This is a genomic window from Streptomonospora alba (assembly GCF_000826685.1).
Classification (GTDB): domain Bacteria; phylum Actinomycetota; class Actinomycetes; order Streptosporangiales; family Streptosporangiaceae; genus Streptomonospora; species Streptomonospora alba.
In genome coordinates, this window is sequence record NZ_JROO01000008.1 from 1 (window position 1) to 56,668 (window position 56,668).

The 56,668-nt window shown below is 71.5% G+C and carries 53 protein-coding genes (1 of these 53 cut by a window edge); 29 read left to right on the forward strand and 24 right to left on the reverse strand.

The features are described from left to right. Positions 1-318: 318 nt before the first annotated feature. The 5 genes from LP52_RS04750 to LP52_RS04765 all read left to right on the forward strand — a co-directional run bounded on the left by LP52_RS04750 (position 319) and on the right by LP52_RS04765 (position 4,911). On the forward strand, positions 319-519 hold the full coding sequence (locus tag LP52_RS04750) for a hypothetical protein (protein WP_040271123.1): 201 nt from the start codon (positions 319-321) through the stop codon (positions 517-519). Positions 520-613: 94 nt separating this feature from the next. Further along, positions 614-1,606, forward strand: coding sequence for a universal stress protein (locus LP52_RS04755; protein ID WP_084722889.1), 993 nt, complete (start codon positions 614-616; stop codon positions 1,604-1,606). Positions 1,607-1,966: 360 nt separating this feature from the next. Continuing rightward, positions 1,967-2,098, forward strand: a complete 132-nt coding sequence (locus LP52_RS28675; protein ID WP_274518778.1) for a hypothetical protein — start codon at positions 1,967-1,969, stop codon at positions 2,096-2,098. Beyond that, complete coding sequence (locus tag LP52_RS04760) at positions 2,099-3,568, forward strand: SDR family oxidoreductase (protein ID WP_040271125.1); 1,470 nt, start codon at positions 2,099-2,101, stop codon at positions 3,566-3,568. Between the two features lie 20 nt (positions 3,569-3,588). Then, positions 3,589-4,911 (forward strand): cryptochrome/photolyase family protein, encoded by a 1,323-nt coding sequence (locus LP52_RS04765; RefSeq protein WP_040271127.1) that lies wholly within the window; start codon positions 3,589-3,591, stop codon positions 4,909-4,911. Here LP52_RS04765 and LP52_RS04770 read toward each other — a convergent pair. Then, entirely contained in the window at positions 4,895-5,404 is a 510-nt protein-coding gene (locus LP52_RS04770; protein ID WP_052809427.1) for a TspO/MBR family protein, read from the reverse strand. The two genes, LP52_RS04765 and LP52_RS04770, sit on opposite strands and share 17 nt — an antisense overlap. 150 nt (positions 5,405-5,554) lie before the next feature. Next, positions 5,555-6,748, reverse strand: a complete 1,194-nt coding sequence (locus LP52_RS04775) for a lycopene cyclase family protein (protein ID WP_040271129.1) — start codon at positions 6,746-6,748, stop codon at positions 5,555-5,557. A 52-nt stretch (positions 6,749-6,800) separates the two neighbouring features. Here LP52_RS04775 and LP52_RS04780 point away from each other — a divergent pair, with 52 nt between their 5' ends. Then, entirely contained in the window at positions 6,801-7,541 is a 741-nt protein-coding gene (locus LP52_RS04780; protein WP_040271131.1) for a class I SAM-dependent methyltransferase, read from the forward strand. Next, positions 7,538-9,169: an NAD(P)/FAD-dependent oxidoreductase gene (locus tag LP52_RS04785; protein ID WP_084722890.1), complete on the forward strand. Its 1,632-nt coding sequence runs from the start codon at positions 7,538-7,540 to the stop codon at positions 9,167-9,169. The genes LP52_RS04780 and LP52_RS04785 overlap by 4 nt, the downstream gene beginning before the upstream one ends. Here the strand turns inward: LP52_RS04785 and LP52_RS25595 are convergent. The 4 genes from LP52_RS25595 to LP52_RS04805 form a co-directional block, all read right to left on the reverse strand. After that, complete coding sequence (locus LP52_RS25595; protein WP_052809428.1) at positions 9,075-10,079, reverse strand: DUF5914 domain-containing protein; 1,005 nt, start codon at positions 10,077-10,079, stop codon at positions 9,075-9,077. The two genes, LP52_RS04785 and LP52_RS25595, sit on opposite strands and share 95 nt — an antisense overlap. A gap of 49 nt (positions 10,080-10,128) precedes the next feature. Beyond that, a complete protein-coding gene (locus LP52_RS04795; protein ID WP_040271133.1) occupies positions 10,129-11,070 on the reverse strand; it encodes a phytoene/squalene synthase family protein in 942 nt (313 codons plus the stop codon). Further along, positions 11,067-12,587 carry a phytoene desaturase family protein gene (crtI, locus tag LP52_RS04800; RefSeq protein WP_040271135.1) on the reverse strand — a complete coding sequence of 507 codons (1,521 nt, stop codon included), beginning with the start codon at positions 12,585-12,587 and terminating at the stop codon, positions 11,067-11,069. Before crtI ends, LP52_RS04795 begins: the two co-directional genes overlap by 4 nt. A gap of 103 nt (positions 12,588-12,690) precedes the next feature. Next, entirely contained in the window at positions 12,691-13,848 is a 1,158-nt protein-coding gene (locus tag LP52_RS04805; protein WP_084722891.1) for a polyprenyl synthetase family protein, read from the reverse strand. 1,256 nt (positions 13,849-15,104) lie between these two features. Between LP52_RS04805 and lanKC the strand changes: the two genes are divergently transcribed. From lanKC to LP52_RS04825, 4 genes are all read left to right on the forward strand, one after another. Then, positions 15,105-17,813: a class III lanthionine synthetase LanKC gene (gene lanKC / locus LP52_RS04810; protein WP_238580735.1), complete on the forward strand. Its 2,709-nt coding sequence runs from the start codon at positions 15,105-15,107 to the stop codon at positions 17,811-17,813. A gap of 34 nt (positions 17,814-17,847) precedes the next feature. Beyond that, positions 17,848-17,973 carry a SapB/AmfS family lanthipeptide gene (locus LP52_RS04815; protein ID WP_040271139.1) on the forward strand — a complete coding sequence of 42 codons (126 nt, stop codon included), beginning with the start codon at positions 17,848-17,850 and terminating at the stop codon, positions 17,971-17,973. A gap of 153 nt (positions 17,974-18,126) precedes the next feature. Then, on the forward strand, positions 18,127-19,884 hold the full coding sequence (locus LP52_RS04820) for an ABC transporter ATP-binding protein (RefSeq protein WP_040271141.1): 1,758 nt from the start codon (positions 18,127-18,129) through the stop codon (positions 19,882-19,884). A 140-nt stretch (positions 19,885-20,024) separates the two neighbouring features. Continuing rightward, the gene (locus LP52_RS04825; protein ID WP_052809438.1) at positions 20,025-21,764 is read left to right on the forward strand and encodes an ATP-binding cassette domain-containing protein; all 1,740 of its coding nucleotides are present in this window, start codon (positions 20,025-20,027) and stop codon (positions 21,762-21,764) included. A gap of 94 nt (positions 21,765-21,858) precedes the next feature. Here the strand turns inward: LP52_RS04825 and LP52_RS04830 are convergent, their stop codons facing one another. Next, complete coding sequence (locus tag LP52_RS04830; RefSeq protein ID WP_084722892.1) at positions 21,859-23,634, reverse strand: right-handed parallel beta-helix repeat-containing protein; 1,776 nt, start codon at positions 23,632-23,634, stop codon at positions 21,859-21,861. Between the two features lie 20 nt (positions 23,635-23,654). Here LP52_RS04830 and LP52_RS04835 point away from each other — a divergent pair, with 20 nt between their 5' ends. The 5 genes from LP52_RS04835 (at position 23,655) to LP52_RS04855 (ending at position 28,355) form a co-directional block, all read left to right on the forward strand. Next, the gene (locus LP52_RS04835) at positions 23,655-24,515 is read left to right on the forward strand and encodes a TetR/AcrR family transcriptional regulator (RefSeq protein WP_052809429.1); all 861 of its coding nucleotides are present in this window, start codon (positions 23,655-23,657) and stop codon (positions 24,513-24,515) included. A gap of 300 nt (positions 24,516-24,815) precedes the next feature. After that, positions 24,816-25,370 (forward strand): DUF2243 domain-containing protein, encoded by a 555-nt coding sequence (locus LP52_RS04840; RefSeq protein WP_040271144.1) that lies wholly within the window; start codon positions 24,816-24,818, stop codon positions 25,368-25,370. Next, complete coding sequence (locus tag LP52_RS04845; RefSeq protein ID WP_238580736.1) at positions 25,367-26,173, forward strand: cytochrome c oxidase assembly protein; 807 nt, start codon at positions 25,367-25,369, stop codon at positions 26,171-26,173. The genes LP52_RS04840 and LP52_RS04845 overlap by 4 nt, the downstream gene beginning before the upstream one ends. A gap of 463 nt (positions 26,174-26,636) precedes the next feature. Then, complete coding sequence (locus LP52_RS04850) at positions 26,637-27,386, forward strand: GAF and ANTAR domain-containing protein (RefSeq protein ID WP_052809430.1); 750 nt, start codon at positions 26,637-26,639, stop codon at positions 27,384-27,386. Between the two features lie 123 nt (positions 27,387-27,509). Next, a complete protein-coding gene (locus LP52_RS04855) occupies positions 27,510-28,355 on the forward strand; it encodes a MerR family transcriptional regulator (RefSeq protein ID WP_040271146.1) in 846 nt (281 codons plus the stop codon). Between the two features lie 193 nt (positions 28,356-28,548). Here the strand turns inward: LP52_RS04855 and LP52_RS04860 are convergent, their stop codons facing one another. From LP52_RS04860 to LP52_RS04875, 4 genes are all read right to left on the reverse strand, one after another. Further along, positions 28,549-29,583, reverse strand: a complete 1,035-nt coding sequence (locus LP52_RS04860; RefSeq protein ID WP_040271181.1) for a FecCD family ABC transporter permease — start codon at positions 29,581-29,583, stop codon at positions 28,549-28,551. A gap of 23 nt (positions 29,584-29,606) precedes the next feature. Further along, the gene (locus tag LP52_RS04865) at positions 29,607-30,650 is read right to left on the reverse strand and encodes a FecCD family ABC transporter permease (protein WP_040271147.1); all 1,044 of its coding nucleotides are present in this window, start codon (positions 30,648-30,650) and stop codon (positions 29,607-29,609) included. Further along, positions 30,647-31,669: an iron-siderophore ABC transporter substrate-binding protein gene (locus LP52_RS04870; protein WP_040271148.1), complete on the reverse strand. Its 1,023-nt coding sequence runs from the start codon at positions 31,667-31,669 to the stop codon at positions 30,647-30,649. Before LP52_RS04870 ends, LP52_RS04865 begins: the two co-directional genes overlap by 4 nt. Before the next feature lie 282 nt (positions 31,670-31,951). Next, positions 31,952-32,785 (reverse strand): helix-turn-helix transcriptional regulator, encoded by an 834-nt coding sequence (locus tag LP52_RS04875; RefSeq protein ID WP_052809440.1) that lies wholly within the window; start codon positions 32,783-32,785, stop codon positions 31,952-31,954. Between the two features lie 117 nt (positions 32,786-32,902). On the opposite strand from LP52_RS04875, the gene LP52_RS04880 reads away from it, so the two are divergent. Further along, positions 32,903-34,216 (forward strand): metal-dependent hydrolase family protein, encoded by a 1,314-nt coding sequence (locus tag LP52_RS04880; RefSeq protein WP_040271152.1) that lies wholly within the window; start codon positions 32,903-32,905, stop codon positions 34,214-34,216. Positions 34,217-34,304: 88 nt separating this feature from the next. Here LP52_RS04880 and LP52_RS04885 read toward each other — a convergent pair whose 3' ends face one another. Genes LP52_RS04885 through LP52_RS04900 form a run of 4 tightly spaced genes read right to left on the reverse strand, consistent with a single transcriptional unit; the run spans position 34,305 to position 37,417 of the window. Then, positions 34,305-34,997, reverse strand: coding sequence for a glycosyltransferase (locus tag LP52_RS04885; protein WP_040271153.1), 693 nt, complete (start codon positions 34,995-34,997; stop codon positions 34,305-34,307). Next, positions 34,994-35,602 carry an SAM-dependent methyltransferase gene (locus LP52_RS04890; protein ID WP_040271154.1) on the reverse strand — a complete coding sequence of 203 codons (609 nt, stop codon included), beginning with the start codon at positions 35,600-35,602 and terminating at the stop codon, positions 34,994-34,996. Before LP52_RS04890 ends, LP52_RS04885 begins: the two co-directional genes overlap by 4 nt. Then, the gene (locus LP52_RS04895) at positions 35,599-36,363 is read right to left on the reverse strand and encodes a PIG-L deacetylase family protein (RefSeq protein WP_040271155.1); all 765 of its coding nucleotides are present in this window, start codon (positions 36,361-36,363) and stop codon (positions 35,599-35,601) included. Before LP52_RS04895 ends, LP52_RS04890 begins: the two co-directional genes overlap by 4 nt. Next, the gene (locus tag LP52_RS04900) at positions 36,347-37,417 is read right to left on the reverse strand and encodes an acyl-CoA dehydrogenase (RefSeq protein ID WP_238580738.1); all 1,071 of its coding nucleotides are present in this window, start codon (positions 37,415-37,417) and stop codon (positions 36,347-36,349) included. Before LP52_RS04900 ends, LP52_RS04895 begins: the two co-directional genes overlap by 17 nt. Positions 37,418-37,966: 549 nt before the next feature. On the opposite strand from LP52_RS04900, the gene LP52_RS04905 reads away from it, so the two are divergent. From LP52_RS04905 to LP52_RS04925, 5 genes are all read left to right on the forward strand, one after another. Continuing rightward, positions 37,967-39,244 carry an MFS transporter gene (locus tag LP52_RS04905; RefSeq protein WP_040271157.1) on the forward strand — a complete coding sequence of 426 codons (1,278 nt, stop codon included), beginning with the start codon at positions 37,967-37,969 and terminating at the stop codon, positions 39,242-39,244. 167 nt (positions 39,245-39,411) lie between these two features. Then, positions 39,412-41,061: an FAD-binding dehydrogenase gene (locus LP52_RS04910; protein WP_040271158.1), complete on the forward strand. Its 1,650-nt coding sequence runs from the start codon at positions 39,412-39,414 to the stop codon at positions 41,059-41,061. A 31-nt stretch (positions 41,062-41,092) separates the two neighbouring features. Then, positions 41,093-42,469, forward strand: coding sequence for an acyclic terpene utilization AtuA family protein (locus LP52_RS04915; RefSeq protein ID WP_202966042.1), 1,377 nt, complete (start codon positions 41,093-41,095; stop codon positions 42,467-42,469). After that, complete coding sequence (locus tag LP52_RS04920) at positions 42,462-42,806, forward strand: DUF4387 domain-containing protein (RefSeq protein WP_040271160.1); 345 nt, start codon at positions 42,462-42,464, stop codon at positions 42,804-42,806. Before LP52_RS04915 ends, LP52_RS04920 begins: the two co-directional genes overlap by 8 nt. A gap of 95 nt (positions 42,807-42,901) precedes the next feature. Beyond that, on the forward strand, positions 42,902-44,023 hold the full coding sequence (locus LP52_RS04925) for a tartrate dehydrogenase (protein ID WP_052809431.1): 1,122 nt from the start codon (positions 42,902-42,904) through the stop codon (positions 44,021-44,023). Between the two features lie 365 nt (positions 44,024-44,388). On the opposite strand, the gene LP52_RS04930 is transcribed toward LP52_RS04925, so the two are convergent. Beyond that, positions 44,389-45,123, reverse strand: a complete 735-nt coding sequence (locus tag LP52_RS04930; RefSeq protein WP_040271161.1) for a GntR family transcriptional regulator — start codon at positions 45,121-45,123, stop codon at positions 44,389-44,391. Between the two features lie 408 nt (positions 45,124-45,531). On the opposite strand from LP52_RS04930, the gene LP52_RS04935 reads away from it, so the two are divergent. Next, the gene (locus LP52_RS04935) at positions 45,532-46,503 is read left to right on the forward strand and encodes a phosphoglycerate dehydrogenase (RefSeq protein WP_040271162.1); all 972 of its coding nucleotides are present in this window, start codon (positions 45,532-45,534) and stop codon (positions 46,501-46,503) included. A gap of 266 nt (positions 46,504-46,769) precedes the next feature. Here the strand turns inward: LP52_RS04935 and LP52_RS04940 are convergent, their stop codons facing one another. Both LP52_RS04940 and LP52_RS04945 read right to left on the reverse strand, forming a co-directional pair. Beyond that, positions 46,770-48,362: an FAD-dependent monooxygenase gene (locus LP52_RS04940; protein WP_040271163.1), complete on the reverse strand. Its 1,593-nt coding sequence runs from the start codon at positions 48,360-48,362 to the stop codon at positions 46,770-46,772. Positions 48,363-48,378: 16 nt separating this feature from the next. After that, entirely contained in the window at positions 48,379-49,041 is a 663-nt protein-coding gene (locus LP52_RS04945) for a TetR/AcrR family transcriptional regulator (RefSeq protein ID WP_169775340.1), read from the reverse strand. A 593-nt stretch (positions 49,042-49,634) separates the two neighbouring features. On the opposite strand from LP52_RS04945, the gene LP52_RS27035 reads away from it, so the two are divergent. Beyond that, entirely contained in the window at positions 49,635-49,793 is a 159-nt protein-coding gene (locus LP52_RS27035; protein WP_157036205.1) for a hypothetical protein, read from the forward strand. Here LP52_RS27035 and LP52_RS04950 read toward each other — a convergent pair. From LP52_RS04950 to LP52_RS27625, 3 genes are read right to left on the reverse strand one after another with little or no spacing between them, the layout of a single operon-like run. Next, on the reverse strand, positions 49,783-50,427 hold the full coding sequence (locus tag LP52_RS04950; RefSeq protein WP_052809433.1) for a DUF4352 domain-containing protein: 645 nt from the start codon (positions 50,425-50,427) through the stop codon (positions 49,783-49,785). The genes LP52_RS27035 and LP52_RS04950 overlap by 11 nt on opposite strands. After that, positions 50,322-51,026 (reverse strand): IS3 family transposase, encoded by a 705-nt coding sequence (locus tag LP52_RS28885; RefSeq protein WP_169775341.1) that lies wholly within the window; start codon positions 51,024-51,026, stop codon positions 50,322-50,324. Before LP52_RS28885 ends, LP52_RS04950 begins: the two co-directional genes overlap by 106 nt. Before the next feature lie 41 nt (positions 51,027-51,067). Further along, complete coding sequence (locus LP52_RS27625; RefSeq protein ID WP_169775342.1) at positions 51,068-51,388, reverse strand: transposase; 321 nt, start codon at positions 51,386-51,388, stop codon at positions 51,068-51,070. A gap of 443 nt (positions 51,389-51,831) precedes the next feature. Between LP52_RS27625 and LP52_RS04960 the strand changes: the two genes are divergently transcribed. Continuing rightward, positions 51,832-52,428, forward strand: a complete 597-nt coding sequence (locus LP52_RS04960; protein WP_040271165.1) for a hypothetical protein — start codon at positions 51,832-51,834, stop codon at positions 52,426-52,428. A 146-nt stretch (positions 52,429-52,574) separates the two neighbouring features. On the opposite strand, the gene LP52_RS04965 is transcribed toward LP52_RS04960, so the two are convergent. From LP52_RS04965 to LP52_RS04970, 3 genes are all read right to left on the reverse strand, one after another. After that, the gene (locus tag LP52_RS04965) at positions 52,575-53,045 is read right to left on the reverse strand and encodes a hypothetical protein (RefSeq protein ID WP_040271167.1); all 471 of its coding nucleotides are present in this window, start codon (positions 53,043-53,045) and stop codon (positions 52,575-52,577) included. Positions 53,046-53,440: 395 nt separating this feature from the next. Further along, on the reverse strand, positions 53,441-53,602 hold the full coding sequence (locus LP52_RS26165; protein ID WP_084722897.1) for a helix-turn-helix domain-containing protein: 162 nt from the start codon (positions 53,600-53,602) through the stop codon (positions 53,441-53,443). 87 nt (positions 53,603-53,689) lie between these two features. After that, a complete protein-coding gene (locus LP52_RS04970; RefSeq protein WP_040271169.1) occupies positions 53,690-54,547 on the reverse strand; it encodes an aminoglycoside phosphotransferase family protein in 858 nt (285 codons plus the stop codon). Between the two features lie 88 nt (positions 54,548-54,635). On the opposite strand from LP52_RS04970, the gene LP52_RS28215 reads away from it, so the two are divergent. The 4 genes from LP52_RS28215 to LP52_RS04985 all read left to right on the forward strand — a co-directional run. Beyond that, on the forward strand, positions 54,636-54,881 hold the full coding sequence (locus tag LP52_RS28215; RefSeq protein ID WP_238580739.1) for a recombinase family protein: 246 nt from the start codon (positions 54,636-54,638) through the stop codon (positions 54,879-54,881). Next, positions 54,863-55,045 (forward strand): hypothetical protein, encoded by a 183-nt coding sequence (locus LP52_RS28220; protein WP_238580740.1) that lies wholly within the window; start codon positions 54,863-54,865, stop codon positions 55,043-55,045. The genes LP52_RS28215 and LP52_RS28220 overlap by 19 nt, the downstream gene beginning before the upstream one ends. A gap of 61 nt (positions 55,046-55,106) precedes the next feature. Next, a complete protein-coding gene (locus LP52_RS04980; protein WP_040271170.1) occupies positions 55,107-55,658 on the forward strand; it encodes a hypothetical protein in 552 nt (183 codons plus the stop codon). 807 nt (positions 55,659-56,465) lie between these two features. After that, positions 56,466-56,668, forward strand: partial view of a hypothetical protein gene (locus LP52_RS04985; protein ID WP_040271171.1) — the beginning only. 730 nt of this gene lie beyond the right edge of the window; only the first 203 of its 933 coding nucleotides appear in the window; its start codon is at positions 56,466-56,468; its stop codon lies beyond the right edge, outside the window.

The window sequence follows — 56,668 nt, forward strand, 5'->3', positions numbered from 1 at the left end:
GTGGACCGTCCGCCGCCACCGGCCCGCTGCCCCGAGTCGGGACCGAAGGCACGTGGCCGCGGGCAGGAGGCGCCAACACGCAGCAGGGGCGGTCCCCGGACCGATTTCGCAACAGGCGAGCACGCATAGGAGGGCGTTCCCGGGTGAGGAGGCGGCCAGGGATTCCGGACGGGGGCACACCGTTGTGCGTACCGCCGTCGATCTGCTCGACGGAGTCGACGAACGCGTCGTCGCACACGTGCGCGCCCGGCTCATCACGCTCGGCCCGTACTCGGGCACGGCCCTCGACGGCGTCTCCGCCGTGGTTCCGGGCCCGCGGTGCGGGCGTACAGCGGCCTGGTCCAGGTCGAGGCGTCAACCGTCGCATCGGCCCGGCGCGTCGAGGCCCGCGCCGACGGCGACAGCGTCTTCGCCACCGCGGACGGGGGCCGCGACCGGCTGCGTCTGCGCCGGTCCGGCCGCGGGCACACCGAAGGCGGAGCCGCTCGCCCCGGACCTGGGCACTCCGCGCCCGAGTGACGCGACTGGCGGTGGCGGTCGCCGCGTGCGATGGGCCGCACCGCCCCGCGACCCGGCGGACACCGCCGCAGCAGCAGGACGAAGGGACCACACGATGAACGAGACGACGAACGAGGACTACGGCATCGAGGCCGTCGGCGGCTCCGACGAGGGACGTTCCGGGACCGCCGGGATCGTCGTGGGCGTGGACGGCTCGGCCGCGAGCCGGACGGCCCTGGAATGGGCGGCGCGCGCGGCCGCCGACCGCGCGCTGCCGCTGACCGTGCTGCACGCGCTGAGCATGCCCGTGGTCGCTGCTCCGTTCGGGCACGCGGTGCGGATGACGCCGACGCCCGAGACCGCCGATCACGCCGCGCGCCTGCTGGAGAGCGCCGTCGCCCACGTCTCCCGGAGCCGCCCCGGGCTCGAAGTGCGCACTGAGGTCTCCTCCCTGGGCCCCGCGCACTCCCTGCTGGCCGCGGCGCGCCGGGCGGCGATGGTGGTCGTGGGCTCGCGCGGCCTGGGCGGCGTGGCATCGGCGTTTCCGGGGTCGGTGAGCGTCCGCGTCAGCGCGCACGCGCCCTGCCCCGTCGCGGTGATCCCGGAGCCCCGCACGGAGGCCGGCGGCGAGCAGGAGGGCGATCGCCGGGAGCGCGGCCGTGTGGTGGTGGGGCTGGACGGCTCCGCCGACTCCGAAGCCGCGCTGCGTTTCGCCCTGGACGAGGCGTCGCGGACGGGCGCCGAACTCGTGGCCGTACACGCCTGGCTGATGTCGGCGCCCATCGACGCCTCAGCCCTCACGGACCCCTCCTACGTCGCCGAGCACCGGTTCGCCGCCGACCGCGCCGACACGTATGTGCGCACCATGGTGGAAACGGCGCGCAGCGCCGACACCGCCGACGTGCCGGTCCGGGTGGCCGTGGTAGAGGACCATCCGGCCCACGCCCTGCTGTCCGAGGGTGCCCAAGCCGATCTCATCGTCGTGGGTTCGCGCGGGCGCGGCGGCTTCGCGGGGCTGCTGCTGGGCTCGGTGAGCCAGACGGTGCTCCACCACGCGCCGGCCCCCGTCGTGGTGACCCGGCCCCGGCCCCAAGAGGAGGGGCACTGACCGGTGTTCCACCGGGAACCGGGTGGAACCGGGGCCTTCGTGACGGCGCCGACCGCGTCTTGGAGCGCGAGGAGGCGCGACCCCCTTCGACAGGCGGTTTCCCGTCGAGGTCGTCGTTGTCGACGGGGGCGTAACGGCGGCGGCCGTGCTCGGGCGGCACTACGCCGTCGCCCTCGGCCTCCACGGCGACGGACTCGCCCCGCCGGGACCGTGTTCCCGGCGTCACTGCCCGCCGCCGTGGCGGGCGCACCTCGGGTGCGGTCCGGCTTCTCCCGTCGAACGTCCTGCGCACCCGGGGTGTGCGCCCCGGGTTTCGCGTTTGCGGGGTCGAGAATCGCGGGAGGGCTGGTAAGAGCGGGGATGAGGGGGAACATGATGCCGCAGGAGAACCTGCGCGTGAAGCGCCGGACCCGCAGCGTCCAGCGCGCCGGCAACGGCGTCGGCGGGTACACGGCCCGCCGGCGCCGCCTCGCCCGGCGGGAACGTGCCTAGATGCGGGTCTTGGTCACCGGCGCGACCGGATACATCGGGGGACGGCTGGTTCCCGAGCTGCTGCGTGCCGGTCACGAGGTGCGCTGCCTTGCCCGTACGCCGGGGAAGCTGCGCGACTTCCCGTGGCGCGCTCAGGTCACCGTGGTCCAGGGCGACGTGCTCGACACCGCGAGTCTGAGAACCGCACTGGCCGATGTGGACGGGGCCTATTACCTGGTCCATGCCATGGGAGCCGGACGGGGCTTCGCCCAGCGCGACCGGGAGGCGGCCGAGTGTTTCGCCGCGGCCGCCGAGTGGGCGGGTGTGGGCCGCATCGTCTATTTGGGCGGGTTGAACCGGCAGGACCGGGACCTCTCCGACCACCTGAGCTCCCGCGCCGAGGTCGGCGACGTCTTCCTGGAGTCGCGCGTTCCCGCCGCGGTGCTCCGCGCCGCGGTGATCCTGGGTTCCGGGTCGGCCTCGTTCGAGATGCTGCGCCATCTGACCGAGCGCCTACCGGTCATGACGACACCGCGCTGGGTCTCCACCCGGGTCCAGCCGATCGCGGTGCGCGACGTGCTCCGTCTGCTCGTCGCCTCGATGCGGCTCTCCGCCGAGACCGACCGGACCTTCGACATCGGCGGCCCCGACGTCCTCACGTATGCCCAGATGGTCCAGCGCTTCGCGCGCCTGGCCGGGCTGAGGCCGCGGCTGATCGTCCCGGTCCCTGTGCTCACTCCCGGGCTGTCGAGCCTGTGGGTGGGGTTGGTGACGCCGGTTCCGGGCGCCGTCGCCCGTCCGCTCATCGAGTCCCTGCGCAACGAGGCCACCTGCGGCGAGAACGACCTCGCCGACCTGCTCGGCGACTACGACCGGCTCGGGTTCGACCAGGCCGTCGAACTGGCCATCCGGCGGGTGCGCGAAGCCGAGGTCGACACGCGCTGGTCGTCGGCGGGGTGGCCCGAGGCTCCCTCGGAGCCGCTGCCCACCGACCCGGACTGGTCGGGGGGATCGCTCTACGTCGACGAACGCGAGCGTGACGTCGCCGCATCGTCCCTTGAGCTATGGCGGGTGATCGAGGGGATCGGGGGAGAGCGCGGCTGGTATTCCTGGCCGCTGGCCTGGAGCGTCCGCGGACTGCTGGATCGCTTCGTCGGCGGGGTGGGCCTGCGGCGCGGGCGCCGCCATCCGGCGCGCCTGCGTACGGGCGACAGTGTGGACTTCTGGAGGGTCGAGGAGATCGAACGGGGCGCCTTGCTGCGGCTGCGGGCCGAGATGCGCCTTCCCGGGCGCGCATGGCTGGAGATGCGCGTCCTCGTGCGGGACGGTGTCGTCAGGTACCGCCAGCGTGCACTGTTCCATCCCCGCGGTCTCCTGGGACACCTGTACTGGTGGAGCGTGCGGCCCTTCCACGGCGTGGTGTTCGGGAGCATGGCGCGCAACATCGCCGCCGCTGCCGGCAGATCCGCCGGCAGCGGCGAGGTCGAGTGATGCGTGACGGGCGAGGGGCGATGCCGACGACCGTAGTGCTGTTCACCCGCGACCTGCGGGTCCGCGACCATCCCGCGCTGAGTGCCGCCGCTGCGCGTTCCGACGCGATTCTTCCGCTTTTCGTGCTGGACCCGGCGGTGCTGGGGCGCAGTGCGCGCAACCGCATCGCCTACCTGCGCCATGCGCTCGCGGACCTGCGCGCCTCGCTTCGGCGTCGCGGTGCGGACCTGGTCGTGCGCCAAGGCGACACGGTGACCGAGACCCTCCGTGCGGCCGCGGAGGCCCGCGCCGAAGCCGTCTTCCTCAGCGAAGACGTCAGCCTCACGGCCCGGCAGCGGGTGCGCCGCCTCGAAGGCGCCCGCATCGAGGTGCGTACCTTTCCCGGAGTGACCGTGGTTCCGCCGCTGGAGATCACCCCGAGCGGACGCGCGCACTACGCCGTCTTCACCCCCTACTGGCGGGCTTGGGAGCGCCGGGAGTGGCGACCGGCCGTGGAACCGCCGGAGCGTTTCGCCCTGCCCCCGGGAATCGCGCCGGGACCGCTGCCCGACCAGGACCTGGACCGCTCCGGTACCGGCTCGCTGTCCCCGCACCGCCTCACAGGAGGCGAATCGCATGCGCGGCGACGGCTGAACACGTGGATCGCCGAGGGCATCGCCGACTACGAGCGCTACCACGACGCGCTCGGCGCCGCAGCGACCTCGCGGCTCAGCGCCGACCTGCGGTTCGGCTGCCTGTCTCCCCTGGAGGTCGCCAGCGCCGCCGGTGCGTGCGAAGGCGGCGTCCCCTACATACGGCAACTCGCCTGGCGCGACTTCCACCACCAGGTCACGGCGGCCTTTCCCGACATCGCCCGGCGCGACTACCGGCCGCGCGACGCTCGATGGAACGACGACGAAGGGGCGCTCGCCGCCTGGCGGGAGGGACGCACCGGCATCCCGGTCGTCGACGCCGGGATGCGCCAGCTGCTGGAGGAGGGGTTCATGCACAACCGGGCGCGCCTGATCACCGCCGCGTTCCTCACCCGCGAGCTGCGCATCCACTGGAGGCGCGGGGGCGACCACTTTCACCGCCTGCTGCTCGACGGAGATGTCGCCGACAACTACGGCAACTGGCAGTGGGTGGCCGGAACGGGAAACGACACCCGGCCCAACCGGCGGTTCAATCTGCTGCGGCAGGCGCGCCGCTTCGATCCCCAGGGGGATTACGTGCGCCGCCACGTCCCCGAGCTCGCCCGCCTCGACGCCGCGGACGTGCACACGCCGTGGCGGCTGGAGCGGACGCCTCCGGGTTACCCCGCGCCCCTGGTGGAGATCGAGGGAGGCGTCAGCCGCCCGCGTTGAGTTGCCACACCGCGAGGTTCAGCGCGGCCGCGAACGTCGTCCACGCCCAGTAGGGCACCATCAACCATCCCGCGCGAGGTGCCGCGCGGAAGAACGCGGCGACGGTGCCGGACAGCACGAGCCACAGGACGACGATCTCGGCGAAAGCGAGGCCGCGCAGGTCGGCGGCGAAGAACAACGGCGTCCACGCGGCGTTGAGCACCAATTGCCCGAAGTAGAGCGTCAGCGCGAGCCGGGAACCGCGCCACCCCAGGCGCCGCCACACGTCCCAGCCCGCCAGCGCGATCGTCGCATACAGCACGGTCCAGACCGGCCCGAACACCCACGAGGGCGGCGCCCAGGCGGGCTGCCGCAGCCGCGCGTACTCGTCGGCCGTCTCGGCCGCCGAGAAGACGCCGATCAGCGCAGCGGCGGTGACGGCCAGGACGAAGGCCGCCAGTCCCGCTGCCGACCGTTCGACGGTCAAGGCCCGCCGCGCCCGTGTTCCGGCCATGCCCCCTCCTTCGCGCACCGATGCGTCCGTGTTCCCGGCGCCTCTACCCCGCCTGGGCCCGGCCGACCGCGGTGATTCGGCGTCCGGCCGCCGCCCTCCGCGGGCCCGCCGCCGTCGCCGGCGGAAGGGCTCCGGCCGGGCTCCTGATCGTCAGGGCGTACTGCGCTCCGGACGAACGGAGCCGAACGCGCATTCCAGAGCCGTCACCGACATCGGTACCACGGGGGCGGCCGCTCCCACGAGCAGATCGCGTCCCAACACCGACCGCCCGTCCAAGAAGTCCAGGACGGCGCGCATGTCGTTGCGTGCGAAGAGCCGGGCGAAGAACGCCGCGCCGTCCAGGCGCCCGCGGTCCAGGGCGCGCAGCACGACGGAGTCCATGGCCAGGTGCCGCCGCTTGTGGGGGATCGGCGGTACCGGCACCCGGCCGCGTTCCAGAGAGCGCACCACCGAGGCGACCTGGCGCTGGATACCGCTGAAGGTGTATCCGGTGGAGGGCCGGGTCGCCCCGCCGGCCGCTCCGATCCGGAAGACGCACCGACCGGCCCGCGTCGGGAAGCTGCCGTCCGTCATGGGGATGACCCCCTGCTCGGCGGCCGCGACCGTGAAGCGCCCCAAGCCGAGCACCTCTGCGGTGTACCGGCGCAGTGCCGATTCGTAGCCCGCGTCGTCCAGGACCCGGCGGGTGAACTCGGTGTACTCCACCAGCGCCTCCCGGCAGGAGAGCGGAAGCACGTAGCCGAACGAGACGCCGCGGCGCGGCTGGGCGGTGCGCAGGTCCATCAGCAGCGCGGTGCCGGGGTCGAAGGCGTCGTGCTCGGTGTGCACGAACCATCCGCGGAAATGCTGCAGCAGCGTCGTGCGCGCGGGGGGCGGCGCGGGCAGCGGACGGGAGTCGAAGACCCGCCGGGCCGTGAGCGAGACCGGCGAACCGTCGGCCCGCGACGCATGGACCGTCGCGTGGTCGGCCCCGTCCTCGATCGCCGTGACCGTCGCCGCGTACTGGTGGACGTCGGGCCCGAGCCCCGCGCGGACGTGGTCCTCGAAGTCCCGGGAGCGCAGCATCTTGTAGGACTGGGGGCTGATCGCCTGCTCATGCCTGGCGCCCGTGGGGGAGCGGACCGCGAGCGTGTCCCAGCGGGCTGCGAGGACCTCGTCCCAGGGCCCCGCGCCGTGTTCCCAGAAGCACCAGGTGCGGTCCCCGGGGCGCGGCGCTCCGGCAGGCGGTTCGATCAGGGCGATCCGCGGCGTGCCGGTGCCGGGTAGGACGATCCCCGCGGCCGCGTGGGCCAGGCTGAGTCCGGCCGCGCCGGCGCCGACGATGAGCAAGTCGAATCCCCGCATGGCGGTTAGCCTGTCACGGAGACCGGTTCCCTTCGTCGCGACTCGGAGGATCATGGCAAGGACGGTCCGCGGGATGAAGGCCGGTGCGGTCGGTGACGAGTTCGACCGCGCCGCGGCGTCCTACGACCGACTCGTCGCGGCGAACCCGGGATACCACCGGCATCTGCGCGTGTCGGCGCGCAGGCTCGGCCTCCCGCGAGGCGGGGAGGGGCTGCGCATACTCGACCTCGGCTGCGGTACCGGGGCCTCCACCGCTGCTTTGGCGCACGCCTACCCCCGCGCCGAGATCATCGGCGTGGACGCCTCCGAAGGCATGCTCGCCCGGGCCCGCGCCAAGGGCTGGGGGCCCGGTGTCCGCTTCGTGCACGCCCGCGCCGAAGACCTGACCGCGGGCGGTCTGGGCGGCCCCTCGGACGCGGTGTTCGCCGCCTACCTGCTGCGCAACTGCCCCGATCCCGACGCCGCTCTGGCCGCGGTGAGCGGTCTGCTCAAGCCCGGGGGCAGAATCGCCCTGCACGAGTACTCCGTCGCCGACTCGGCCGCGGCGCGCGTGGTGTGGTCGCTGGTCTGCTGGGGCGTCGTCATCCCCCTCGGGCGCGTCGCCACCGGCCGGTCCGCGCTGTACCGCTACCTGTGGCGCAGCGTCCTGGAGTTCGACGGCGCCGCGCGCCTGCGTCGGCGGATGCGCGAGGCGGGCCTGGAGAACGTCCGCACCCTGGCGCTGACCGGTTGGCAGCGGGGCATCGTGCACACCTTCCTCGGCGCCGTTCCCGCCCCTTCCGGCTCACGATGACGTGGGCCCCCTCCGACCCCCGAGCCGAGGAGGTCGCCCCCGCCGCGCCCCGGGCCGCGCGGCCCGCCGCCGTCCCGCGAACCGCGGTCGTGGGCGGCGGCATCGCCGGACTGGCCGCGGCCACGGCCCTGTCCGAACGCGGCGTGTCGACCACCGTCTTCGAACGCGAAGCCGGTCTCGGCGGGCGCCTGCGGGGATGGCCGACCGTCCTCCGCGACGGCAGCGACGCCACGATGAGCCGCGGCTTCCACGCCTTCTTCCGGCAGTACTACAACCTGCGGGCGCTGCTGGCGCGCATCGACCCCGAGCTGGGCATGCTCAGCCCCTTGCCCGACTACCCGCTCGTGCACGCGAACGGCCTCCGCGACGGTTTCACCGGGCTTCCCGCGTCCCCACCGCTGAACGCCTTCGCGCTGGCAGCGCGCAGCCGGAGCTTTCCCGCCCGCGAACTGGCCCGGGTCAACATCGCCGCGGCCCTGCAGCTTCTGGACGTCGACGTCCCCGGCATCTACCGGCGACTGGACCACCGGGACGCGCCCGCGCTGCTGGAGGCGGTCCGCTTTCCGCCGCGTGCCCGGCACTTGGCCTTCGAGGTGTTCTCGCGCAGCTTCTTCGCCGAGCCCGCGCAGCTCTCGGCGGCCGAGCTCGCCGTCATGTTCCACCTGTACTTCCTGGGTTCCAGCGAGGGCCTGCTGTTCGACGTCGCCAACGCGCCCTTCCCCCGAGCCCTTTGGAACCCCTGGTCGGCCTACCTCGCGCGCCGCGGGGTGCGGCAGCGGCTTTCGGCGCCCGTTTCCCGGATCACCCCGGGGGAGCGGCGCCGCTTCGCCGTCCACGCGAAGGGCCGGGCCGCCGAGGAGTTCGACGCCGTCGTCCTCGCCACCGACGTCTCCGGCCTGCGGGGCCTGGCCGCCGGATCTCCCGCCCTGGGCGGGCGGGACTGGCGTCGCCGGGCCCTCGCCGCGCCCAGCGCACCGCCCTTCCTGGTGAGCCGGCTGTGGCTGGACCGGCCCGTGCGCGCCGAACGCCCGGGGTTCCTCGGGACCGCCGGCTACCCCACGCTCGACAACATCAGCGTGCTGGAGCGCTTCGAGGACGAGGCGGCCCAGTGGGCGCGGCGCACGGGCGGTTCGGTCGTGGAACTGCACGCCTACGCGCTGCCGGAATCCTGCGACGAGCGCATCGAGCGGCGGCGGCTGATCGCTCAACTGCACCGGGTCTTCCCGGAGACCGCGCGGGCGGTCGTGGTGGACCAGCGCCACGAACTGCGCGCGGACTGCCCCCTCTTCCCGCCGGGCGGCTACGCGGACCGGCCGACCCCTGCCACTCCCGACCCGCGGCTGGTGGTAGCGGGCGACCACGTTCGGGTGGACCTCCCGGTCGCCCTCATGGAGCGCGCCGCGACCAGCGGGCTGATGGCCGCCAACGAGCTGCTGGCCGGCTGGGGCCTGCCCGGCCACCGGCTGTGGACCGTGCCCCTCCGGGGGCGCTGGGCACCGATGCGGGCCCTGGCCCGCTGGGGGCGCGCGGGTGTCAACCGGGCCACCGACCCGACGTCCGCAGCGTGTAGCGCCGCTCCGCGTAGGAGAGGTCGTCGCGCCACAGGCGCCGGGCCGCCGCGCGCATGAGGGGGCGCACCACCGGCGCGGCGCGTGCGGCCAGGGCGAACCCGGGCCGCTCGGAGGAGGCGATGGTCGCCTCGACGACCGCTGTGGAGGGGACGCCGTCGCGAACGCCCAGCGGGGTCGCGTGGGTCTCCACGACGCTTCCCTCCCCTTCGCCTTCGATGATGTGCATGGCCACGGTGCGCGGCTCCGGGCAGCTGAACGCGGCCCGGACGGGCACCCCCCACCGGCCCGCGACCTTGAAGGCCACCTCCGCGACCATCCGGTCGGGGTCCGCATCGCTTCCCGACGCCGTCTCGGTGACGCGCAGGCCCACGAAGGAGTAGGGGTGGAACCACGAGCCGTGCCAGGGGTCGAGCCTGTTGGCCACCACGTCCTCGGGTTCGCAGCGCCCGGCAAGGCTCTCCACCGCCGTGAGGGTCGTGGCCGACGCGGGCCGTTCGGGCAGGACGGGGCGGGGGAGCGGTTCCTCGCCGCCGATCCCGTCGAGGCGCACCCACGCCAGCGTCCCGTCGTCGTAGGCGGGATGAGGCCGCCACCCGGGGAAGCCCTCCGGCCCCAGGTCCAGGCCGTGCCAGCGGCACACCAGCCTCCCCGAGTCGACGGCGCCCCGGCACAGCGGTGCTCCCAAATGCGGGCAGGCGCCGGGTGCCGCGTGCAGTCGCCCCTCGCCGTCCCGCCAGGCGACGACCTCGGTGCCGGCGACCATCCGTCCGAACGGGCGCCCGGGACGGACCTCCGCGCTGGCGGCGAGCACGTACCAGTTGCCGGACGGGCGAGCCAGTGCACGCGTGACAGCGGACCCGATCACGCCGGGGGAGGCCTCGCGCCACGTAGGGCTCTGTCGGCTCCACCGCGTCGCGGGCAGCCTGCGCAAGGGGAACCGCCTGGGCTCGGAACCGGGCAGGGACATGTTCGACATCCTCCACGTCCTCAGGGCGGGTACCGGGGCGCCTGTGCGGTCATGTGCCGAACGCGCGCGCCATCAGCGCTCGGCCCAGTGCGGGCACCGCGGTACGCGCACGGTGGGAGCGCGCGACACGGTGGCGGCGCGACCATACGTCGTACTCGGCTTGCTCGATCTCGTCCAGGATGCCCCGGTACAACCGCAGGGCGGTTTCGACACACGGCCGCGCGACCGCGGAGAGCATCGCGCACCCCGGCTCGGCTTCGCGGTAGACCGCGCGGTTGAAGGCGGCCACCTCCGCCAGGGCCCGGCGCACACGGGTGTCCTGCAGGCGTGTACGGCGGCAGCGCAGCAGCAGTTCGCGGTCGACACCGTGGTGGGCCAGGACGTCGGCGGGAAGGTAGACCCTGCCCCGGTCGAGGTCTTCGGCGAGGTCGCGCAGGAAGTTGGTCAGCTGGAAGGCCGTACCCAGCGCCGCCGCGTGCGGCTCCGCCTCGGACCGGGGCACGACGGTCCCCAGGACGGGAAGGACCTGCAGGCCGATCACAGCGGCCGAGCCGTAGGTGTAGTCGCTGAGTTCCGCGTAGTCGGCATAGCCGGTGACGGTCAGGTCCAAGCGCATCGACCGCATGAACGCGGTGAAGTACTCCGCGGGGATCGCGTAGCGCCGGGCGGTGTCGGCCAGGGCCCGCACCGGCGGAGCCTGCGCCCGCCCGCCGGACAGGGCCGCCTCCAGATCCCGCTCGACGCCGTCGAGCAGTGCCGCAGTGTGTTCCGCCGTCTGCCCCGCTTCGGGTTCGTCGACCATGTCGTCCACCCACCGGGCGAATCCGTACAGGGCGTGGACGGCCGGTCGGCGTCCGGCGGGAAGCACCCGGGTGGCCAGGTAGTACGTGCGCCCGTGGCGGGCGTGCAGCGCGCGGCTGTGCGCGTAGTCCCGGCGCAGCGCAGCCTCGGTGATGCCCGCCGCGTCGAGCTCGGCGGCCGCTCCCATCATCGTGCCCCCTTCCCCGCGGCGGCCGCGCCCGTGATCCGGGCGGCCGCCAGTTTCCCGCTCACCAGGGCCGTGGGGAGTCCGACACCCGGGGTGGTGCCGCACCCGGCCAGAACCGCGTTGCTGGTGCCCGCTACGCGGTTGCGCGGCCGGAACGGGCCTGTCTGGGCCAAGGTGTGCGACGCGGCGAAGGGGGTGCCGTAGGCCATGCCTCTGCGCGACCAGTCCAGCGGAGTCGTCAGCCGCTCGGCCACGATCGCGGATCCGAACCCCTCCAGACCCCGCTGCTCCAGTGTCCGGACGAGGGCGTCGCGGTAGCCGTCCGCCGCACGTCGCCAATCGACGCCGCCGGCGCGCAGGTTGGGGCACGGCGCCAGCACGTAGTACAGCTCGCGCCCCGGGGGCGCCAGTGCGGGGTCCGTGGCGGTGGGGCGGGTGACGAGCAGGGAGGGGTCGCTCATGGTCGTGCCGCGTCGGCAGATCTCCTCGAAGGTCTCCTCCCAAGCGGCGCCGAAGGAGATGGTGTGGTGCGGCGTCTCGGCCCACGCGCGGTCGACCCCGGCGTGCAGAACCACCGCGGAGGGGGAGAAGCGCAGCGGGACCGGGCGCCACGGAGTTCGCCCGAGCAGGCGGTAGGCCATGGGCAGATCGGGGGTGAGGACCACCGCGTCGCAACCGAGCCGGAGGCCCTCGGCCGTCTCGACCGCGGTGATCCGGTCTCCGCGGCGCTCCAGGCGCCGCACGTCCTGGCCGTAGTACAGGGTTCCGCCGGCGTCGGCCACGGCGTCGGCGAGCGCGTCGCTCAGCGCCCGCATGCCGCCCATCGGGAAGTACACGCCCGCGACGGTGTCCATGTAGGCGATGACGGCGTAGGCCGCCAGCGCCCGCTGCGGGGCCACGCCGGCGTAGAGGGACTGGAACGAGAAGATCCGGCGCAGGCGCTCGTCGGAGACGAAGCGCCCGACGGCCGGTGCGAGGCGTCCGAAACCGCCCATGGCGGCCAGCTGTGCGAGTTCCGGGGTGAGCAGCTGCAGCGGCGAGTCGAAGTTCGCGTCGATGAACGAGCGCATCTGGAGCCGGTAGAGCCGGTTCAGCCAGTCGCGCAGCCGCAGGTAGCCCCGGGCGTCGGCGCCGCCGGCCTTGCAGGCGATCTCCTCGGCCATGGCATCGGCGTCCGTGTGCACGTCGATGGTGGAGCCGTCGGCGAACCGGGCGCGGTAGGCGGGGTCGAGTCGGACGAGGTCCAGGCGGCGGCCGAGGGAGTCGCCCACGGCCGACAGGGCCTCGTCGATCAGGTGCGGCATGGTCAGCACCGTCGGTCCCGTGTCCATGCGGAACCCGTCTGCGTCGTCGCGGCCTGCGCGCCCGCCCGGATGCCCGTCGCGTTCGACGATCGCCACGGACCGCCCGGCCCCCAGCAGGTGCAGCGCGGCGGCGAGTCCGGACAGGCCGGCGCCGACGACCACGACGCGGTCGGTGCGTCCGGGAACGGTACGCGTCCGGGGTACGCGCGGCTTCATGGGCTCTCTTCTCTGTCGGGCGGGTTGCGGGGCTCGGATCCGGGCCTGGGCCGCGGAGTGCGTTGCCGCCTGCTGCCGGCCGCCTCCGGTACGCCTAGGTTCTTCAGCTCGCGCGTGTGATCACCCCGTGTGCCCGCCGCCGGAGTTCCTCGTAGGCCGCCGGGGTGATGGGCGCATCCGCCAGGGAGCGCGTCCCCGCGTCCACCAGCGCGGCGAGGCGCTGTTCCACGGCCTGCCGGGCACCCAGGGCCACCAGGAGGTCGGCGACGGTGCGCACGTCGGCGTCGGTGAGCCCGGGGTCGCCGATCGCCGAGTCCAGCGCCTGCACCGCGTCGCGGTCCCCGCGGGCGCGTGCTCGCCGCAGGCCTACGGCCAGGAGCAGCGTGCGCTTGCCTTCCCGCAGGTCGGCGCCGACCGCCTTACCCGTCTGCGCGGGGTCGCCGTACAGGTCGAGCAGATCGTCGCGCAGCTGGTAGGCGGAACCGATCGCCTCCCCGAAGCGGCGCAGGGCCGAAACGACCTCCTCGCTCGCGTCGGCCAGGGCCGCGCCCAGGTGCAGCGGGCGCTCGGCGCTGTAGGCGGCCGTCTTCAGCCGGTTGATGCGCAGCGGGGTGGACTCCGCCTCATCGGAGCGCGCCTGGGAGCGCAGGTCCAGGAACTGGCCGACCACCATCTCCGTGTGCATGGCCCGCCAGGGCCTGCGTGCCCGCTCCCGGGCGGCGGGCATGCGGCTCAGGGCCTCGGTGAACATGTCCTCGGCCCATACCAGGGCGAGATCGGCGGCGAGCAGGGCGGTGTTCTCCCCGTAGCGATCGGGGTCGCCGAACCATCCCTGCGTCCGGTGGTCCTCCGCGAACCGCACATGGGCGGCCGGTGTGCCGCGGCGTACAGTGGAGCGGTCCATGACGTCGTCCTGGATCAGGGCGAACGCCTGGACGAGCTCCAGCGCCGAGCCGGCGCGCAGCGCAGCGGCGGCCTCGGGGCCGTCCTCGGCGCCGCCCGCGGCACGCCAGCCCCACCATGCGAAGGTCGGCCGGATCCGCTTGCCGCCTTCGAGGACGAACCGGGCCAGCCGGTCGAAGACCTCGTCGGCGAAATCCGCGTCCAGGCCCGCGACGGCGGACCCCCGCCGGGCCAGGAAGTCCTGGAGGTGCCCAGTGACGGCCGCGCGCAGCGGGTCCTGCCCGTCCGCCGCGGAGCAGGGCGCTTCCTGCCGCGTCCGCGCGTCTTGGCTCCGTACCCGCGATCCGGGTGTCGTCATGCCGTCCTCCTGGACCACGTGTCGCGTGCGTCGCTGCCGCCGGGTTCGCTCGAAAGCGAGAGGCCCCCGTTCTGTGCTGCGCTTGCGGACGTTGTTCGAGAGCGGACGGCCGGTTGCGGTCGGTGCGTAACGCCGGTGGGCTCGCAAGCCCGGACGGAACGGACGGGGCCGCCGAGCGCGGGCGAGGCGCCGACGGTTCGGTCGTGCGTGCCGGCGACCGCCGCGAGTACGGACGACGCGCGAAGCGGTGCCGGGCTGCCATGGCCGGTTCTCCGAGGAAGGGTCCGAGAGTATCGCCGACCGGGGCGCCGGGTGTCTGCGGCACGCCGACCGGGGCCGCGATCGCCGCAGGTGACGACGCCGGACGCGCAGGTGTCGGACGTTCGCGGTGCCCCGTCCGGAGCGCGCGTGCGCTCGCGTTCCTCGGCGGCGTCGCTTGGCCCCGAGGGCGGTTTCCCGGATCAAGGGGCCGCCGCTTTCCGCAACGGGATGCGAAGGGATTCGATGCGGCAAAGCACCCGGCGTCCGTTTTCCCCGAAGGGCGTGTGAGCCGCTGCCCTTCGGCGGTGAGAACATTTTTCCGGCGCGCGCCGGTAGGGGAAATTTTTCGCGCCCCTCCCGAAGCGGCGTCCTCGGCGGGCCGGCGAAGCGCGCCCGGGGATCGGTGCGGGTTCACCTCGCATTATCCGGGAAGAATTGCGTGGTCGGGTGCCGAGTCGAGTCGGACACCTCAACGAAAGGGTGCCGACCGCTCCGCCGATCCGTCAAGTGTGCATGGTCGGCCGCTCCCCGCCATCCGGAGGCCTCTGTCCCCGCAGCAGGCGCACGGCGTTTTTCCGGCGCCACACAGTCTACAGTCGACATTTATCCGAGGTCTCCCGGTCCGGCCTCACCCGCCCTCGCCTCGCTCTGACTTCCCTGGCCATGGACGCCGACAGACCTCGCAAGTCTTCCTAAACCGGATATTCTTCACTGGAAATCTGCGACAGGGTACACCACAAAAAGGGCTCTGTGTCGTTCTGGCCTGCCCTTGTTTAATGTGCCGCAGAACGTCGAACTCGTTCGACGCGGCGGGCGGGGCCCGCTTTTTTGCACGTGCATTGGGGGGTGCGATCACGTCGAAAGTGCTGGCGGGAACGGTGAATACGCACGGGGAGTGCCGGAAAAATGATCACCCGCCTCGCAAAAGTTGATCTCGAGTAACCGGGGGCCGATAAAAAAATGCGGGCAAAGGTGTGGACCGCGACTTAAGCCCTATGTCAGGATCTGAAAAGTCGCTGACCGAGACGACCGAGGGAGTTCGTGTGATCAAGGGGTACGGTGTGTTCTGCGACGCCGACCGCCATTTCTATGACACGCCCCACCGGCTTTGGTCGGGCTCCGGTTCCTCCGGAACGGTCGGCGGACACGACCGCGTATTCGAAACGGCTGAGCGGCCGGTCCCCGAAGGGTGGCAGAGCCACCGCGCCGGCGATTGGCTGGCACTGCGCCCCGTGGAGCCCCGCCTGCCGGAGCAGGGGTGGAAGATCCACGTCTCCGCCTGCCTGGACAACGCGGAATCGATCCTCGCCCGGGTCTGGGACTACTGCGTGGCGCACTACGTCTCGTTCAAGTTCGTTCCCACCCGGTATCTGCTGCACAACCGGAACGCCAAGTACGCCGACCGCGGGAGCAGCGGGAAGTTCATCACCGTCTACCCGGCCGACGAGGCCGAGTGCGCCTCGGTCGCCGCCGGTCTGGACGCCCTCGTGGGCGGCGAACCCGGCCCCTACGTGCTCAGCGACGTGCGCTGGAACGCGGGGCCGGTCCACCTGCGCTACGGGAGCTTCACCAGGCGGCACTGCTACGACGAGCACGGCGAGCCGGTGCCCGCGCTGGAGAACGCCGACGGCGTGCTCGTGCCCGACCGGCGCGGCCCGGTCTTCCAGACGCCGGAGTGGGTGACCGTCCCCGACTTCCTGCGTCCGCACCTGGAGGCGCGCAGCGCCGTCGACGTCACCGGGCTGCCGTACGACATCGAGCGCGCCCTGCACTTCTCCAACGGAGGCGGGGTCTACGCCGGGCGGGACCGGCGCACCGACGAGGCCGTGGTGCTCAAGGAGGGCCGGCCGCACGCCGGTCTGGCCGCCGACGGCGCCGACGCGGTGCACCGCCTGGAGCGCGAGCGCGCAGCCCTGGAGCGGCTCTCCGGCCTGGACTGCACCCCCGAGGTCAAGGACGTCTTCACCCTCGGCGACCACCGCTTCCTGGTGATGGAGTACATCCACGGCACGCCGTTGAACTCCTTCTTCGCCCATCGCCATCCGCTGGTCGAGCCCGACCCCGCACCGGAGAAGCTGAGGGAGTACGGCCGGTGGGCGATGCGCCTGCACGGACTCGTGGAGGAGGCCGTCGAGGCGGTGCACGCGCGCGGCATCGTCTTCAACGACCTGCACCTCTTCAACATCGTGGTCTCCGAGGACGAGTCCTCCGTGGTGCTGCTGGACTTCGAGGCCGCGCGTAACGCCGAGGAGGACGTCCGCCAGACGGTCGCCAACCCGGGCTTCGTCGCCCCGCGCGAGCGCCGCGGCTTCGACGTGGACCGGTACGCACTGGCCTGCCTGCGCATCGCCCTCTTCCTGCCCCTGACCAGCCTGTTCGCCGTGGACCGGACCAAAGCCGGGCACCTGGCCGAGGAGGCCGCGCGCATCTTCCCCGAGGCCCGGGAGTTCCTGGACCTCGGCGTGGCGGAGATCCTGCGCGATCCGGACGGCGGACCAGGCGGGGGCGCGCCTTCCCCGGGAGCGCTCGCTGCGGGCGCCGGCGCGCACGACCCCTACCCGCCGGCCGACCCGGGGGACTGGCCGGGCTGCCGGGACTCGATGGTCCGCGCCGTCCTCGCCTCGGCCACCCCCGACCGCGACGACCGCTACTTTCCCGGCGACATCGTCCAGTTCTCGACGGCGGGCGGCGGCCTCTCCTTCGGCTACGGCGCGGCCGGGGTGCTCTACGCCCTCGCCGAGAGCGGCGCCCCACGATGCCCCGAGGCAGAGGAATGGCTGCTACGCCACAGCAAGGAGCCCGAGTCGGGAACCCCCCTGGGATTCTTCTCCGGACTCGCGGGCGTGTCCTGGACTCTCGACCGCCTCGATCACCGGGAGCGCTCCCTGGAGCTGGCCGGACTGGTCCTCGCGCAGCCCTGGGAGGGCTTGGGCCCCGGACTGCACGACGGGACGGCCGGAATCGGGCTGGCCCTGGACTCCCTGGCGGCCGACAGCGGAGAGGCGGAGCTGCGCTCGGGCGCGCTGCGCTGCGCGGAGCTGGCCGCGGACCGCTTCCTCGGCGCCCCGCCCGAGCGGCGCCGCGCCGGCCTGCTCTACGGGGGCGCGGGCGTGGCCCTGCTCTGCCTGCGCCTGTACGAGCGGGGCGGTGACACCGCGCTGCTCGACCTGGCCCAGCGCGCACTTCGGGCCGACCTCGACCGCTGCGTCACCGGAGCCTTCGGCACGCTGCAGGTGGACGAGGGATGGCGGACCATGCCTTACCTCGGTGCGGGCAGCGTCGGGGTGGGGATGGTGCTCGACGACTACCTGGAGCACCGTTCCGACGAGGCGTTCGAGCGGGCCCGGCCGGAGATCGTCGGTGCCGCGCGGTCCGGCTTCTACGCCCAGCCCGGCCTCTTCCGCGGCTTGGCGGGCATGGTCCTCTACCTCAGCCGCACGACGGCCCCCGGACCCGGTACCGGCCCCGGGCAGGTGCGCCGCCAGATCGAGGCCCTGTCCCGGTACGCCATGCGCTACCAGGGCCACCTGGCCTTTCCGGGAGAGCAGCTGATGCGGCTCTCCATGGACCTTTCCACGGGCACCGCGGGATGCCTCCTCGCGCTCGCCGCAGCGCAGAGCGGACAACCCGCCGGGCTGCCCTTCCTTCCTCCGCTGCGGCGGACCCAGAACCGGCCAGTGCCATGGTCCGGAACAAATGAATAAAGACAGCAGATTATCGAAAGAAAGGATAGCAGCCATGACTCTGCTCGACCTTCAGTCCCTGGAGACCGTCAACGAGGCGCGCGGCGAGATCGCCCACGGCAGCGAGGCCAGCCTCCTGCTGTGCGGTGACAGCAGCCTGAGCGTCACCACCTGCAACTAGGGGCGCGCCGCGTGTGAGCGCGGCGTGAGCGAGCCGCGGGGCCGGATCGCCGGTCCCGCGGCGTCGGGTCCGGTGCACGGACCCTCCCCTCGGTCCGGCGGCGCCCGCGAGCGCCGCCGGACTCCGCCACGAGCCCTGCAGGAAGGCGACCGAATGGCGTCCACCCGCCCGCGCAACGGTACGAGCGAAAACGGCGCCGCACGCTCCGCAGACGCTCTGCTCGCCCGGGTGACCCGGGAGAGTGCCGGACGCACCGCGGGAATCCTGCTGTGCGCCGCCGGGGCGTCGGCCGCCTCGCTCGCCCTGCCCGCCGTGCTCGGCAGCACGCTCGACCTGCTCCTGGAGGGCCACCCCGACGCCGGACGCGCACTGGCGGCGGCACTGGCCCTGACCGCCGCCGACGTCGCGCTGGACGCGGCCGCCGCCCTGCTGGCGGGAACGGTCGGCGCCCGGTCCACCGCCTGGCTGCGGCTGCGGGCGATCCGGCGGCTGCTGGCCGCCGCACCCCACCACGTAAGCCCGTTCTCCCCCGGGGACGTGGCGACCCGGCTCTCGACGAACGCCACCGAGGCCGGGGCCGCCCCCGCCGGTGCGGCCCAGATCGTCGCGGCCGTCATCGCCCCCGTCGGAGCCCTGGTCGCACTGTTCGTGATCGACCCGTGGACGGGGCTGACCTTCGTGGTCGGACTCCCCGTCCTGGGCCTGCTGCTGCGGTCCTTCGCCCGCCACTCCTCCGACAGCGTCTCGCGGTACCAGCGGGTGCAGTCCCTGATCGCGACGCGGCTGACGGACGCCCTCGGCGGCGCGCGGGCCATAGCCGCCGCCGGGACGGCCGACGAGGAACGCGCCCGCGTCCTGCGCCCCCTGGAGGAGCTCGGTACCGAGGGGCGGCGCATGTGGTCGGTGCACGGCTCGGCGATGGCGCGCAGCGGAGTGCTCATGCCCATGCTCATCACCGCCGTGCTCGCGGTCGGCGGGCTCGGTCTGGCGGACGGCAGGATCAGCGTCGGCGACCTGCTGGCGGTTTCCCGCTACGCCGCCCTCGCGGCGGGGCTGGGATCGGTCGCCGGTCCGCTCGCAGCGCTGGTGCGCGGCCGGACGGCGGCGCGCCGCGTGAACGCGCTCTTCGCGGTCCCCCCGCTGGCTTACGGGCGCGCGGAGCTGCCTCCCGACGGCCCGGGAACGCTTGAGCTGCGCGGTGTGGGGGTGGACCGCGACGGCGTGCGGGTGCTGCGCGACGTCGACCTGCGCGTGCCCGGCGGTGAGACGGCGGCCATCGTGGGACGCTCCGGTGCCGGCAAGTCGACGCTGGCGGCCGTCGCCGGGCGGCTCTCCGATCCCGACGAGGGCGAGGTCCGCCTGGACGGGGTGCCGCTGGCCTCCGTGGCCGCCGACGTGCTCCGCACCGAGGTCGGGTACGCGTTCGAGCGGCCCGCGCTCCAGGGCGCGACCGTCGCGGACGCGATCGCGGCAGGAGCCGAGACCGCTCCGCCCGAACGCGTCCGGTCGGCCGCTCGCGCGGCCGGAGCCGAGGGCTTCGTCCAGGTTCTTCCCCGGGGATACGCCACGCCGCTGGACGAGGCGCCGCTCTCCGGCGGAGAACTGCAGCGGTTGGGGCTTGCGCGGGCGTTCGCCCACGCGGGACGGCTGATGATCCTGGACGACGCCACCTCCAGTCTGGACACGGCGACCGAACGGCAGGTGGACCGGGCGCTGGCCCGTGAAGTCCGCCCCGGCACCCGCGTCGTCATCGCGCACCGCCTTTCCACGGCGGCGCGCGCGGACCTGGTGGTGTGGCTGGACGGCGGCCGCATCCGGGCCGTGCGCAGCCACGCCGAACTGTGGCGGGACCCCGACTACCGCGCGGTCTTCGGCCACACCGACGACTCCGACGGCCGGGGGGACCGGTGAGGCCCGGCAGGGTTGCGGAGGAGGCCGGCGGGGTCGGGGCGGACACCCGGCGCCCGCCGGCGTCCCGGCGCACCCGCCCGCAGGACGGCGACGCGAACCCGCGGCGGCCCGGCCGCCGCCGGGGCATGCTGCGCGGACTGATGCCGCACGTCCGGAGCTTCCTCGGGCGTCACAGGCGGGCGCTGCTGCGCCTGGGCGCATGGTCGCTGATGGAGTCCGTGCAGACCTTCCTCGTCGGGATCTGCCTGGCGCGCGCTCTGGACCAGGGGTTCCTGGCGGGTCGGCCCCCCGTCGGCCTGGCGTGGCTGGCCGTCGCCGCGGTCTCGATCCTCCTCGCCGGGCCCGTGCTGCGCGGTGTGTTCGTCCAGCTCGCCGGCCTGGTGGAACCCCTGCGCGACGGGTTGGTGCGGCGCGCGGTCGAACAGGCTCTGCGCCGGGCGGTGGCCGACCCGGCACAGGCGGCGAGGGCCGAGCGGGCCGCCGTATCGCGGCTCACACAGCAGACCGAGATCGCACGGGACAGCTTCGCCGGGCTGGTCCTGACGATGCGGTCCTTCCTGTTCACCGCGGTGGGAGCGCTCGCGGGGATGGCCACCCTCGCCCCCGAGTTGCTCGTGGTCGTGGTCCCGCCGATGCTGCTCGGCCTGGTGCTCTTCCTTCTCACTCTGGTTCCCATGGCCGCGGCGCAAGGCCGGTTCCTCGACGCCGACGAGGCGTTCACCGACCGCGCGGGGGCCTTGCGGAGCCAGATGCGCGACCTGGTCGCCTGCGGGACCACCGGCACGGCGGTCGACGGCACCACGGGCCTGATCGGCGAGGCCGCCGCGTCGACGCGGTCCCTGGCCCGGTGGACGGCCGCGAGGATGCTGGCGCTCGGCGTGGCGGGGCAGCTGCCCGTCGTCCTGCTGCTCGTGGCCACGCCGTGGCTGCGCGACCAGGGCGTCACCACGGGAGCGCTCATGGGCGCCCTGGCCTATCTCGTGCAGTCCCTGCTGCCTGCCCTTCAGCAGATGATGACCGCCGTTGGGGCCGCGGGCAGCCGCCTCGTGGTGGTCCTCGACCGGTTCGTGTCCGAGGAGGCGGACGGAGGCGACGAGGAGGAGCCCCGGGGGACCGAGGCCGGTGACCGCGGACCGTGCGCCTCCCCCGCGGGGGAGGCGGCGCCGGCGGTGTGGTGCCGCGGGGTGCGGGTGTCCTACGGAGCCGGGACGCGCCCCCTGGTGGAGGGGTTCGGACTCACGGTCGAGTCCGGCGAGCGCATCGCGGTCGTCGGCCCGAGCGGGATCGGCAAGTCGACGCTGGCACACGTGCTGTGCGGACTGCACACGCCCGACGAGGGCGCCGTACGGCTGGCCGGTCGGCCCATCGCCGGACGCTCCGCCCGGGAACTCGCCCGTTTGCGGGTCCTTCTGCCCCAGCAGGGCTACGTCTTCGCCGGATCGGTCCGAGAGAACCTCGCCCAGTTGGAGCCCGGCGCCGGGGACGACCGCATCTCCCGGGCGGTGGCGGCGCTCGACCTCGGGCCGCTGGTGGACCGCCTCGGCGGTCTGGGGGCCGACGTGGACCCCGGGACGCTGTCCGCCGGGGAGCGTCAGGCGCTCTGCCTGGGCCGCGCCTACGTGTCCCCGGCGCCACTGCTCATCCTGGACGAGTCGACCTGCCATCTGGACCCGGCCGCCGAGGCGCACGCGGAGGACGCGTTGGCGAGCCGGCCGGGCACGACGCTGATCGTCATCGCGCACCGGCTGTCGTCGGCGCTGCGGGCCGACCGGATCCTCGTCCTGGACGGCTCGGGCACCGCCTCCGGCACGCACGAGTCCCTCCTGCGCGACTCCCCGCTCTACCGGGACCTGGCGGGCCACTGGCACGTGCCCGGATGAGTTCACCGGGCCCGGTGGGTTCCGGTTGCCGGCTCATCGCGAGAAGTCGGCGACGCCGTCGATGTCGCGGCACGCCGGCAGCGGGACGGTGGTCTCATTCGGCACGGTCGCCTCCGGACTCCTGCACGGTCGGGCGGCCCGGCACCGTCCGGGAGCCGGGATGCGGCCGGGTCGAGGGACGGATTCCCGCCTCGGCCGCGATGGCGGCGACTTTCGGGTGGCCGTCGAAGGCCTCGGGTCGCAGGGTCGTGTTGTGGGCCAGTTCCACGCCGTCGGGGGCGTCGCCGGGGTCGGCGTCCCACACGTTGCCGGTGAACGCCACATGCTCCAGGGGCGGCGAGACCTCCAGCACGACCGGTGCGTCGGACCGGTAGACGGCGTTGTTCCGGACGGTGACCCAGGAGGCGCCGTAGTCGGTGTAGAGCCCGAAGTTGTACGGCGTGATCGTGTCGCGGACGACATTGCCGCGCACCAGGGCGCCGTCGGCGGGGGAGCCGCCCTGGGGGCCGGAGATGTAGATGCCGCCGCCGTCGGCCAGGACCTGCATCGTGTCGTGGATGAGGTTGTGCAGTACGCGGGTGCCGCGTCCCTCGTAGACGACGACGCCCGCGTGTGGGACGTTGTCGACCTGGTTGTGGGCGACGGCGGTGTCGAGGGTTCCGCTGAGCAGGACGGCGGGTGAGCCGCGGTAGTCGCGGCCGATGCGGTGGATGCGGTTGTCCTCGACGCGGTGGCGGCGTGCGCCTTCGCCGATCACCAGTCCGCCGCCGGCGACCTCGGTGATCTCACTGCCGAGGACCGCGTTGTCGGCGCCTGTACCGCGGAACTCCACCGCGACCGCGCCGAGCCGGGTGAACCGGCAGCCTTCCAGCGCTACCCGTGCCGTGTCCTCGAAGACCACGTTTCCGGGGATACTCGCGGAGGCGCCGGGGACCGTCACCTGGCCTTGCCCCTCGGCGAAGGTGACCGTGTGGAGGCCGCCGCCGTCGTAGTAGGCGTTGCCGTGGTAGTGCAGGAACCCGCTGGGTGTGCCGGGGTGCAGCCAGGTCGCCTCGGCGAACGTGATCCCGCGGAAAGCAGCGTCGCTGAGACCGCGGGCGTGCAGCAGCGTCTCCAGTACCGGCGCCACCGCGTCGGTCGGATCCTCGCCGGGCAGCGGGCGGTAGTGGAGGACACCGGCGTGGGTGGCGAAGGTGCCGTCGGTGAGGAAGGCCGGACTGTTCTCGGCGAAGGTCGGGAAGTCGACGCCGTAGGTCTCGCCCGCGCCGGGACCGTCCCAGGAGATGAGTGCGTGGTAGAGGCGCGTGGCGCGGTCGAACGCCGGGTCCGCCATGGTGATCTCGGTCGATTTCGCGTCGCCGGCGATGCGCGCGACGGGGCAGCGCGCCTCTGACCATGGGTAGGCGCCGCGGTAGACGAACTCGACATCACCGTGCCAGGACTGCGGTCCGGTGCCCTCGGCGGTATACCCGCCGGGGGTGCGGACCAGGGGGTGTTCCAGTGCGATCGCGGCCCGTTCGGCCCGGTGCTCGCCGACGTAGAGCTGGCGGGGGGCGGGGCCGGGGGCCTGGGCCCGGTGGGTGCCGTCGGCGTCGGCCACCCATTCGGTGACCGGGCGTCCGCCGCTGACCACCACCTCCTCTTGCGCGGCGGTGCCGTAGCCGTGGGCCTGGTAGACGACTCCGGAGTGCTCGGCGGTGAGGCGGAAGGTGTCGGTGAGGCGGTAGGTGCCGCCTCGGAGTGTGACCACGGTTCCCGGCGCGGCCAGGTCGCGGGCGCGGTCCAAGGTGGCGAACGGGTGCTCGAACGTGCCCGGGCCGGTGTCGTCGCCTGAGGGGGCGACGAAGACCGCCGGTGTCTCATCTCGCATGTCTACACCGTACACTTCGAATGGTCGACGAGCACGACGAAAGGGCGGCGATGGCCGATCCGGAGCGCAGCACCGAACTGCTGTGGGAAGCGAAGGCGCGACGCGGCCTCAGCCTGGATCGGATCGTGGGCGCCGCGGTCGAACTGGCCGATGCCGAAGGACTGGCCGCCGTGTCGATGCGGCGCCTGGCCGAGCGGCTCGGATTCACCACGATGGCGCTCTACCGGCACGTTCCGGGCAAAGCCGAACTGGTGGCCCTCATGTGCGACCAGGTCCACAGCGAGCCCGCGGCCGGCGCCGACGCCGAGCAGCCCCACGGGTGGCGCGGCGCGCTGGCCGCGTGGGCCCGGGACGGGTTGGAGCTGCACCGGCGCCATCCCTGGCTGGTGGAATCGGACGATGCCCGGCTCGTCCCCGGGCCGCACACTGTGGCGCGCTTCGACCGGGCACTGGAGATCGTGGCGGGCGCCGGCCTGTCGCCGGCGCAGGTCGTGGCATCGGTGAACCTCGTCGGCGGTTTCGTCAACAGCACCGCGCGGCAGGCGGCCGCGGCAGAGCGCGCCGAACGCCGCACCGGCGTCAGCGACGAGGAGTGGTGGCGCGACCGCGACTCGCTGTTCGCCCACTTGGACCGGTATCCCGCGCTGACCCGCCTGTATCAGGAGGGTGCTTTCGAAACGCCGGTGGATCCCTTCGAGTTCGGGCTCGAACGGGTGCTCGACGGTGTCGAGGCCCTCGTTCGTGATGAAAAGCGTGACGAAAGTCGATGCGCAGTATGCGGCGCGCCCGTCGAGGACGCCCCTCGGGGCCGCCCGCGGGGCTACTGCTCTCGCGCCTGCCAGCAGCGGGCCTACCGCATCCGCAGTGGTCGACAGCGGTAGCGCGGCCTCTGGCCAACGCCCGCAGCCGCGCCCCCGGCAGCGTCGACGCCGTCTCCGGTCCCGGCTGCCGGCCGCCCCATGCGGCCGGCCCGCTACGCGCGTTCGACGACGGCCCATGCAGCACGCGCCCCAACGCCCAGGTTGGGGAGCCCAGCTTGGCGCAGACGCATGCCCGCGGGCCGAGAGGGCAGCGGTTGCTTGGCGAGAAGGGCCGGGAGCCGCCGAGCGGGATCGGGCAGGTCCCGCCCGTCGGGCGGCTCTACTCGGGAGCATCAAGCCGTCAGTGCCTGGGGAGGGACCATGGCGAGGAAGCCCCGCTCCGGAGGCGACCGGCCGCGCAGTCTCCTGCTCCCCGGCACCGTGCTGGGCGCGGGGCTGGGAGGATTCGTCGACGGAATCCTCCTGCACCAGCTTCTGCAGTGGCACCACATGCTGACCAGCACCGACCAGGACCGTATCGGGCTCGAGTACTACGATCCCGAGACCGTCTCCGGCTTGGAGATGAACACGGTCTGGGACGGGGTCTTCCACACGATGTGCTGGCTCTGTGTGCTGGTGGGACTGGCCATCCTCTATTCCCGTGTCACGAGGAACCGCCGCCGAGTGTGGGCCTCCCGAGTGCTGTGGGGGTGGGTCCTCGCCGGCTGGGGCGTCTTCAACCTCGCCGAAGGCGTCCTCAACCACCACGTCCTCGCCATCCACCACGTTTACGCCGGTCCCGACCGACTCTTGTGGGACCTGGCCTTCCTGCTCTTGGGGGCGATCCTGCTCCTGGGCGGCTACCTGCTCCAACGCAGCGGCCGGCCCTTCGACCCCGAGGCCCCGGACTCCCGCGAGAAGAGGGAGTCCGCGTGACAGCCGGCGGTCGCACCGGCCACGGCCAGGCGGCGGTGGCCGGGGCGGAGTCGCTGCTCACCGCTGCGGTCCTGATCGCGGTCCTGGGGCTCTACCTCTACCTGGTCGCACAGGCGCGCAGACGCAATCCGGTGCAGGGGTGGAACCGGTGGCGTACGGGGAGCTTCGCAACGGGAATCGCCCTGCTGGCCGTCGCACTGCTGCCGCCCGTCGCGTCCTTCGCCCACGCCGACTTCCGCGGCCACATGGTCCAGCACCTGCTCGTAGGCATGTACGCGCCGCTGGCCCTCGTACTCGGGGCACCGATCACCCTGCTGCTTCGCCGACTGCCCCCGGCCCGCGGGCGACGGTTGTCGGCCGTCCTGCACAGCCGTCCCGCCCGCGTGCCGACCCACCCGCTCGTCGCGCTGCTCCTCTCCACGGGCAGCCTGGCGGTCCTCTACTTCACCCCGTTGTACGGTCTCCTCACCGGGCAGCCCGGAGGCCACTGGATTCTGCACCTGCACTTCCTGCTTTCGGGCTACCTGTTCGCCTACGTCATCGCCGGACCGGACCCCGCGCCGGCACGTCCGGCAGTCCCCGTGAGGCTGGTCTACCTCGGCCTCGCGATCGCCGCGCACTCGGTGATCTCCCAGATGATGTACGGCGGCTTCGGGGTCGACGTCCACGTCCCCGTCACGCAGCTCCGAAGCGGTGCAGAGATCATGTACTACGGAGGAGACGTGGCCGAACTCCTCCTGGCAGCCGCTCTCGTGGCCACCTGGCGCCCCGAGCACCGCGCAAGCGAAGGAGCGCCTGCTTGATCGCGTCTCTTGCAGCTGCGTGGGCGCATGCGTGTCGTCGAAGCGCCGAATCTCTTGTAGAGGGCGCAACCGCGGTCGTCTCCGTGGCTCACCGGCTGCATCGTGTGCGGTCTCGTGCCGGGCTTCATAGGTGCTCCGGTCTCCCCTCGCCGCGGGGTCACCGCAGGGGCCGGTAGCGCCTCGACGCGGCGCGCCGCCGTGGGTGCCCGGCGCCGTCGCGCCTGCTTCAAATGAGTACTGTGTGCCGAAGAACATGGTTTTGCGATGAGGCGACCACCGCCCTGCGGGGTAGGGACATCGGCGCACGGGTCGATGTCCCCGAGGGAAGCCGGGCCGAACGGCCCGTTTCCCGTGCGTGATCGACTCGTCGCCACAGCCCCGCCTGGACGCGTATCTTCGTCGCACCGGGCCGGGGGATCGTCGACGTTGCACGGGTATCGCGGGGTGCAGGAGAGGGGCCACGGTGCGGAGACCGTCGCAGGAGGAGTTGGGGCTGGCCACCGCATTGACCGATCTGGCCGGCGCCTTGCAAGCGCGGCGGGACGTATCGGCCGTGTGCGAAGAGGTGGTGCTGGCCGGGGCGCGGTTCGTTCCCGACGCCGAAGACGCCGTGCTGTCCCTGGCAGAGCGCAAGGGCATGCGCACCGCCGCGGCGACCGGCGAGTCGGCCCAGCGGATGGGCGCGCTGCAGTACTGGTGCCGCCAAGGACCGTCCATCCAGGCGATCGACGACGGCACGCCCGTACGTGTGGACTCGCTGCGGCATGAATCGCGCTGGCCGGAGTTCACCCGGCGGGTGATCCAGCGCGAGGGCGGTTCCGTGCTGACTTTGCCCTTGACGGTGGAGGGCCGGGCCGTCGGAGCGCTGATGCTGTGGGCGCGAAAGGACGAGGCCTTCGATGCGGTCGACGAGCGTATAGGGACCCTGATGGCCGCCCACGCGGCCGTTGCGGTGGCCGGGGCTCGCGAGCGGGGGCACCTGCGCGCTGCCTTGGACAGCCGCGACGTCATCGGGCAGGCGACCGGGATTCTGATGGAGCGGCGCAGGATCTCCGCGCACGAGGCTTTCGGCCTGCTCAGCGGGGCGTCGCAGCACATGAATCGGAAACTGCGGGAGGTCGCCGAGCGCTTGGTGTGGAGCGGTGATTTCACCGAGCCGCACAAACGGCGCGGGCAGCGGCCTGCCGGAGGAGCCGCAGCGGGCCCGCACTGACGACGCACCGGCCGCGTCGGGCGGTCGTGGATCTGCGCGGTGCAGGGGAGCGGTGGTGGCCGGTATCCGCCGTACGGAACCGGTGCTTGACTTTGTCGTTGCTGCAAGGCCGATCATGACGGCATGTTGTCCATCAGCGAGTTCAGCGAGATGTGCTGTTTGTCGCCTCAGACGCTGCGGTTCTACCACTCCGAGGGATTGCTCGTGCCGGCCGGTGTGGACGAGCGGACGGGATATCGCTCCTACCTTTTCGGCCAGGTGGAGCAAGCCATGCTCATCACCGTCCTGCGCCGCGCGGGGATGAGCGTCAAGACGGTCCGGCGTGCCCTCGAAGAGCCGAACGAGCGGCTCCCCCTGCTGGACCAGCACAGCGAGGAGGTGCAGCGTCGACGTCGGGACCAGGACGAGGCGATCGACGAGGCACGCCGATTCTTCGACGCGTGGCCGCAGCCGCGCCTGCGCCGTGTTCCCGCGACGACCGTGGCGGCAAAGCCCGTGTCCACCCCGTTGATCGGGAACGACCAGGACGACTGGGACGAGGTCGGTGCGGCTGTGACCGCCACCGTCGCGGAGTTGGCCGAGACCGCGGAGTCGTGCGGAGCCGTCGTCTCCGGTACCCCGTGGCGAACCTGGGTCGACGCGACCCCGGAGCTGCGAAGTCTCACCTCCGAGGGCCTGTACTGGTCGGTGGAGGTCCCCGTCGCGGCGGACGGGCAAGCGATTGCGGCGCTGTCGGACGAGGTCGAGGTGCATGACTTCGCGGCCCGCGACGAACTCTCGATATTCATTCCGGGACGCGATTCGATGGAGAAGTACAGCACCGCCCTCGCGCGTCTGGCCGGGCATCCCCTCGACGCCGCCTACATCGACGTCTCCCGCATGCGCTTCGTCCTGCACGACGGCGGGATCGAGACGGCCGCGGCGATCCGCAGGCTCGACGGGACCGGTGGGACCTCAGAGGAGTGGTGACCGAGCCGACTCGGGAAACCGCGGTCACCGGTCGGCCGATCGCCGAGGACGTTCGCCGGCATCCGGCTCGGGGCCGGCCAGGTGAAGAGCGGTCCGTTGCGGTCGGCGTGCGGGCTCCTCGGAGCGGTGTGCCGCCGACTCGCGGTGTTCGTGGACTGCGGCCACCCGAGGAGCAAGCGGGCTTGGGGCGTGCTCACAGGCTTGTGCCCGCGCGGCTGGTGCGCACGATCAGATAGACGAGGTAGGGCGCTCCGAGGACGCCGGTGACGACCCCGACGGGGTAGCGGGTTCCGAATGCGAATTGCCCGCAGAGATCGGCTATCAGCACGAGCAGGGCGCCGACCAGGGCGGAGGGCACCAGCGGGGAGCCGTTCGGCCCGAGGATGCGGGCCGCGATCGGGCCGGAGAGGAAGGCCACGAACGCGATCGGCCCCGTCGCGGCGATCGCGAAGGCGATGAGTCCGACCGCGCCGGTAGTGGCGACGAGCCGTGTGCGGTCGACACGGATGCCCAGGGCCGACGCCGTCTCGTCGCCCAGTCGGAGCACGGCCAGGTCGCGCGACTTGTACAGCAGCACGGGGCCGATCGCGGCCAGCGCGGCGATGACCGGGACCGTCTCGTCCCAGCCGGCGCCGTTGAGGCTGCCGGTCAGCCACCGCATGGCCTCCTGCAGGTCCCATTGGGCCGCCCGGTCGAGGATGTAGGACGTCACGCTGTCGAGCATGGCGGCGATGCCGATGCCGATCAGGATGAGCCGGGTCCCGGTGACCCCGCGCTTGAACGACAGTACGTACACGATCAGCGACACCGCCAGGCCGGCGGCGATGGCGAATACCGACACCCCGGTCCCGTCGAGTGAGAGCACCACGATCGCAAAGGTCGCGGCCGCGCTGGCTCCCGAACTGATTCCGATGATGTCGGGGCTGGCGAGCGGATTGCGCAGCATGGTCTGGAACGTTACGCCGGCGAGCCCGAAACACAGGCCGGCCGCCACCGCGAGCACGGCTCGCGGCAGCCGCAGTCGTCCGACGGTGAACGAGGCGCCCGGCACGTCCTGTCCGAGGATCACCCCCACGACGTCGCCGGGAGGGTAGAACGTCCGCCCGACCATCAGGGTCACGAGGAACACGAGGACGATCAGAGTGGTGAGAGCGGTGATCACGGTGCGCCGACGGCGCACGCGGCGCCTGCGGACGACGCCGACCGGTCCGGACGTCCGGGCGGACACGCTGCTCTCGGCGGTAGGGGCGGTCACAGGTCACGAACCTTCTGACGGCGGACGATGTAGATGAAGAAGGGGCCGCCGATCAACGCGGTCACGATGCCGACGTCGATCTCGCCCGGGCGCGCCACGATCCGGCCCATCACGTCCGCTGCCGTGAGGAGGGCGGCGCCGCCCAGCGCCGAGAACGGGAGCAGCCACCGGTGGTCGACGCCGACGAGCAGCCGGCACACGTGCGGGACGACGAGTCCGACGAAGCCGATCGGACCGGTCACCGCGGTGGTCGCGCCGCACAGCACGACCGCGCCGAAGGCGGCCGTCGTCCGTGTGACGGCGACGCGTTCGCCCAACCCTGCGGCGAGGTCGTCGCCCAAGGCGAGCAGATTGAGTCCTCGCGCCGAAAGCAGGGCGACGGCGAGCCCGGCCGCGAGGAACGGAAGCACCTGCGTGATGCCGTCGAACGTCGCGCCGCCGACGCCGCCGATCTGCCAGGAGCGGACCCCTTCGGCGATGTCGCCGCGCGGAAGTACGACGGCGCTGATGGAGGACGCCAGCGCCGCCGAGGTCGCCGCACCGGCTAGCGCGAGCTTGAGCGGCGATGCGCCCCCTCGACCGAGCGAGCCGATCACGTAGACGAATACCGAGGTGGCGCCGGCACCGGCGATCGCCACCCACACGAAGCCGGTCGCCGAGGCCAGGCCGAAGTAGGCGATGCCCGAGGCGACGGCGAGCGAGGCTCCCATGTTCACGCCCAGGATGCCCGGATCGGCCAGTGGGTTTCGGGTCACCCCCTGCATGACGGCGCCCGAAACGGCGAGGGCGGCGCCCGCGAGAAGGGCGAGCAGGGTGCGGGGGATCCGCTTCGCGACGGCCGCCTGGTCGAAGCCTTCGGCGGAGCCGGTCAGCGCCGCCAGGACGTCGCTCCACTCGACTTCGCGGGAACCGACGGTGACCGAGGCCGCTGCGATCGCCCCCAGCACGCCGAGCAGCACGAGCAACCAGAGGGACCTGCCCCGTGCCGGATGCCTCCGTCGCGCGGCGCCCGGCACGGGGGGTGCGGCGGTCGCAGTCACTGCTTCTCGGCGGCTTCGGCCAGGAGCGACAGGTAGTCGTCGAGGACCCACGAGATCGACAGCGGCGTCGGGTTCGCGGCCGTGCCCAGAGGCTCCTCGCCGGGGAGGCTGACGATCGCACTGTTCTCCACCGCCGGCATCTGCGACAGCAGGGGGTCGCTCTCCAAGGCCTCGACGATCTCGTCACCGCCGTAGGTGACGATGATGTCGACGTCGTCGAACGAGTCGGCCCGCTCGGCGCTTCGGGTCAGCGAAAACTCCTCGGTATCGGCGGACGCGTTCGCGACGCTCTCCGGGGTCTCCAGGCCGAGGTCCTCGAAGAACCTGGTGCGTGTGTCGTGCGCTGTGTAGAAGCTGACCTCGCTGAGGTCGGTGGTGTCCACGTGTGTCAGGAACATCGCCGAACTGTTCTCGATGCCCGGGTGCGCCGCGACCGCCTCGTCGATCTCGCCTTCGAGGTCGGAGACGAGTTTCTCGCCCTCGTCGGCCATGCCGAGGGCCTTGCTGTTCAGTCCGATCATCTCCCGCCACGGGGTCGCCCAGGCGGTTTCCGGGTACGCGACGACCGGAGCGATCTCGCTCAACGTGTCGTAGTCCTCCTGGGTCAAGCCGGAGTACGCGGCGAGGATCACGTCCGGGCGGGTGTCGGCGACGGCTTCGAAGTCGATGCCGTCGGTCTCGTCGAACAGCACCGGGGTTTCGGCGTCGAGTTCTTCAAGCCGCTCCTCCACCCACGGGAGCACGCCGTCGCCGTCGTCGTCGCCGAAGTTGGCGGCGGCCATACCGACCGGCACGACCCCCAGAGCGAGCGGGACCTCGTGGTTGGCCCAGTTGACGGTCGCCACGCGTTCGGGTTCCGCATCGATGGTCGTGGCGCCGAGCGCGTGCTCGATGGTGACGGTGCTCCAGTCGCCGGGGCCGCTGTCCTCCTCGCTGGAGGAGTTCCCCGCGCAGGCGGTAAGGCCGAGAGTGAGCAGGGCGGCTGCCGAGAACGCAGCCGGCCGTGGAACGCGTGGCATGGTTTCCTTCCGGTCGCGGCGGGCCTGGCGGCCTTGGCCTGGCGACGCCGTAGTTCGGTTCTCCCGCCGCTGTGACACGTGGGGCGGCGTGTGACCGCAGGGGTCGAGTCGCGGCAGCCGCAACGCACCGATGCAGCGCGGGCTGCCCCGCCCCCTGCATTGGGGATTAGGTTTGCCTAACCAAAATTAGAGGTGTCGTGGTAGGTACGCAATCGCGCGGAAACGACTCGTCTTTCGCGAAACGGACACCCTCGTGCGGTGGAGCAGGGCGCCGAGGCGGCGTCAGTGCAACAGGAAACGACCCGGGCTTGTCCCCGTGACCCGACGGAAAGCCGCGCCGAACGAGCTGGCCGAGTGGTACCCGACACACAGGGCGACCTCGTCGAGGCTGTCTCCGCGCGCGAGCATCGCAACCGCGTGCTGCATGCGAGCGGTGGCCAACCACTGGCTGAACCCGAGGCCGGTCTCGCTTTGGAAGGTCCGGGTGATGGTGCGGGGACTCACGCGGAGCCGCGCCGCCCATGCGACCAGCGTCGTGGCATCGGCGGGATCGTCGCGCACTGCGGCGCAGATGGGGGCCAGCAGCGGCGATTCCGGCATCTGCAGGCTCAACCGGTGCCGGGCGGGGGCGAGCACGTCGAGTACCACTGCCTCGGTCCTCGAACGGGCGGCTGGTGCGAGGCGGTCGGACTCGAGCCGATCGAGCAGGAGCTGCAGCAACGGCGTGAGCTCTACGGTGACGGGTCGGTCGGAGATCGCCGGCACCGAATCGACGGCGAACTGCGCGGCGCGGTGCCGTGTCCCGGCGGGAGTCCAGCCCGAATGGCGGACGCCCGCAGGTATCCACAGGCCGACGACCGGGGTGAGCATCCAGACGCGACCGCCGATCCGTGCCGAGGACACGCCCCGCTGATTCCAGAGCAGTTCGTGCGTGGGATGGGAATGCTCTTCCCAGTACGTTTCGCTGCGGATGAGCTCGGTCCTGCTGGCGACGACGAACGGTACGTCGATCTCGCCGGCGGCATAGAGGGGGAGACCGCGCCTTTGGACCGAGTCGTGCTGTGGCGGGCCGGCATCTCGCGGACCGGCGATCGGAGTCGACCGGACGTTTCGTATGGCCACGTCGTCCAGGTTAGGCGGCGGTCAGTCGACCGCGGGCAGCCACTCGACGTGTGGCCCGGTTCAGCCCTGCTGCTCGGTTTGCGCCGGGGCCGCTCGGGCTAGGAGTCGCGCATGAGCGGACAGACACCCTCCGTGCCGATACTGCTGCAGAACGTGCGGATCTTCGACGGAACCGACCCCGAGCTGCGCGAGGGCCACGTCCTCCTCAAGGACGGCAGGATCGACGCGATCGTCCCGGCAGGCGAGGCGCCGCCCTCGCAAGCCGCCGCCACCGTCGTCGACGGCACTCGCGCTGACGGCACCCTGCGCGTCCTGATGCCCGGGCTGATCGACGCCCACGCCCACGTCATGCTCGCGGGCAGCACCGAGGTCCAGCTGTTGCAGGGCGGTGCGGGCCTGGCCTACTACAACGGCCTGGCCCAAGCCCGTGCAATGCTGATGCGCGGCTTCACCACCGTGCGCGACATGTCCGGCGACACGATCGATCTGAAGCGGGTCCTGGACGCCGGGCTGTTTCCCGGGCCCCGCATATACCCGTGCCAGGCGGGAATCTCCCAGACGTCGGGCCATGCCGACTTCGGCGCCGCCTACGAACCACCGACCGCCCTGGGCGGGGCGTCCTCCCGCGCCGAACAGCTGGGGATGTCGCGTGTCGCCGACGGATGCGACCGCGTTCTCGCGGCGGTACGCGAACAACTCAAGAAGGGCGCCAGCCAGATCAAAGTCATGGCCGGAGGCGGGGCGGCGTCCTCCTACGACCCCCTGGACGTGTGCCAGTACACCACCGACGAGCTGCGCGCCGCTGTCGAGGCGGCCGAGGACTGGGGCACCTACGTGTCGGTGCACGTCTACGCTCCCGCGGGCATCGAGCGTGCCGTCGCGGCCGGGGTGAGGTCGATCGAGCACGGCCACCTCGCCGACGAGTCGACCATCGCCTCGCTGGAACACCACGGCGTGTGGCTGAGCACCCAGCCGTTCCTGGAGGAGGACCACGAGTACCGGAATCCGGACTCGGCGGAGAAGAACCGGCTCGTGTGCGCGGGGGTCGAACGGACCTACCGCTGGGCGCGCGAGTACGGGGTGAAGACGGCCTTCGGCACCGATCTGCTGCTCAACCCCGCGCAAAGCCACCTGCAGGCGCACATGCTGCCCCGGCTGACCCGCTTCGGCTACACCGCCGCCGAAGCGCTGGCCATGGCCACCTCCGGCAACGCCGAGCTGCTCGCCCTCGCCGGCAAGCGCGACCCCTACCGGCTGGAGGACGGCGAGCGGCCTTTGGGGCGCATCGCCGAGGGTGCCCGGGCCGACGTTCTCCTGGTCGAGGGAGACCCGACGCGGGACGCGGAGCTGCTGGCCTCCCCGGAGGCGAACCTGGCCGTGATCATCAAGGACGGCCAGGTCTACAAGAACCTCCTCAGTCCGTGAACGGGAAGCCGATCATGCGGGCGGCTCGCGCATGGGAGGCGGCTCGAAGGCCCGATCGGGGGCGTGCGACCACGTCGGCCCCAGGCTTTCAGCGGCCTTCAAGCGCCGTCAGCCGGTCGCCGAAGCCGCCCGGTGTTCGCGGGTCCGCTCGGGCCGAGGTCGCAACGGGCAGGTCGACGGGGCGGCGGATTCGGTGACCGCGCAGGTGCAGGGCGTCGACCAGGGCGTGGTCCTCGGCGCAGGGAAGAGAGCAGAAGCCGCCCGAGTCGAGATAAGCCGAAGCGCGCACGCCGAGGTTCGCGCCGTGGACGTGCGGGTGCTCGCGGCCGCGGAAGCGGTAGGCCTCGGCGAACGCGGCCGCCAACCCGGGCGTGCGATCGGACCAGTCGTCCACGGTGACCGTGCCCGCGACCGCGTCCCAACCGGCATCGGCGTATCGGAGCTGCTCGGCAAGCCACCGCAGTGGAACGGTGCTGTCTGCGTCGGTGGTGGCCAGCCACACCGCGTGGGCCGGGTGCGTGCGCGTGCGCTCCAGCGCCAGGCGCATCCCGGCGGCCCGCGCCGCTCCCGCGCTGCGGTGGGAGGTCTCCACCACGAGGGCCCCCGCGCGGCGGGCGATGGAGGCCGTGGCGTCGCTGCACGCGTCGGCGACCACGATCAGGTGCCGGTGCGGCGGGAGCACGCCGCACGCAGCCAAGGACGCGGCGGCGCCGCGCACACACCGCTCGATCGATGGGGCTTCGTCGTTGGCGGGAACGACCACGGCCGCGGCGCGGATCACACCAGTCCTTCCCGTTGGGCGACCGAGGTCGGGGGCGCGGAGCCCGCTGAGTGGACGTCGATACGAAAGTCCGCCTCGCTGTGGGAAGCCACGGAGGTGAAGCCCTCGTGGGCGGCGAGCGCGTCGTGTGCGTCGTCGCCGAGGCGGGCGTGGTCGGCAGCCGGGTGCCGCCAGTGCACGGCGATGACGGTTCCGCCCGGGCGCAGCGATCCGGCCGTGCGGTCGAGCAGGCTCCGCAGGTCGGTGTCACCGAAGTAGTACAGCAGCTCCGACAGCACGACCAGGTCGAAGCTGCCCTGGGGCCACTCCCGGGGGACGCTTCCCCGGTGCACCCGCACGTGTGCGAAGCCGGCGAGTTCGTGCTCGGCGCGCTGCGCCGCGGCCGCAACCCGTTCCCAGGCGAGCAGCGTGTCGCAGCGACCGGCGAGATCCCGTGTCAGCGCGCCGATGGAACAGCCCGGCTCGAACGCCCGCTCGTAGCGCTCATAGGGCAGCGACGCGATGGTCAGCGCGCGTTTGCGGCGCTCGTACCAGCGCGTGCCGAAGCCCCACGGGTCCTCCGAGTCGGCATACATCGCGTCGAAGTAGGCGCCGTCGACACTCATCCGAACACCAGTTCGTGGTCGCGGCCGAAGTGCGCGAGCATCGGCGGCTTCACGACGGCGGCATCGGCGGCGTCCGTGCTCAGCGGCGCGATCTGGGTCGCGAAGCAGTCCAGGGCCGCGGCCTTGCGCCGCCGCGCCCATGAGGGCAGGTCGATGCGGCGCGCGGACTCCCAAGGCACGTCGGGATGGTCGGGGTAGGCCCAGTGCCACATCCACACGGGATAGAGCAGCGGCCGCATGCCGTTCGCCGCTGCGGCCGCGAGGGCGGCCGCGCCCGCCGCCTCGTGATCAGGGTGCTGGTCGCCCGGCCACGGCGCCGCACACACGTCGAACCCCGAGCTCAGCTCGCGCAGGCGCTCGGCAAGTCCGTCCCGGGCGCGGGCGACCGCGCCGTCGGGCAGGCCCAGCCGCACCACCTCCGCACCTTCGGCCCCCAGGCGTCTCAGCGCCTGTGTCCGCTCGCGTCGGCGGCGTCGGGCCAGCGGAGCGGGCGGCAGCGTCGGACTGCCAGGGTGGGAGCCCTCGCCGTCGGTGACGGCGATGATGCGCAGTCGGGCCCCCTGGCCGGCGAGCAGGGCCAGCGCGCCGCCGAAGCCGAGGACCTCGTCGTCGGGGTGCGGCGCGACGACCGCGGCGCTGCCGACTGCATCCAGGCCGAACGGCGCGGCGTGGCGGAGGCGGGGCCACGCCTGCCAGTTCTCCTCGGTGGTTCCCTCGGCGTCGATGGGGTGGGTGGCGGCGGCGTCACGTCGTTCGGCCATGGCCGTCCTCGACGTGGTGGGCCGCGCTGGTCCCGAGTTCGGCCAGGTCGCGGTCGCCGTGGTGCTGGTGGATGTAGGCGGCCAGGTCCTCGCTCGCGCGCGAGTAGCCGGTGTCGGAGGCGAGCGGTCCGGCGCCGAGTGCTTCGCGTGTGCTACGCAGCACGTTCGCGCAGGCCGCGGCGACGGTGGCGCGCGCCCGCATCGCTCGCAGGCGGGCACCGCCGAGCCGGTCGCGCGGGTCGGCGTCGATCTCGCGGGCCGCAGCCGCGAGCACCGCCTCTGCGGCGTGCAGGTCCCTGTCGACACCGCCGAAGTAGGCCCGCGCGTGCGCATCCGCCCGGTCGGCGGCCACCCGCGCGGCCAAGGGCGCTGCGACGGCGAGCGCGCCGCCGTACCAGCAGGCGGCGACGCCGATGCCGCCGTGGTGGAACCCCGGGCGTGCGGTGTAGGCGCCGACGGGTCCCACGGGGGAGGCAGCAACGTCGTCGAAGGTGAGGGTCAGGGTGTCGCTGGCCGCCATCCCGGCCGCGGCCCAACTGCCATGATCGGCCTCAGCGACGTCGGTGCCGACCGCGAACAGTCGCCGTCGGCCGTCGTCGAGGAGCGCGCTGACCAGACCGTGCGTGCATATGCGGGCGCCCGAGCAGAACCGCTTGGTGCCGCTGAGCCGCCACTCGGCGCCGCCGGCCGCCGGGCGCGCGTGCAGGTCGGGGCCAGGCGGGTGTGCGGCCCAGACACCCCACACGCTGCCGGGATCGGGGGCGGGACGGCCGAGTTCGGCCAAGATGGCCACGGCGTCGCAGTGTCCCTCGGCAAGCCGTGCCAACGCCAGGTCGCGGCGCGCCAGATCCCGCAGCTTCGCCCAGCGCCGCCACGTGTCACCGCCTCCGGGCAGCGGAAGGTCCAGGCCCCCCTCGTCGATCTCGCGCATCAACTCGGCGGCGACGTCGAGCCGGTGTTCGGTTGCCTCGTTCGGCTCCTCGGCCCATGTGTGAGGCGCCGGAGACTCCCCCGAGGAGGCGACCGCCGCGCCCCTGTTACCTCCGTTTTCCACCCGGCGCCTGCTACCCGCCGCTCCCGAGGGGAAACACCGCCGTGCGCGGCTGCCCGCCGAAGCCCCTGGGCCGTGCCTTGATGCCGCGGCCTGCCGTCGAATGCCGCCTTCCAAGGCGGCGCCACCACGGTCGGCCTCCCCGGCCTCGCCTGGCCCATGATCGGAGCGACGGCGCTGTTCCTGTTCGCGAGCGCCACGGACCGGTCCCTGCACCGCGTCGCCCGCGATTCGTGAGCATCGCCGCGCCCTTCATCGCGGTAACGACGACCGTCCGCGGCCCGGTGCGCTCGACAAGTCCGTCCTGCTTGATACGCCGGATCGCCTCGCGCGCGGAAGCGGGCCGACCGTCAGCCGTGCGCCGAGTCCGCGCTCGGTGACCTTCTTGCCGGGCTGAACCCTCCAACGTGTGCAGCCGACCGCGGTCCACGCCATCGAGGTGATTCTTCCACCGCATAAAGCAAAAATAGCCTTTGACAGTTTTGCTATAGCAAATTAGCGTGCCCGTGAGCGGCGTCACACGGAGGCGGCCGCAGGTGGAGGAGGTCGCCGATGACGGCAGTGGATACCGACGCCGGCCGGGCGTCGGGTCGCAAGATCACCTTCTTCGTCGTCCTCGCGGTCTTCGCGCAGGAGTCGACGTGGAACTTCTACGACGCGCAGGTGCCGCCGCTGCTGCGCGAGTACGTGACCAGCGCCGCGCTCATCGGCGCGCTGATGGGCATGGATAACCTGCTGGGCATCTTCATCCAGCCATGGCTCGGCAACCGCTCGGACAACACGCGCACCCGCTGGGGCCGGCGCATCCCCTACCTGGCCGTCGGCATGCCCGTCGCCGCAGTGCTGTTCGCCCTGATCCCGCTGGCGCCGTCGCTGCCCGCGCTTGTGGCCTTCATGTTCGCCTACGCCCTGGTGTGCAACAGCTTCAAACCGATCGCGGAAGCGCTGCTGCCGGACTTCATCCGCCCCGAGCGGCGCAGCAGGGCCAACGCCGCCGTGAAGGCGGCCTCCAGCCTGACCATCGTCGTCTCGGCGCTCATCAGCCTCTTCCTGGTCGACTCCTATCCGGTGCTGGCGTTCTCCGTGCCCGCCCTGCTGATGCTCGTCTCGGCCGCCGTGCTCGTGCTGAAGGTGCGCGACAGCGCCTCGCCCGCCTACCAGGCCGCCGTGGCCGAGGACACGGCCGCGGACCGGGGCGAAGCCGAACCACCCAAGCGCATGGGCGAGCTGCTCGCCGACATCGTCCGCGATCCCCACCGGGAACGGCTGCTCGTCATCGTGGCCATCCTGCTGTTCGGCTGCGCGTGGGCGGCATCACGGTCGCTGATGACCCCGTATGGCATGGAGGCGCTGGGGCTGTCACGCGGAACCGCCGGCGGGCTCACTCTGCCCAGCGGAGTGGTGTTCATCCTGGCCACGTTCCCCGTGGCCCTGCTGTCCGAGCGCATCGGCCGGCTGCGTGTGATGGCGATGGGCATGGGGCTGTTCGCCCTCGCACTCACCAGCGCCGCGCTGATCAACACCCCGACCGCGGCCGTGATCGCCTTGTGTGTGGGCGTGGTAGGCGCCGCAGGCTTCCTCGTCAACGGAGCGGTGATCCTGTGGAACCTGGCCCCGTCGGCCAGCGCGTTCGGCACCTACACCGGCCTCTACACGGTCGGCTGGATGACCGGCGGCTTCCTCGGCCCGGCACTGGTCGGATCCATGGTGGATATCACCGGATGGCGCTTCATGCCGGCCGACGCCGCGCTGCTCGCCGTGCTTGCGGTCGCCGTGGTGCTGCGCGTGCTTGCGCTGCGCCGCCGGGCTACCACGACCCAGGCGTTGTGAGGAAAAGAAATCGAGAGCCGAGTCGGCCGATGCCGAGCCCACCGGCCCAGTCACCTACTCCGAAAAGGAACAACACGCATGATGATCGATCGGTCCCCATCGGCTCACCGCCGTCAGAACAAACGCCACCCCCGCCGCTGTGCTGGCGTGCCCAAGGCGGTGACCCGGTGAACGCCGATGCCATCGTCGTCGGCGCCGGTCTCGCCGGACTGGTCGCCACAGCCGAACTCGTCGACGCCGGACGCTCGGTGATCCTGCTCGACCAGGAGTCCGAGCGGAATCTCGGGGGCCAGGCGTACTGGTCCCTGGGCGGGCTGTTCCTCGTCGACTCGCCGGAGCAGCGGCGGATGGGCGTCAAGGACTCCTCGGACCTGGCACTGCAGGACTGGATGGGCACCGCAGGGTTCGACCGGCCCGAAGACGAATGGCCGCGGCGCTGGGCCGAGGCCTACGTCGAATTCGCCGCCGGGGAGAAGCGTGCGTGGCTGCGGGAGCGCGGCATCGGTTTCTTCCCCGTGGTCGGTTGGGCGGAACGCGGCGGCCACCACGCTTCAGGCCCGGGCAACTCGGTTCCTCGCTTCCACATCACCTGGGGGACCGGTCCCGGCGTGGTGGAGCCCTTCGCCCGCCGCGTGCGCGAGGCGGCCGAGCGCGGCCGCGTGACTCTGGCGTTCCGGCACCGCGTCGACGAGCTGACCGTGGCTGCCGGAACGGTGACCGGCGTGCGCGGCGCCGTGCTGGCCGAGGACGACTCCCCTCGCGGAGTCGCCACGAACCGCACCCTGACCGGCGAATTCGCGATGAGCGCCCAGGCCGTGATCGTCGCCTCCGGGGGCATCGGCGGAAACCGCGCGCAGGTGCACAAGCACTGGCCGCAGCGCCTGGGCGAACCGCCCCGGGAGATGGTCACCGGGGTGCCCGCCCACGTCGATGGACGGATGCTCGGCATCGCCGAGACCGCCGGAGGCCGCCTGGTCAACCAGGACCGGATGTGGCACTACGTCGAAGGCATAAAGAACTGGAACCCGGTGTGGCCCGGCCACGGCATCCGCATCCTTCCGGGGCCCTCCTCGCTGTGGTTCGACGCGCTCGGACGCCGGCTGCCCACCCCGCTGTATCCGGGATCCGACACCCTCGGCACCCTCGCCCATCTGCGTTCCAGCGGCCACGACCACAGCTGGTTCGTGCTCACGGAGAAGATCATCGGCAAGGAGTTCGCGCTCTCCGGATCCGAGCAGAACCCCGACCTCACCGAAAAGAGCGTCCGGAAAGTGCTCAACCGCGCGCTGTCCGGCGTCCCGGGCCCGGTCGCGGCCTTCCAGCGCCACGGCGCGGACTTCGTCGTCGCCGACACCCTCGACGAACTGGTGCGCGGCATGAACAAGCTCACCGACACACCGCTGCTCGACCCTGCGGACATCCTCCGCGAGGTCGAGGCCCGCGACCGCGAGATGCGCAACCCCTTCACCAAGGACCACCAGGTCGCCGCGATCCACAACGCCCGCCGGTACCGCGGGGACCGGCTGACACGCGTCGCCGCTCCCCACCGGCTGCTCGACCCGAAGGCCGGCCCCCTCATCGCGGTCCGGCTGAACATCCTCACGCGCAAGACCCTGGGCGGCCTGCTGACCGACCTCGACGCGCGGGTGCTCACCCCCGAGGGCACGCCGTTGCCGGGCCTGTACGCGGCCGGGGAAGCCGCCGGCTTCGGCGGAGGTGGCTTCCACGGCTACCGCTCCCTGGAAGGGACGTTCCTCGGCGGATGCCTCTTTTCCGGACGGGCCGCAGGGCGGGCCGCGGCGGCGGCGACCGCATGAGTTCGCAGGACCCACGACAAGGAGCTACCACGTGAACGACAACGCAATACGCATCCTCGTGCCGGCAGGCATGCTGGGAGGCGGATTCCCGCCCGAGACGATCGAGCGCGGGCTCGTGCGCGGCGCCGACGTCATCGCGATCGACGGCGGCTCCACCGACTCGGGGCCGTTCTACCTCGGAGCCGCCACGCCCAAGACGACGCGGGCGCAGGTCGAATGGGACCTGCGCATCCTGCTGAAAGCGGCGGCCGACGCCCGCATCCCCCTCATCGTCGGTTCCTGCGGAACCGGCGGGACCGACGCCGGCGTCGACTGGATCGCCGGCATCACCGAGGAGATCCTCGCGGCGGAAGGGCTGGCCCTGACCGTCGCCGCGATCTACAGCGAGCAGAAGGCCTCCGCGCTCGTCGAGCACCTCGCGGCCGGAGCGATCCACCCGCTGCCGCCGCACGGCGACCTCGAAGCTACAACCCTGGAAAGCTGCACCCGCATCGTCGGAATGATGGGCCACGAGCCCATCGAAGCCGCCCTGCGCGGCGGAGCCCAGGTCGTGCTGGCCGGGCGCGCCACCGACACCGCCGTGGCCGCCGCCTACCCGCTGATGCGCGACATGCCGGCCGGTCCGACGTGGCACGCCGCGAAGATCGTCGAATGCGGGGGCCAGTGCACCACCGACCCGCGTGCCGGCGGTGTGCTGGCCACCATCGATTCGGACGGATTCACCATCGAGCCGCTCGACCCGGCCGCGTCCTGCACACCCGCCTCGGTGGCCGCGCACATGCTCTACGAAACCGCCGACCCGTTCCGGATGCGCGAGCCGGCGGGCACGATCGACGTCACCGGGGCGACCTACCGCGCCGTCGACGAGCGCACCGTCCGTGTGGAGGGCTCCGCGTTCGATCCCGCACCGCAGCACACGATCAAGCTTGAGGGAGCGCGGATCAGCGGGTACGAGACGATGTCGTTCACCGCGATCCGCGACCCCCACATCCTGGCGAACATCGAGGAGTGGGCCGCTCTCCTGCGTCAGGTGCTGGGCGAGTGGGTCACCAGGACGCTGTACCTGGAACCGGACGCATACGCGCTCGACATCCGGCTCTATGGCCATAACGCCGTCCTCGGAGAACACGACCCGGCCACTGGACCGGCGCGCGAGGTCGCGGTGATGCTGCTGGTACACGCGTCTGATCAAGCCACGGCCACGGCGATCGCGACGGTCGCCAACCCGCTCATGCTGCACCTGCCCACGGCCGACATGGCCTACCTGCCGAGCACGGCCTTTCCTTTTTCGCCGGCCGAGACCGAACGCGGCCCGGCCTACGAGTTCGTCCTCAACCACGTCGTGGACGTCGAGGGCCCCACCGACCTGTTCCGCACCGAATACCGAAAGGCCGTCGCCGATGCCTGAGACCTTGGGCGACCTCGCGTTGGAGGTCCGCTCGAAGAACGCCGGGCCGTTCTGGACCACCATGGAGCTGTTCATGCGCGACGAGGTCGGGTACGCGGCGGCCGCCGACGAGGACTTCCTCAACGAAGAGGTGATCGCCCGGCTGTACGGCACCCCCGCGGAGCAGGTACGGATCTTCCGCATCCCCGCGCTCAACGTCGTGAAGATCTCCTTCCCCCGCCCCGTCCCGCAAGGCGGATTCCGAGACCGCGACGTCCACTCGGGCCAGCACCACGTCCCCTTGGCGCTGCTGATCCCGCCCGCCGCCGGCGCACGGCGGAGCGGAGACGCCGACTGATGCCGGCGCGGGGCGCGGCGAACCGCTCGTGGTCTCCCGCGCTCTCGTCACCGGACCGAATGTGCACGTGTACGACGACGTCAGAGGAGTGTGCAATGTCCCGTCGTTACCGAATCGCGGTTGTTCCGGGCGATGGCATCGGCCGTGAGGTCGCGCCGGTAGGGGTGAGATGCCTGCAGGCCGCCGCCCGCATCCACGGGTTCGAGCTCGAGATCGCCGAGTTCGGCTTCGCCTGTGCCGACTACTGGCAGCGGTACGGCCGGATGCTGCCGTCGGATTGGCGGGAGGTCCTCGGCGAGTTCGACGCGATCTACTTCGGGGCGGTCGGGTGGCCGGAGGCGGTGCCCGACCACGTGTCGCTGTGGGGCAGCCTCCTGCAGTTCCGCCGCGGGTTCGACCAGTACGTCAATCTGCGGCCCGTGCGGCTGCTCCGGGGAATGCGCAGTCCTCTGCGCGACCGCCGGCCGGGCGACATCGACTTCCTCGTCGTCCGCGAGAACACCGAGGGCGAGTACTCCAGCATCGGCGGCCGGATCTTCGAGGGCACCGACCGCGAGACCGTGCTGCAGGAGACCGTGATGACCCGGACCGGAGTCGACCGGGTCCTGCGCTACGCGTTCGACCTCGCCGCCGCTCGTCCGCGCAAGCACCTGACCTGGGCGACCAAGAGCAACGGCATCTCCATCTCGATGCCGTACTGGGACGAGCGCGCGACGGCGATGGCCGAGCGGTACCCGGACGTCGTCGCGGACAAGGACCACATCGACATCCTCACGGCCAAGTTCGTCCTGCGGCCCGAGCAGTACGACGTCGTCGTCGCAAGCAACCTCTTCGGCGACATCCTCTCCGACCTCGGCCCGGCGTGCGCCGGGACGATCGGGATCGCCCCCAGCGCCAACATCAACCCCGATCGCACCTGGCCGAGCCTGTTCGAGCCGGTCCACGGCTCGGCCCCCGACATCGCCGGGCGCGGTGTCGCCAACCCGGTCGGGCAGATCTGGAGCGGCGCCATGATGCTCGACCACCTGGGGGAGTCGGCCGCCGCGGCACAGCTCGTTGCCGCGATCGAGAACGTGCTCGACGAGCGGCCGGAGGTACTCACACCAGATCTCGGAGGCTCCGGGACGACCGAGGGCCTCGGTACAGCGATCGTCGCCGAGATCGCCGCCCAGGCTTCCGGGCGGGACGACACGGCCCCGGAGGGCACCACAGCATGACGACATCATCCGTCTCCGACCCCATCGGCCTGGAGGTCCGCTGGGACCGGCTCGCGGCCACGACCGACGAGGCCGCCTCGATCACGCTGCGCACGGCGTTCTCGACCGTCGTCCGCCATCCGCGAATCCAACGACTACACGGTCGTGCTCCTGGACCGACACGGGCGCACCATCGCGGAGTCGCGGGCCGGAAGCCCCGGCTTCGCGGCGCTGATGAGTTCGCTGACCGCCTAGTCCTACCGGTTCCCGGCCGAGGAATGGCAGGACGGCGACTGCCTTATCACCGACGACCCGTGGATCGCGACCGGTCACCCGCCCGACATCACCATGATCACGCCGGTCTTCCAGCGGGGCATGCTCGTCGGCTATGCGACGGAATCCGCCGGGGTCGTGGGGGCGGCGAGCAGGTCTCCGAGTCCGCCGCGGGCGTCCTCGATCACGAGGGCCTCGGCCGCCGCCGAGTCACCCGCCCTCAGCGCCCGGACGAGCGCGCGGTGGCTGCCGTAGCGGTCCAGGCCGAACTTGTGGTTTCGGCTGATCTCTTCGATCAGTCTGGCGCGCCGCTCCGGCCGAGAGAACACCCGGGTCTGGTCGAGTAGGCGCACGAGGACGGGATTGTTGGCGCACGCCTCGACGACCTCGTTGAATCGCTGCATGGCATCGAGTAGCCGACCCAGGTGGCGTGACACGTCCTCTCCCGCCTCCTGGCGTCGCTGGATAAGGATCAGCAGATCGTCGGTCTCGTCGAGAATGGCGTCGAGATGGTCCAGTTGCGCCGGTGACGCGTGCCGCGCGCCGAAACGGGCCACCATCCCGCGAAGGGCCACCTCGACCTCGGCCAGATCCTGCCTAGCGACGTCCTCGAACGCCACCACCTGCACTGTGCGCGGACCGGTCCGTTCGAGGAAGCCGTCCTGCTCGAGGCGCCGGATGGCCTCACGCACCGGCGTCGGGCTGACCGACAACCGCTCGGCGAGCCCGCGTTCGGTGACCTTCTGACCCGGGCGCAGTTCGCCGGTCGTGACCGCATCGCGGATGGCGCGGTATGCGCGGTCGGCCAGCGTCTCGGACGTCAGGCCCTTCAACGTTTCATTCGCCACGGGACCACCATATACGCCACAGCAAGAATGTTTGTAACTCTTGACCATCTTGCTATAGCAAAAGTACCGTGGCGGCTGCCGCAGTGACGGCAGTGCAGAGAAGGCCGCCCGCGACGGAGTCGAGTGCGCAGCACGCTCGAACAGGGCGGATCGGGCCTGGCGGTCTTCGCGTAGGAGTCGACGTGGAACCTCTCCGATCCGCAGTGCAGGTTCCGGGCGCTCACCACGCCGCACGGTAGGAAGCACTCTCCTGCCCGCGGCGAGGCGGGCTGATCCCGTCCGGTCCCGTGGCCTTGATCAGGGCAGGCGCCAACGCCTTGCAGCGGCGGCACCTGCCCGGTCGCGGGCTTGTGGCACCCCCCGTCGGATCGCGCCGCACCGAGTCCCAACGTCCAGGAAGAGAAGACTGTGCCTCGTGTTCTGATCACCACGGACTACCTCCGCCCCGGCGACGAAGTCGACCGGTTCTTGAGGCAGTCGGGACTGGAGACTGCACACCTGCCCATGGCCGGTCGGCGCGACCCCGAGCAGCTTGTGTCGGCGCTCGGCGAGAGCGACGCCGCGCTGGTGGCCAACGAACCGTTGACGGCCGACGTCCTTGCCCGCGCTCCGAGGCTGCGCGTCATCGTGCGGACAGGCGTGGGCTACGACTCGATCGACATCGGCGCCGCGGCCCGCCAGGGAATCACCGTGAGCAACCTGCCTGGCATCAACGCCAATGCCGTCGCCGAATACACCATCGGCCTGTTGCTCGCGGGAGCCCGGCGCCTCGTGCAGTCCGCGCAGGGCGTGGCGCGAGGCGCCTGGCCGCGTGAGAACGGGCACGAACTGCGCGGCTCAACCCTCGGGCTCATCGGGTACGGGGCTTCGGCGCGTGCGGTGGCGCCGTTGGCTCGCGCTTTCGGGATGGCTGTCGTGTGTACGACCCACGTGCCGGCACGGCTGCGCCGTGACCCCGCCGTGCGGTTCGTCGATCTGCCCGAGCTGCTGGCCGATTCCGACTACGTCTCGGTTCACACCTCGCTTACGGAGCGGACCCGGGGGCTACTGGACGGGTCGGCCTTCAGGCAGATGAAACCGACGGCGCTGCTGGTCAACACGTCCCGGGGGCCCATAGTCGACGAGGATGTGCTTGTCGCGGCGGTGCGGGAGGGAGAGATCGCCGGCGCCGCCCTGGACGTCGCGAGCGAGGAGCCGCTTCCGTCCGACAGTCCGCTGCGCAGTGTGGACGAAATCGTCGTCTACTCCCACATGGCGGGCCAGACCGCCGAAGCGCGGGCCGCTGCGGGCCGCCGAGGGGCCGAGGAACTTGTGGCAGCGCTCGCAGGCCGAGCGCAGTTCGCCGTGAACGACATGCAGCGTGACACGCGACTTCGTTGAGAACCGGCAGTCGCCTGGCACAGCCAGCCGCACATGTGCCGCGGGGACGTCTTCGAGGCGGATGTAGGGAGGGTTGCCTACGACGTAGTCGACGCCGCCGCCCCCGTGCTGATCAAGGATGGAGTCGCCCGGGCGGAGCCTGCCTTAGCACGGCAATGGACCTCGGCGGTGCCCTGCCCGTGGGTGGAGAGCTCCTGACGCACCATGGCACAGCTGCCCGGGGTGGCCGACTGCATGATGATCGGCGTCGAGCACGACGATAGCCGCTACTGGATGCCGCTGTTCGTGAAGCTGGCCGACGGCGCCGAACTCACGGCTGTGGCTGTTCCGAACCAGCATGTGAGCGCGGATCGAAGGGTGTCGGAGTCGGTGCCGGACCATGCGACGTAGCCGTCGGGGCGGATCAGCATGGCGGGAGCAGGGGGGTCCTCCGCCCGGCCCGCGACACGGACGACGCGGTCGTTCCAAGGGGCGATCGCTGCGGCCAGTTCGTCGCCTCCGGTGAGATCGAGGAGCACCGGCTGCGCATCACGAAGCAGCTCTGCGAGGCGCATAGGGCACCCATCGTGAGTCGCGAAGTCGAGGGAGGGCGCAAACCGCCCTGTCGGCGCGGACAGCCCGTCATCGCCCATGTCGTAGCGGACGTCGGCGCCGGCCATGAGATCGGCGATGCGTTGAACGTTCTCTCGGTCAGTGAGGAACTCGCTGAAGAGCTCTCGGAGGGCGGTGACGTCGCCTCCGGGCGCCATAAGCGCGGTTTGAGCCTGAGTCTGCATGAAGACCCGTCGGCCCAACGCATGGCGTTCGGTCCCGTAGGTGTCGAGAAGGTGGTTCGGGGCCCAGGCGTGCAGGTCGGCGGCGAGTTTCCACGCGAGGTTCGCGGCGTCCTGCAACCCGAGGTTGAGTCCTGGTCCGCCTGATGCGGCGTGGACGTGAGCCGCGTCGCCGGCGAGGAACACGCGCCTGTCACGGTATCGCTCGGCAACGCGCGTGTTTCTGCCGCAGACGCGGCGTAACAATGTGGGGGCGCCGTCCGGAGGCGGCGTGAGAGTCACGGGGGCTCCGAGGATCCGCTCGATGCTCGCCTCCATTTCGGTCAACGTCATCCGCTCGCCGGGGCCCGGGAAGTCCCCGGCCGGATGGTCCTCCCACTCGACGGTGTGGACCAGGGGGTGTTCCGGGTCGAGTAGTCCGATGGTCACGACGCCGTGTTCCGTCCGGTGGAAGTTGGCGGGAATGTCACCGAAACCACGGACGTGCACACGGCCGCCCGGTGCGGGCCGGAATTGCTCCGACGGCGCGATGAGAGCCGTCCGGTCCACGATCTGCGCGTCGGTGTATCCGGGAAAGCCGATGCCCGACTGCTTCCGGACGAGGCTGCGCGCTCCGTCGCAGCCCACGAGAAAGCGAGTAGTGAGCGTCGTCTCCTTGCCCTCGGCCCCGTCCGATACGAGTACGTCCACGCGGTCGTCGGACTGCGTGAACGAGCGCAGCTCGCATCCGCGGCGGACATCGATGCCAAGGTCTGCGGCGCGCTCGTTCAAAAGGCGTTCGAGGTCGCGCTGGTTGATCGGCAGAAGGTACATGGGGTTGTCCGTGCCGAGGACGTGCAACGGCAGCGGTAGCGCGCCGAAAAAGAAAGCGGGGGCGGGCGTCGGCACCGAGGACCGGCTGCAGCGCTGGAACAGGCCTCGGTGGTCGAGCAGCCGGACGACTTGTCCGGTGAGCCCGTGCGCCTTGTCCTCCTGGTTGATGCCGGGCAGAGACTCCAGCACGACGGGGTCCGCGCCGGCGAGTTTGAGCTCGCAGGCGAGAAACATTCCGGTGGGGCCGCCTCCGGCGACGATGGCATCGAACATTCGAGTTGTTTGCCTTTCAGAGGGGGGTGAAGTCGGGTGCTTCCTCGATGTGTTCGAATCCGGTCCCGAGGCGGCCGAACGCCTCCCGTAGTAGCGGGAGGAGTTCGCATGGGGGGTCGGTGCGAAGCCAGAATTCGAGGGTAAGGAGCTGCGTGGAAAGCGCGGCATTGGCGATCAGAAGTGGCCGGACATCCGCTGCGAGGTCTGTGCCGAGCCGTTCCGCGATCGCGGCGGCAAACACCGCGGTCGCTTCACGCGCTCCTCGGCTGACTGCTGACTGCATTTCCGGCTCGCTCAGCACCGCGATCAGACTGTCCTGATCTTCCTTGGGCTGCGCGGTCCTCGCGCCGGTCCACGCCTGATATTGGGTGACGATGACTGTGGTCACTGCGGCCCAAAGCGGCTCATCCGCCGGTCGCGCCAAGAGGGCCTCCGCTGCAGCGCCCGTTCGCTGCACATGACGATCGGCGATGGCGTCTTCTTTGCTCGCAAAGTAGTTGCTGAACGTACGGCGCGACACGCCCACCCGGTCGACGATGTCGTCCACGCGGACGTTGGCCAGCCCCCGTTCCTTGGCCAGGCGCACGGTCGTGGCACTCAACTCGTTGCGCAGTGCCTGCTTCTTCTGCTCACGAAGCCCATCCACCATGGACGCACGATAGCAGATAAATTTGCTCAATGGGAAAATTTGCCCAATGGGCAATCATCATGGATGTGCTCTCACCGGGGTCGCTTGAGGCCGGTGCTCTCAGCCTGCCCGTTGCGGGCGTCGTGCTACGGGTGGTGGGGGTGCTTTTGTGACATACCGCAACGGTGGGTACCTCGCTTAGGAGCGATGACGGTCGCGGGGCTACCGCGTGGCCGACCGCAGGAAGCACCGGCGATGTATCCGGGACGACCGCGACTTGACGGCGAGTAACCGCTACCCGTCGGTCGTACGAGGGCCTGCCGACCGGCCCGAGCGGGCGAGTTCCCGTGCAGGGCGGTTCGGACCGGGGAGCGTTCCCGGGTCGCGACGGCCGCCCCCTGCTGCGCGTCCTGGGGGCGGCTCCCGACGAGGGCTGAGTGCCGCCCAGTAATCCGTTCGAATCTTCCGAGGCGCCGGATGACGCTCGATCCCACGGCCGAATGACGGTCGAACAACCAGGATCCCGACCACTAACTCCAGTGATCGGGATCCTGACCTGCACTAACGTGTCGGGAAGGCGCGATTTGAACCCACCCCCTTCCCCTGGATTGAAGCCCCTATCCCCGATGGCCAGGGATAACGCTGTGATCTGGGAACAGGCCTGGACTGGGGAGACACAAGCGGACCCGGCTGGACGCCAGTGGACCCGATCCGGCTACCTGGGCGGGTGCGTGGCCGCAGCCGTCGTGGCGGCCGGTCTGGTTACCGGGCTGGTGCGGGTGCTGCGCGCCGTCATCCTTTGAGGTCGACCCGTACCCCGTCGGCGAAGGACCCCTCACCGTTGACGAGGATGTGATCCAGCCCGAAGTCCGTCGGGACGTCGAAGACGATGTTCCCGGTCGCCTCGGTGCCGGGGTTGATCTTCTCCAGCCAGTCGAGTCCGCTGGACGCCGGGATGTCGTACTCGTACATGGCGCCGTCGGCGTCCATGAGTACCTGGTCGCGGGCCTCGAAGTAGGCGGCCTCGGAGCCGGTGTTGACGACCGTCAGCTCCATCACGACGTACTGTCCGCGGGGCTCCTCGGTCAGCCCGAACTCGTCCTCGACCGATCCGACACCCTGCTCCACCGAGGTGACGGTGATGTCCCAGGACCCGTGGGAGACCGTGTCGCCCACCACGTAGGACTCCTCGGCCGGCGCCTCCGCCGACCCTTCGCCGCCTCCGTCGTCGGCGTCGGCTGCCGGGGCGGGAGCCCCCGGGTCGGTGTCCGCGGTGTCGGGGGCGGCCAGGATCAGAACGGCGCATCCGCCCATCATCAAAATGAAGCCCGTCACGGTGGCGATGCCGCAGCCGATGCCGACCTTGGCGCCGGTAGACATGCCGCGCTGCGGCGGCTGGCCGGAGATCGGCGGCGGGGGCGGGGGGTAGTAGGCCATCGCCAACTCCTCGAGCATGGGGGACGGGGGTGTACGCACCGTATCCACAACCACGGACACGACGTGGGCGAATCCGCGTCTTCAGGGGTGGCCCGTCCCGGCCGCCCCCGCTCGGCAACGAACACCGGCGCGGTTATGTCTGGCCGGCGAGTGCGGACATAGGTGATGTCGGCGACCCACAGCCGGTTGGGAGCGTGGGCGGTGAAAGAGCGCTCGACCAGGTCGTGGACCCCGCTCGTCGGCCCGTCGGCCGGCGTCGTCCGCGGTCGCCTCCCATGCTGCAGGCCCTTGAGGCCCATGGCGCGCATGAGCCGCTCGACGGTGCACCGCGCCACCCGGGTCCCCTCGCGGTTGAGCCGGGCATGGATCTTTCTGGCCCCATAGGCCCCGTAATTCTCGTCGAATACCCGTGTGATCTGCTCCTTCAATTTTTTGTCCCGAATCCTGCGCGCCGAGGGTGCGCGCTTCTTCGATGCGTAATAGGTCCTCGGAGCGATGTGCACCCCTGCTTGGTTCAGGACGGCGCAGATCGGCTCGACTCCGAGCCTTTTCCCCTCGACGACGCGGTCCCGGTGGCCGTCGATGTAGTCGATGACCACCGAGACCGGAACCTCGCGCCTGCGGCCCGAGGCCGCGGGTGTTACTGGGTCTTGCGGTCGAGCTCCGCTTGCGCGAAAAACGCGGCGGATGTTTTGAGGATCTCGTTGGCCCGCCGCAGTTCCCGGTTCTCGCGTTCGAGTTCGGCGATTCGCTCGGTGACCTCACTGGTCTGGCCGGGTGCCCGGCCGGCGTCGATCTCGGCCCGCTTGACCCACGACCGCAGCGCCTCGGGGTGGAGGTCCAGTTGCCGGGCGATCCGGCGGATCGGTCCCATCCTCTGGCCCTTGGCCGCGATCGCCTCCACCGCCATCCGCGTGGCCCGCTCACGAAGCTCGTCGCTGTACTTCCTCGGTGGTGCCATGCTCTGCATCCTTCCTGGGATCAGAGTCTGCACAGAACCCGGGGCACAACACTGGTGGCCGCGGCGGTGGATCTGGCCCGCACCGGTCTGTCGACGCCACTTCCCCGGGGGCGGATCGAGGAGGTCGCCGAGCTTTCCTCGGCCTGCTGCTGAAGTAGAACGGACGGGTCGAGGAAGCCGAAGAGTGGTTGCGGCGGGCGCGAGGCGGGGGAGGAGTAGTGTCGCCCTCGGGACTGTCGTTCCAGCGGCGCCTTTTGACCGCCGATATCCGGACATAACCGGCGTCGTCTGAGGGGTGCGGTATCACCGGAGCATGACCGCCCCCGAGCCCGCGGAGGAACCGGCCGACGAGGTGTCCGTCCTCTCCCACGCCCGGCCCGCCGCAGCGAGATCCCCCTCGTCTGGTCCGGCTCTACCGCGAGGAACTGGTCGAGGCCGCACGCATGGTCGAAGACGAGTGCGGCAACGTCGAGATCGACTTCCACGACGACCGCGACACCACCGGCACCGCCCCCGAGGCCCTTGCCGCCTACGCCGCGGCCGGCGGGCCCGAGCGCCTGCAGCGCCTAAGCATCACCGGACGCCGCGGCCCCACCGCCCCGCAGCTACTCATCACCCCGACCGAGGCGCAGCTGGTCGTCGACGAGCCCGACAACGGCGCCCGCGGAGCCGCCCAGCGGCTCGTGGAAGTAGTCGGATCGCAGCCCGTGCCGACCACCCACACGCTGCGACGCCTCCTCATCGCGCTGCTGGGCAGCACCGGGGCGCTTCTGCCCGTCGTGATCGTGTGGTGGGACCTGGATCCCGACGACGCCGAAGGCGCGCTCATGATGAGCGCGCTCGCGCTTGCCATCGCCGCCGGTGTCGGCAGGGCCCTCTGGCGATCTCCCCCGCCGTTGAAGACGGTGCTGATCAACGGTCCCCGTGCCGAGCGGCCCACGTGGTGGCAGCGCCACCGCAAGGACATCTTCCTAGTGCTCATCAGTGGTGTGGTCGGCAGTGTCATCGGCTACTTCGTCAACCAGCTCCCGCCGCTGTAGCGCAACGACAGCTGATGCTGTCGTTGCCGACTCGGGTGCAGTCGTCCGCTCACTGTCTGCCCGGTTCTGCGCGGACGGCCCTGTTCTCGAAGGTGAGGAACGTGCTTAGAGCGGGGCCGGGAGGGGCGGGGCTATCCGCAGTTGCCTCACGTGCTCCGGCCGCCCTCGGCCTTGGTCCCGCCGCTACTGCCCTGTCCGCTGCGGATGATGCCGCGGTACTTTACGCACACGCCCCCGGTGGCCGCGGAGGCGGCGGCGTAGTGAGAGAAGTTCGACCGGTTCCAGGAGGACCCGCCGTCCTGTCTGTAGAGCGTGGCGTCGGTCCAGGTCGAAGTCCCGTGCAGCGAGCCGGTTTTGCGCGTGACGACGCAGTTCTGGCGGTAGGTGTTGCTCCACAGCAGATAGACGGTTCCGTACCTGGTCCCCGAGGAGGTCTCCACCGCGTCGGAGTCCAGTTGGCTGTAGCCGCCGCTGAGCCAGGCACAGCCCGCGGGGGCGCGGACCGCCTGATTGAGCGTGTGGGCTGAGGCAGGGCTCGCCGAGACCAGCACGCCAGCGGCGATCACGGACACGATCAGAGCGACGCGCCCGTAGGCGCGCCGGGACCGGCTGAACATCGTTTCCTCCGATCTGTGCGCCCCGGTTCCGGGGATCGCACCGTTGTGGATGCCGAGGTCGTAACACTACGTCCGCAGATGCGGACCGACCGTGCATCGGCCGCTACCGGTCACCGGCGCCGGGGAGGACGGAAGTGCTTTCCTTTCCCATGGCGACCACTGGCCTCTCGCGCACCGGGTGGAGTGTCGGCGCGCAAGGGCTCCGGTGCACGTCCGGGGCGGTGCGCCGGGGCCGGGGATGGGGGCGCGACGGTCGGCGGACGCCTCCTGTCGACGGGCGGCGCAGCGGTGATATGCGGGGGCAGACCAAGTACGGGTCCCGCCGTGTCACCAGCCGCAAACCCGGGGGGCGAGGAGGATTACTGCAGGATTTGGCGGTAGGGCCGTGACTCCACCTACTGGCCAGGGTGCTCCTGCGATTCGGTGCTGTTCTTGACGGCCGTGACCTCGCCGTGCACCACGGCCAGGCTCACCCCGACCCCGCGGGCGATCGCGCGCAAGGACTGACCCTCGGCGCGGCGGGCCAGGATCGCGCGGCGCTTGTCGTCGTCGACCACGCGAGGGCGCCATCTATGTCCGGGAGAGCACTGCTATCAGAAACCCGGAGCGATTCTCCGAAGGTCCCACGCTCCTTACCAACACCCTTAACGGTGAGGCTCGTCGGCGAGGGCTTCGGCGAGCATCCGATGACCCTGCTGCTCGAACGGTTCGTCGCCGACGTGATAGGCCCAGATCGCGGTGCCGATCGCCTCGCGGATCCGGTTGCGGTGCCACGCCGCCTGCTCCCGCGGATCTGGCCCGTAGCCTTCGAAGAAGGCTGCCTCGAGCGAGGCGTCGGAACGGAACTGCTGCGCGGTCAGCCGCGCCAGATCAGTAAAGGCCGGACGAAGGTCGCAACGACCGAAGTCGATCACGCTTACCGTTTCCTCATGTATGAGCCAGTTGCGGGGCTGCCAGTCGCCATGGGTCGGCACCAGCCTGCTCGGCGGGGTCGGCCACGACTCCACCATGCAGCGCAGTCGCGTGACCACGTTGGGGTCGATTCGGTGTGGTTTGTCCAGCCACCGCAGCGTCTTTTCCTGCTCCCGTGCCTCGAACTCGGCGTCGCCGACGCTGGCTTGCTCGTGCAGGTCGGCAAGTAGTTCGCCGGCCTGCCGATAGGTGTGTGGCTCGTGCTCAGCATCGGTTCCCTCGACCAACCTGCCGGGCAGGTACCGGGTGACGACGAGTTTTGCGTCATGATCAGCATTCACGAGCTCGGGTGCCCGACCGATCGAGGTCCAGGGCCGCAGCCACCTGTGGTGGGCCTGAATCTCCCGGGCAAGGTGGTGGTCGTTCTCATCGCCGGCTTTGACGATGTAGCGCTCTGCTTCGTGCCGCAGCTCGAGCACCGTGGTACCGACGAGTCCCCAGCTGTGGTCGACGACCACCTCGGCAGTGGGCAGCCATGCTCGGACGAGCTGCTGCTGGCGATTGGAGAGCCCGTCGATCCGATCCTTCACGGATTCAGGTTAAGGCGCTACCGAATCTTCAACGGATCACTCGACACCGCTCATCCGCCCCTTTTGGCCCCAGGGATCCACCGCCGGCGTGCCCTCGCTGGACCGCTACGGCCGCTCCCTGGCCGATTTGGTGACCATGGTCGCCGAACTGCGCCGCCAAGGCGTCGGGTTCACTTCGCTGCACGAGCGCCTGGACACCACCACGCCCGGCGGGCGGCTGGTCTTCCACGTCTTCGCCGCGCTGGCCGAGTTCATCCGCGAGCTGATCGTGGCCGGCACCCGCGAGGGCCTGGCCGCGTGGGCGGGCGGCCCAGCGTGGTCAACGACGACCTGATCCGTGCGGCCCGCGACATGTTGCCGCGCCCGGAGTACTCGGTGGCCTCCATCGCCAAGCTGCTGGGGGGCAGCCCCGGCACGCTCTACAACCACATCCCCGACCTCGCCGAGCTGCGCGCCGGGCGGGCGCATCCGGCGCTGGAGCCGAGTCAGGACAGCTGACCCTCCTACGTGGCCGCTCGCCGTAGCAACAGGAGTCGCGGACCGACAGGAAGGCGCTGCCGTGGACGACCAGCAACCCATCGCAGACCTCCTACAGCAGGCTCGCGACCACCTCTACGACCAGAACCGGCAGGACACCGCTGGTGTGCTGCGCACGGCCTGGGACGCCTTCTGCGTCGCCGGAGCCGTCACCCACGTCCTGACGATCTGCGCCGACCCCGACGGCTACGGGCCGCTGTGGGAGACCGCGAGTCCCGTGCTGTCCACCGCGATCACCGAACTCCGCCGTGCGCTGTCCCTACCCGAGGGCCTACCCACGCAGCTGAACCCGGCCGGCGGCCCCGACGACCGCATTGACGACCAGACCGCCAGCCGGGTTCAGCGCGGCCTTCACGCTCTGGCCGTCGAGCTGAACGCGGCGCTCTCCGAAGCCGCAGGGCACGCCCGCCTCACGGGTGACCGGCACGCGTTGCAGCAGGCGACCATGCTGGCCTCCGAACTGGCCGACTGCTACGAGGGGCGGCTGCGGTCCTACCTCAACCCCTGGCGAGAACACTTCGGACCGGGCAGCTTCGTGGTCAAAGGACGCGGAGACGCCCACCGCCGCCGCTGACAACCCGCTCAGCCTCGATATGACCGACCTGGATCACTGAGGGGTTCGTGTTCGCGCGACTGACTGGTTCATGCGCGTTCCGCTGATATCCCCATGGTCGCTGACCAGCTACCTGCCGGTTACTTTGCCCCTCGCCGGAGCTTCGGGAGCACCGGGCCTACTCGTAGCTTCTGGGGGCATGCCGGTTGAGTTCCTCACTGATGAGCAGGTGGCCCGCTAGGACCGCATCAAGGACGCGGAGTACTGGTTCCGCAAAGCGGCCGGGGCCGGAGAGCCCGAGGCGATGGCGCGCCTGGCCGACCTACTGGAGGCGACCGGCCGCCTCGAACAGGCCGCGGAGTGGCGGCACCGGGCCAACAAGCGCCGACCGTAGCGCAGCCGCCGCTGCCGCCCACCACCGCTGACTGACCCGAGACACGAGTGCGGCCCCCTGCCTGGCGTGGCAGGGCGCCGACCTATGTGTGAGCGCCGATCCGGGGCGAGGACCGCCGCGGGCGGCCGGTCACCGCCACCAGCATCCTCGCCGACCGGCGGGCGGCGCCAGGCCGACTTCGGAGCTGTGGACAACCCCGTACTTCGGGCTGTGGCTACTCAAGCCACCCGTAGTTCAGTCGGCACCTGGTGACACGCTCCTTACCGGTACCCCTTATCGCGAGAACTTCGGGGCGTGCATCTCATCGGTCGCGGCGAGACCAGCCCGTCAATGCTATTTCTGTATTTGTCCGAATTCGGACAGTGAAGTTTTCGTGGGGGATGCGCGGCAAGGCCGGGGCGTGACTCAATCCCCCTCAACCCCTCGAGGTCTCCATGAGCTACACGCTGCTGTACGCGTCCCACTGCGCAAGCTGCTCGCACGTCGCCGATTCCGTAGCCTCCCTCAACGTCCCCGGTCTGGATGTCGCACCGCTCCATGCCCCTCACATTCGAGAGCTTTTCACCCAAGCCGGGCGGACGGTTCCGGACGGGCCTGCGCTGATCCACTGGGACGGGGCTCGGCTGGCTGTATGGAT

Coding starts and splice junctions, on each gene's coding strand:
- LP52_RS04760 (WP_040271125.1), top strand. CDS start 2,099: ATGCGGGTCTTGGTCACCGGCGCGACCGGATACATCGGGGGACGGCTG.
- LP52_RS04870 (WP_040271148.1), bottom strand. CDS start 31,669: ATGCCACGCGTTCCACGGCCGGCTGCGTTCTCGGCAGCCGCCCTGCTC.
- crtI (WP_040271135.1), bottom strand. CDS start 12,587: ATGAAGCCGCGCGTACCCCGGACGCGTACCGTTCCCGGACGCACCGAC.
- LP52_RS04770 (WP_052809427.1), bottom strand. CDS start 5,404: ATGGCCGGAACACGGGCGCGGCGGGCCTTGACCGTCGAACGGTCGGCA.
- lanKC (WP_238580735.1), top strand. CDS start 15,105: ATGTCAGGATCTGAAAAGTCGCTGACCGAGACGACCGAGGGAGTTCGT.
- LP52_RS04815 (WP_040271139.1), top strand. CDS start 17,848: ATGACTCTGCTCGACCTTCAGTCCCTGGAGACCGTCAACGAGGCGCGC.
- LP52_RS04895 (WP_040271155.1), bottom strand. CDS start 36,363: ATGGCCGAACGACGTGACGCCGCCGCCACCCACCCCATCGACGCCGAG.
- LP52_RS04905 (WP_040271157.1), top strand. CDS start 37,967: ATGACGGCAGTGGATACCGACGCCGGCCGGGCGTCGGGTCGCAAGATC.
- LP52_RS04925 (WP_052809431.1), top strand. CDS start 42,902: ATGTCCCGTCGTTACCGAATCGCGGTTGTTCCGGGCGATGGCATCGGC.
- LP52_RS04855 (WP_040271146.1), top strand. CDS start 27,510: ATGTTGTCCATCAGCGAGTTCAGCGAGATGTGCTGTTTGTCGCCTCAG.
- LP52_RS04965 (WP_040271167.1), bottom strand. CDS start 53,045: ATGTTCAGCCGGTCCCGGCGCGCCTACGGGCGCGTCGCTCTGATCGTG.
- LP52_RS04820 (WP_040271141.1), top strand. CDS start 18,127: ATGGCGTCCACCCGCCCGCGCAACGGTACGAGCGAAAACGGCGCCGCA.
- LP52_RS04805 (WP_084722891.1), bottom strand. CDS start 13,848: ATGACGACACCCGGATCGCGGGTACGGAGCCAAGACGCGCGGACGCGG.
- LP52_RS04890 (WP_040271154.1), bottom strand. CDS start 35,602: ATGAGTGTCGACGGCGCCTACTTCGACGCGATGTATGCCGACTCGGAG.
- LP52_RS04940 (WP_040271163.1), bottom strand. CDS start 48,362: ATGTTCGATGCCATCGTCGCCGGAGGCGGCCCCACCGGAATGTTTCTC.
- LP52_RS04795 (WP_040271133.1), bottom strand. CDS start 11,070: ATGATGGGAGCGGCCGCCGAGCTCGACGCGGCGGGCATCACCGAGGCT.
- LP52_RS04830 (WP_084722892.1), bottom strand. CDS start 23,634: ATGCGAGATGAGACACCGGCGGTCTTCGTCGCCCCCTCAGGCGACGAC.
- LP52_RS04780 (WP_040271131.1), top strand. CDS start 6,801: ATGGCAAGGACGGTCCGCGGGATGAAGGCCGGTGCGGTCGGTGACGAG.
- LP52_RS04880 (WP_040271152.1), top strand. CDS start 32,903: ATGAGCGGACAGACACCCTCCGTGCCGATACTGCTGCAGAACGTGCGG.
- LP52_RS04785 (WP_084722890.1), top strand. CDS start 7,538: ATGACGTGGGCCCCCTCCGACCCCCGAGCCGAGGAGGTCGCCCCCGCC.
- LP52_RS28675 (WP_274518778.1), top strand. CDS start 1,967: ATGAGGGGGAACATGATGCCGCAGGAGAACCTGCGCGTGAAGCGCCGG.
- LP52_RS27625 (WP_169775342.1), bottom strand. CDS start 51,388: ATGGCACCACCGAGGAAGTACAGCGACGAGCTTCGTGAGCGGGCCACG.
- LP52_RS04825 (WP_052809438.1), top strand. CDS start 20,025: ATGCCGCACGTCCGGAGCTTCCTCGGGCGTCACAGGCGGGCGCTGCTG.
- LP52_RS04755 (WP_084722889.1), top strand. CDS start 614: ATGAACGAGACGACGAACGAGGACTACGGCATCGAGGCCGTCGGCGGC.
- LP52_RS04840 (WP_040271144.1), top strand. CDS start 24,816: ATGGCGAGGAAGCCCCGCTCCGGAGGCGACCGGCCGCGCAGTCTCCTG.
- LP52_RS25595 (WP_052809428.1), bottom strand. CDS start 10,079: ATGTCCCTGCCCGGTTCCGAGCCCAGGCGGTTCCCCTTGCGCAGGCTG.
- LP52_RS04920 (WP_040271160.1), top strand. CDS start 42,462: ATGCCTGAGACCTTGGGCGACCTCGCGTTGGAGGTCCGCTCGAAGAAC.
- LP52_RS04960 (WP_040271165.1), top strand. CDS start 51,832: ATGGTCGAAGACGAGTGCGGCAACGTCGAGATCGACTTCCACGACGAC.
- LP52_RS04950 (WP_052809433.1), bottom strand. CDS start 50,427: ATGGCCTACTACCCCCCGCCCCCGCCGCCGATCTCCGGCCAGCCGCCG.
- LP52_RS04775 (WP_040271129.1), bottom strand. CDS start 6,748: ATGCGGGGATTCGACTTGCTCATCGTCGGCGCCGGCGCGGCCGGACTC.
- LP52_RS04835 (WP_052809429.1), top strand. CDS start 23,655: ATGGTCGACGAGCACGACGAAAGGGCGGCGATGGCCGATCCGGAGCGC.
- LP52_RS04765 (WP_040271127.1), top strand. CDS start 3,589: ATGCCGACGACCGTAGTGCTGTTCACCCGCGACCTGCGGGTCCGCGAC.